Raw genomic sequence first — 52,355 nt, forward strand, 5'->3', positions numbered from 1 at the left:
CGCCGGAACCCCGGCCCCGCGGAGGACGTTGCGGAACCCCTTCGCCCGCAACGGTCCGGCCATGTTGCCGTCCTTGATCCGCTTGCCCGGACCGGGACCGCTGAGCATCGTGATGCGGCGATGACCGAGGCCGAGGAGGTAGCGAGCGGCCGTCCGGCCGGCATTCACCTCGTCGGGGATGACGGCGAAGTGGGAGCCGTCCGGGCCGGTGCAGTTGGCGAGCAGGAGTGGCAACGTCGTCTCGGGGAGGGTGCTCATCTCGCGGAGGCCCATCGTCGCGTAGACGACTCCCTGCACCTTCCGGCGGCTGAACTCGGTCACCGCGTCCTGTTCGAGGTCGCGGTGGTCGCGACTGTCGAATGCGAGCATCGCGTAGCCGCGGCCGGCGGCCGCGTCCATCGCGCCGGCGAGCAGCCGCCCGGCGAAGGGCGACGAGGCGATGGCGTCGGTGACGATGCCGAGCATGTGCGTCTTCTGCTTGCGGAGGCTGCGCGCGACGCCGTCGGGCGTGTAGCCGAGCTCCTTGGCCGCATCGAGGATGCGCACCTTCGTCGCGGGAGCGATGTTGCCGACGTCGTTGCCGTTGAAGACGAACGAGACCGCGGTCACGCTCACGCCCGCGAGCTTCGCGACATCGGAGGCTTTGGGGCGAGCGGACACAACCACACGTTAGTCGGTGCAACCCCACGATGCTCCACGGTGGTGGAGTGCCGGCGACGGGTCACTCCTGGTTGGGCATCGATCCGTCACGAGGGCGTGTCCCGACGTGAGAGGAATGTGGTGATCCGGCAGTTGAACAGCTCCCAGATCCGGTCGCGCCTCCCCGAGCGCCATTGGCTCGGGCACGGACGTGCACTCCGAGGATCGGGGTCGGCGACCTGGCTCGGGTCGAGGGCCATGATCGTGAGGTCGACGACCCGTGGCTCACCCGGTCGGCGGAGCGACAGGGTGCCGCCGTCCCTCGCGTCCCACGCGAGCTCGAGGCTCCCGTCCGAGTGCTCGAGGGCTCCGCCCGACGTGAGGGTCGCGACGTCCTGGGCCAGCTCGGGGCAGGTCTGACCGAGCCGCTCGAGACGGTAGCTCCAGGTCTCTGCGAAGCTGAGGTTCCGATGGGCGACGATGCCCTTGCCCATGACGCCTCCTCCTCGTGACCTGGGCCCCAGCGGTAGCGGTGATCGAGTCCTGGAGCGACGCGGCGGCGATGATGAGCCCGGCGACGGCATACCGGGTGGCCCGAGCGTATCGGTCGCGCGGCGGGACGCCGTGGCGAACGACGATCAGCTGTCGGTCTCGGCGCTCCGCGGGGCGGGGGGTGAGAGGAACTCGAGGGCCTTGGCGGTGGCGGTGAGCGTCTTCTCGTCGTCGCCGTGCGCGGCATACGCCTTGCCCATCGTGTCGATGGCCCGCACGACGGTGATGGTCAGCGTGGGGTCGACGACCGACCCGACGGTGCTGAACAGCTCACGGTAGGCGCGCTCCGCATCGGACAGCCGCCCCGACCGGACGAGGTCCTCGACCTCGATCTCCAGGGCGGCGACGCGCGTCCGGGCGCGTCCCGGCGCGGCGTGGGCCAGGTCGGCGAGGTGGAGACCCACGGCGGCCGCGGGGTTGCTCGCGCGCTCCTGGAGGTCGTCCATGACCTCGTCGAGCTCCTCGGCCGTCGCGTGGGGATGGTCCCGCTCGTAGGTGGAGAGCTGTTGCTCGACCCAGGCGGCGCCGAGCGTGAACGGCTCGACGGCCCGGGTGCGCAGGAACCCCACGAGGCGGCCCTCCCTCGTCACGTATGCCGGAGTGCCAGCCTCGGCGGAGCGCACCATCCGCGAGGGGGAGCCTTGGCCGATCGTGGTGGCCGTCAGCTCGTTGAGGCCCTCGATCTCACCGGTGACGGCGAAGCCGACGAGCGCCTCCATGTCGGTGATCGGGTCGGGTGGGTCGATCTGCGCGACCACCGTCCCATGACGGGACACGAGGACCTGGCGGCCGGCGTCGAGAGCGGCGAAGACGGCCGGCGCCTCCTTCTTGAGTCGAGACACCGTCACCGGCCCGAACGGCTGCGCCATCTGTCCCTCACGCCCTTCCCCGTGGACCGGTCCCTGCAGACCGCCGGTCCCCGATATTGCCTCGTGCTCTCGGTACATATTACCCTCCCATCTAGGTAACTCTCAATCGGGTGAGGAACATGCGATGAGCGTCTACGGGGGCGCGGGTGACGCGTACCGCGACACCACGAAGTGGATGGCCGCGTCGGTCCCGCTCGCGACACTCGTCGCGGCCGGCGTGGCGCTCGGTCCACGCGTCGTCCAGAGCGTCCAGACGGCATCGTCCGTGTCCGGATGGGTGGGCGGTCACTGGCTCGTCCTGCTCTGTGGCGCCGCGGTCGTCGGTGCGGTCGCCTGGGTGCTCGCGACGGGCGCGCGAGTCCTCAGCGCCGGCCCGAGTCTCCCGGTCGAGCTCGTCAAGGATCCTGACGGTGCGGTCGGGAAGGCCATCGGCGACGGGGTGGCGCTTCCCTACTACGGCGGTGCGCCCTCGTTCTATGCCGACCTGGACGCCTGGCTCGAGGACATCGAAGCTCCGGACGCGGATCCGGCGATGCCCGACTCGCGGCTCGACCGCCTCGTTCCCTCCCTCGTCGCCATCGGCGAGTGGTCCGCGCTCCATGAGATCGAGGTGGCGTACAAGGACTTCCGGCGGGCCTTCGGGCTGGGCGTCCTGTGCATCGTCCTCGCCATCCTCGTCGCCCCGGTCCAGCTCCCCTCGGGACCGGCGGTGACGGCTCCCACGCCGGTCACGGTCGAGGTCGGTCAGGCCGGTGCCGACGACCTGTGGTCGAAGACCGGATGCACCGACCCGATGATGTCCACCTTCACCGCCGTCGCGGGCACGTGGGACGCGCCCGTCCTCGCCGTGGACGGCCCCGACTGCCCGATCGGGGCGACGTGGGTCCCGTCGCGCACCGACGCCGACGTACGCCCGGTTCGGGATGCCGCGGTCCCCGCGAGCGGTCGATGAGACGCCTTCGGACGCTCGCCGGCTGGGTGACCGGCATAGCGGGGGCAGCGTGGCTCGTCTGGGCGGGGCGCGAGCTGCCGGGGCAGCTGGGAGCCCGCCCGACCGGTGAGCGGCGGCGCCGGATCGCCAGGTCACCCCGCTTCGGCGCCGACGGACGCTCCCACAACCTGCCCGGCCCTCGGCGTCCGCTCCACGCGGTCCGTGAGACCGCGCGGTGGCTCTTCGTCGGCCGGGACGCCCAGCATCCCGCTCATCCCATTCCGGTGGTCGCCGGGCCACGGCCGGACGAATGCGGTGAGCGCTCGACCCATGGCGGCACCGAGACGAGGGGCAACGGTCGACTGCACGTGACGTGGCTCGGCCACTCGACCTGTCTCGTCGAGCTCGACGGGGCACGCCTGCTCACCGACCCGATCTGGAGCGAGCGGTGCTCGCCGTCCCCCGCGATCGGCCCACGACGCCTCCACGACATGCCGCTGCTGCTCGACGAGCTGCCACGCTGCGACGCCATCGTCGTCTCCCACGACCACTACGACCATCTCGACCGGCGGACCGTCGAGGGGCTCTCGCGCACGCAAGAGGCGCCGTTCGTCGTGCCTCTCGGCGTCGGCGCCCACCTCGAGCGGTGGGGCGTCCCGGCACGCCGGATCGTCGAGCTCGACTGGGGCGAGTCGGCCACGCCGTCCGACACCGGCATACGGCTCACCGCAACCCCGGCGCAGCACCTCTCGGGGCGCGCCGTCGTCACGAAGCGGACGCTGTGGGCCTCGTGGGTCATGACCGGACCGCAGCACCGCGTGTACTTCTCCGGCGACACCGGCTACTTCGGGGAGTTCCGCCGGATCGGCGCGGAGCACGGCCCCTTCGACGTCGTCCTCATGCAGATCGGCGCGTACGGCGACGGCTGGCCCAACGCGCACATGACGCCCGAGGAGGCCGCCCGCGCACTGCGCGATCTCGGCACGCGGATCACGGTGCCGATCCACTGGGGCACCTTCAGCCTGGCCGGCCATCCCTGGGACGAGCCGGTCGAGAGGCTCCTGGCTGCCACGTCCGAGGACGGTATGCGGGTCGTCGTCCCCCGCCCGGGGGAGCGCGTCGACGTCGACGCGCCACCTCCCCTCGACCCGTGGTGGCGGGCCGTCGCCCGCTGAGCGGATGCCGACCGACGAATGGCCGACCGACGAATGCCCCGCTGAGCGGATGGCGGGCCGAGACGCCGAGAGCGCGACAGCGACCGCCCTGACACATCAACCGCGCCAGCGCGCCCAGGCCGCCTGTCTCGTCGTCCCGGTGAGGTCGGCGACCTGCGACCACGATCCCCGGGCGGCGAGCCCCCGGGCCGCCTCGCCGAGGGCGACGCCCGCGTGGCCGCTCATCGTCAGCAGTTCGGCGAATGCCGATTCGTCGCCTCGCGAGGCCAGCTCGCTCATGGCGTCCCGGGCCAACGCGCCGAGGGTCGCGGTGTCGAGGGTCGCGAGGTCCGGGACACGCCCCGGAGTGCTCGAGCCGGGCATGGCGCGCTCCCTTCGCCTGACGTGCGAGCGACGTCAGTCGCCCGTGAGGCGCACCACGATACTGTCCGCCGGCGAGTCGAACCGGCGCACGAGCTTCGCGTCGGGCCACCGGTACTCCAGCGTCCCCTCGGCCGGACGGTAGACCGCCGTGTAGACGGTCCCGAAGCCCATCGCATACGCGGTGTTGTGCAACGGCTTCCGGAGGAAGGCTCTCGTGACCGACTCGGTGTCGGGAGCCGTCGTGACGGCGGTGAGGGCGTGCTCGAGCCGCTCGACACTCCGGAACCGCGCCGCGTGGGCCGGGTGCTCGGGCACGAGTCCCCGATGGTTGGTCGCCGCGGGAAGCGTTGACACGTGCGGCTTCTCACCCGGAGCCACGAAGGCGGTGACGACCCGGCCGTGGGCGTCGCCGATGGTGAGGTTGTATGCCATCGCCACCGGGATCGTCTCGAGGCGGCGGAGCGCGTCGCCGACGTCGGTCGAGACCTCCAGGAGGTACCGGACGACGAGCGGTATGCCGAAACCCGGCTCGGACCCGGGGCGTCCGCCGAAGGTGAGGGAGACGACGAGGCCCGCGTCGTTCATCCCGTCGAGCAGTCCCCAGAGGCAGTCGCTCGTGCCGACGACCCTGCGTCCGGTGAAGCCGCTGGAGTAGCTGACCCACTCGAACAGGTCGGGGCTGTAGTCGTAGTTACGCACGAGAGTGGGCTGTTCGCGCACGTGGACCGCTTGGGTGCAGCCGGGTAGGAACGTCGGCATGTCCCACATCGTCAGCATCCGCGCGGCGATGTCGTCGTCGGCGAGGTGGACGAGTCGTTCGAAGGTCGGGACGAGCTGCGGCAGGTGCCGCTCGAGCCGGCTCGTGGCGGTGGCGAGGCTGGGGCGCGCGTCGGTGCCGTTCTGGAGGTACCACGCGCGGTACGCCGGCCACGTCGCGTCGAAGAGCGCCTGCCAGCGGGGGCCCGGTGTCGGCTCGCTGATGCCGTGCATGGTGAAGGTTCGGGTTGTCGTCATGCCGTCAAGCCTGCCTTGACGTGATGGGGTGTGTCAAGTCAGCCTTGACGTCGCGGACCAGGGGGCGATGCGGTGGGAACCGCCTCCGTCGGGTATCCTCGACGCATCGGCTCGTCGCCCTTCTCGTCACGAGCTGTCCGCACGTCGCAGCAGGCCCGCCTGCTCCGTGTGAAGCCGCCCGAAGCCTCGGACCGGCTGCCGGCGAGATGCCTCACGGATTGTGAATTCCCTTGTCTTCGTTCGAAACCCTCGGCGTGCCCGCACGCCTGTCCACCATCCTTGCCGGTCTCGGCATCGACACTCCCACCCCCATCCAGACCGCCTCGCTGCCGGACGCGCTCGCCGGGCGCGACGTGCTCGGCCGCGGCCGGACCGGCTCCGGCAAGACGTATGCCTTCCTCCTGCCCCTCGTGGCGCGGCTGTCCGACGGCCCTCGCGCCCGGTCCCGCGCGCCACGCGCCCTGATCCTCGCGCCGACGCGCGAGCTCGTCGGCCAGATCGAGGCGTCGCTCGCACCGCTCGCCTCTGTCGCGGGGCTGACGACCCGCACCGTCTTCGGCGGCGTCGGGCAGAACCCTCAGGTCGCCGCGCTCCGCAAGGGCGTCGACATCGTCATCGCCTGCCCGGGACGTCTGGAGGACCTCATGTCGCAGGGGCACTGCACCCTCGACGACGTCCGGATCACCGTCCTCGACGAGGCGGACCACATGGCCGACCTCGGCTTCCTGCCCGCCGTGCGCCGGATCCTCGGGCGCACGCCGAAGGGTGGCCAGCGGATGCTCTTCTCGGCGACGCTCGACCGGTCGGTCGACACCCTCGTCAAGCAGTACCTCGTCGATCCTGTTGTCCACCAGGCCGACTCGGCCCAGTCACCCGTCTCGGCGATGAGCCACCACGTGCTGCACATCGATCGTGACCACCGGCTCGCGATCCTCGTGGACCTCGCCAGCGCGCCGGGCCGGACCGTCGTCTTCACCCGGACCAAGCACGGCGCCAAGGCGCTGTCCCGTCAGCTCAACCGCAGCGGGGTTCCGGCCGTCGAGCTGCACGGCAACCTCGGTCAGAACGCGCGCACCCGCAACCTCGCCGCGTTCCAGGCGGGCCAGGCCGCAGCCCTCGTCGCGACCGATATCGCGGCGCGCGGCATCCACGTCGACGACGTCTCGCTCGTCGTCCACGCGGACCCGCCGGTCGAGCACAAGGCATACCTCCATCGCGCCGGCCGCACCGCCCGCGCGGGGAACTCGGGCACCGTCGTCACGCTCATGACGAGCGACCAGGCGCACGACGTCCGCGACCTGACCCGGGCTGCCGGGATCAGGCCGACGACGACCCGCGTCCACGGAGCCACGCACACGGTACTCGCGGAGCTCGCGCCGGGCGAGCGGAGCCTGCCCGGCGGGCTCGACCTGTCGCCGGAGCAGCCGGGCTCCGCGTCCGGCGCGGCGAGCGCCGGCATACGGTCGAATGCGACCTCCAGTGCCGGTGCCCGCTCCGCATCCGGATCAGGGCGTGGCCGAGGACGCCGTGGCGGTCGCTCCGGCGGCGGCCAGGGTCGCACGGCCAGCGGGCCGGGTCGCACGGCCAGCGGGCCGGGTCGCCCCGTCGAGGAGTCCTCGCGGTCCCCGCGTCCGTCGCGTCAGATGACGGGCCAGTCGTCGTCGACCGGGCAACCGGCAGCGGGTGGGCGCCGCCGTCGCGGCAGCGGACGTGGGGCGGCGGATCGCCCCGTTGCCGCCACCTCGCACAGCGCCGCCTCCTTCTCCTCGGGCCGTCGCTGACCGGCCGCCGGCCACGTGGCCCGCTTGTGGGGAAGCCGGCCCGAGTCCTGGCGCCGACCGCGTTCCCCACGAGGTCCGGTGCATAGTCGTCAGCACCAGCACGCCGGCGCGGACGACACGGGCTGTCGGTGTCGCCACCTGGCCTCGACCACGTCGATCGGAGCATGACGAGGGAGCGCCGCGAGCATCGCGACCATCGAGGAGAAGGTGGTCGAGCTCCAGGAGCACAATACGGTGATGGTCGGTCCGAGAGTCGTCAGTGCCGGCGAGCTGCGTCGCTTCGCATCGCAGACGGCGCAGGGGCACGGCGTTCCGGTCGAGGATGCTGATCTGCTCGCCGACACGCTGGTCACGGCGGAGCTCTGGGGCCACGCGTCGCACGGGATGCTCCGCCTTCCGTGGTACCTGGACCGGATACGAGCAGGTTCCACGGCGGCACGGACCTCGGAGAGCGTTGTCACCGACTCGGGCGCGCTGCTCGTGCTCGACGGGCACGACGGCCTGGGCCAGGTGCTGACGCAGCGTGCCTGTGACATCGGGGTCGAGCGCGCGAAGGCCCATGGTGTCAGCGCGGTCGCCGTCCGCAACTCGGGTCACTTCGGGACCGCCGCCTACTTCACCCGGCAGGTGGCCGAGCAGGGCTGTGTCGCCATCCTCGCCACGAACGCGAGCCCTGCCATGGCGCCGTGGGGAGGTCGGGAGAAGGTCATCGGGACCAACCCCTGGTCGATCGCGGCGCCGGCCGGACGGTACGGCATCGCGGTTCTGGACATCGCCAACACGGCGGTCGCCCGCGGCAAGATCTACCACGCCAGGGAGACGGGTACGCGGATCCCGGAGGGGTGGGCCGCCAGCGCCGACGGTGTCGCGACCACCGATCCCGTCGCCGCCATCGACGGCCTGATCCTCCCGATGGCCGGGCACAAGGGCTACATCATCTCCTTCATGATGGACGTCCTTGCCGGCGTCCTGACCGGAAGCGGCTTCGGCTCCGACGTCGTCGGGCCCTACGTCCCCGACCGGCGCAGCGGGGTCGGGCACCTCCTGCTGACGATCGACATCGCCGCGATGTCGGATGCGGAGCTCTTCGACTCCCGGATGGAGCGCCTCGTCGACGAGGTGAAGTCCGTGCCGACCGCCGCCGGGGTCGATGAGATCTTCTTCCCCGGAGAGATCGAGGATCGGGCTGCCGCCCGTCATGGCACTGAAGGAGTTCGCGTGGTGGATCGGACCTGGCAGTCGATGACCGTGCTGGCGGATCGGACCGGTGTCCCGCTTCCCGGGGCTGTGGCCGCGACTCAGGGCGTGACGTCGGGGGAGAGCGCATGATCGCCCTGGTGGTCTCGGTCCAGGTTCAGCCGGGGTCTCGAGCGGAGTTCCTGTCCGCCATCGAGCAGAACGCCCGGACCTCGTTCGGCGATGAGCCGGGCTGCCTGTACTTCGACGTCGTGTGCGACCAGGTCGACGATCACCACTTCTTCTTCTACGAGCTGTATGCCGACGAGGCCGCCGTCGCCGCGCATCGGGCAGCCCCCCACTTTACGGCCTGGCGCGAGGCGGCTGAGAGGTACCTCGTTCCTGGTTCGCAGGTCAACTGCTTGGCCGACCAGTTGTTCCATCACGCCTGATCAGAGCCCCATCAACCCGTCGGAGCCCCTCCTATGCGCCGTCAGCTCGACCCGCCCAGCCTGCTCATCCGCCCCTCCGAGGTCGAGCCGTTCGACCGCGGCGGCGGCGTGGCCACCATTCCCTATGTCGGGAGGTGGAACTCCGAGCAGAACCTCGTCACGACCGGTCAAACCGTCTTCCAGGTAGGCCGCGGGCTGCCGCTGCACAGCCACAACGTCGAGGAGACGGTCCTCATCCTCGAGGGCGAGGCGACCGCGCAGATCGGGGAGGACTACGTCGACCTGGAGGTGGGTGATGCCACCTGGGTGCCAGCGGGAACCCCGCACCGGTTCTTCAATCGTGGTGAGGGCGTCATGCGCATCTATTGGGTCTATGGCGGCCGGTACGTCACCCGCACCGTCACCGAGACCGGTGAGACCTTCGAGCACCTCTCCGAGCGCGACAAGGGAGCACGAGACAGGTGAGCCCTGCGCGCTCCACCCGTCGCTCCATCGAGCCCTCCACGGGGTTCGGCCCGACGACGAGCAGGCCTCCGCACTCGTGGACCGGGGGTGCTCGCGGCCCAGCGCGAGCTGCCGTGGTTGGAGGCCGGCTCAGATGCCGAGCCGGCTCGCGACGTCGAGGCCGCCCATCGCCCTGATGACCTCCGGATCGCCGACGACGACGAGCCGATCGGTCGCGCGGGACAGACCGACATACAGCATCTCGCGGGACCGCTCCTGGGGCTCGGACTCGTTGACGCAGAGGACGACGGCCTTGCGCTCCAGCCCCTTGCATCCGAGGACGTGGCCGTAGAAGACGAGGTCGGTGTCCCAGAAGGTGTCCCAGTAGCCCTGCTGGCCCACGCTGTCCTGCAGCACCCTCTGCTCCGGGTGGCGCCGTCCGGTCGTGATGAGGGCGACATGCTCAGGGCGCCAGCCCTCCCCGACGAGCTCCTCGACTTGGTCGTCGGCCGTCTCGAGGGCCTCCTCCGGAGAGCACGGCACGACGGTGACGGCGGGACCATCGCCGCCGAGCGCCCGCATACGCATCGGTGTCAGTGGCGCGAAGACGTCGGCGATCTGGCGGGTGTTGCGGAGATTGTGGTCGAGCACGAGGGGGACGAGCTCGACGGGCGGGCGGCCGAACCGAGCGAAGATCCGCTGGTTCTCGTCCGTGTGGACGTAGAGGAAGCTGGAGGCTCGCTGACGATGACCAGTTGTCCGGGCCGGGTCGTCGCTTGGCCGGGGGTCAGGAGTCGAGCGATGCGATGGCGGGTCGCAGGCCGTCGAAGGCGTCTGTCATGAGGGATTGCTCCCGGTCGTCGATGCCATTACGGGTGGCCGTCTGCCGCCACTCGCTGGTCGCGGCGGCAACGTCGTGCAGGAGCAGCCTTGCGCGGTGGTCGGTGAGCCCGAAGGTGGCGGCCGACGACATCAGTCCGTCAAGTTCCTCGTCACGCGCATGCGCGGTGCCGATCCCGGTCAGTCGCTGGGTGGCGACGTCGGGGTTGGGGTTGACGTCGAACATCGGCGAAGGGGTCCACCCTGCCGTGCCTCGCAGGAAGCCGTGGTTGCGCAGGTGGTCGTCGGTGTTGTGGACGGCGACCGAGAACGCCACGCGCCGCCAGAGTTCGACCAGGTCCGCCTTGACGGTGATCGCGCCCTGCTCGCTCAGGGCCTCGGCGAGGTCGACGTAGTCGGCGTCGCTGGCGCCGTCGCGAGTGGTGAGCAGGGTCATGGCCGATACATACGGGATTCGCGCTCCACGGTCGGTGCGGTCGAACCTGTCCAGCAGCAGGACGGCTTTGCCGTGGATGCGGTGCAGCCGGCGGCGCGGGACCTCGATCCCGGCCCGCTCGGCCAGGTCCAGCGCGGTCTTCTCCCAGGCGATGACGTCCCACGCGTCGCGAGGACTGGCGAACTTGGCGATCAGCAGTCGGTCGCCGTCACGCACCGACGCCTTGGGTCGGGCGCCGCCCAGGGACCCGGTGCCGGCCTCCAGCAGTTCCTTGACCGCGCTCAGGTCGTCTCCGTCGCTCAGATCGACCTGCTCGGCGGCGTGCAGCAGTCGAGGCAGCTCCAGCAGCTTCGGCACGTCAGGGTCGCCGGCCAGAAATGGGCCGGCCGGGCCGCTGTCGGGATCGGTGAACCGCAGTGCGCCGTGCCTGGTGTGATCGCTGACGCCGAGGAGGAAGTCGACATCGGTCACCTCACGCCGCGTGCGGCCGGCCGCGACGTCGAGCGCGTGGAGCCGCATCAGGTTGCGGCCCCACCGGTCGGGGGCGCAGTCGGTGAAGCTGTAGGGCAGACCGTCGGCGACGGCGTGCTGGCCCGCGAACAGCGGCAGCGCCGGATCCAGCGCGAACGCGTTACGGTCGGCCAGGTAGGCGTCGTCGTAACGGAAGGTCGTGGACACCCCGCGTGGATTGGTGGCGAAGTAGGCGCGGCCGACCAGCACCGGATGCCCCCACCCGTCGAGGTAGACGTCTGCGGTCCGGTTCACCGGCGCACGCGCTTCGGCAGGTTCCGCTCGGCCAGCGACTGTCCGAGGGCCGTCTCGTAGGGGTTCATCCCATCCAGGACGAAGTTCAGGACGCCGAGGACGCGGCATACCTCCAAGAACACATCGAGACCGACGGTCGCGTCACCGTGCTCGAGCTTGCGCAGCGTCGTGCGGGTGATACCCGCGCGGTCGGCGACCTGCTCGGCCGTCAGGCCCTGCAGGCGGCGGAAGGTCGTCAGGTACTCCCCGAGCTGGCGGGCGGTACGGCTGGCCCGGCTGGACAGCGGTCGCGTCGGCACAGCTCCCCTCACTATCTCCAATGGCTAGTATCGTAACCAATGTATGCCGCTTGTTGGTTAGAGTACTAACCGTAATCGTCTACTCGAGGTCTGCCTGTGCCGCCTCCGTCGTCCGACGTCGGCTCGACCATCGACTGCGGCAGCGGGCCCACACCCAGCGCCCGGACACGTTCGGTCCGCTGCCATGCACGTCAAGGGCCGGGCGCTGCTGCGGCTTCGGCCACGCGTCGACGTGACGCCCCGCACGACATTGCCCAGGGGGTCGGCGATGAGACGGTCGCTGATCAGGCGATCAGCACTCGGTGAGCGGCCCCCGTCGCCACACTCGGTGCCTGTTCGCTGATCTCTACCTGCTGGGCTGCGACCAGGATCTGGCTTGCCGAGGCCGAGCTCTTCCAGCCGCTGCAGTCCCAGACGAACCTCGACGAGGTCGAGCGCAGCCTGCCCAAGGTCGGCGTGTCGTCCGATCGCGCCGCCCATCGGATCGGACTCACCGGTGCGCGACGTGGATCCGAGCCTGCAGCGTGGCGTCGGCCAGTGCCCGGGCGACCGAGACCGACGTCGGCGCGGAGAAGGTCAGGTCGAACCCGATGACAGAGCAACGCGTCGTCCCGGCCGACCACGTGCGCTCGACGAAGGTCGAGCAGTTCGTGGAGTCGTTGCGCACTAAGGCTTGATGGCTCTCGAACCGGACTATGGCGAGACCCTCATCAGCGACGAGGAAGCCGAAGCGCTCACGTCGGCGGCTCGCGAGATTCTTGGTGACCCCATCCGCACGGCGGATCTGTATGACCTCGAACAGCAGATTCAGGACGAGGTGGCTGACGAGTGGTGAGCCACCTCCTGAACCGGGATGTTCCCGTCCGTGAGCATCTCATCGAGGGTGCAACGAGGAGAACCTGCAGGGGAGACGCCAACAGCTTCGGTGACTGCTCGCTGGCCGAACTGCTCGATCCCGCGCCTTCGTCGCGCCATGATTTGAGGAACGTGTCGAGTAACACGCCGGCGAACTTGGCGGGGGTGAACTCCTGAATTCGGTTACTCGGTCGGGAAGTTGACAGGCCCAACAGCGCGTCTGGCCAGATCCGAAGATCCTGCGCCGCGAGTCCTGGCTGCTGGACCCAGGCCCCCTCTTCACGATCCTTGCCCCGTACAAGCAATCGTTTGCGCAGGGCAAGGGTTGCGCAAACGGCACCGATGGGTCCAAGCGTGCTTCCCTCCAGCCCCCGAACAGACTCGCTCAGTGCAACGGCTTGGCTGGGGTGGGGGTTGTGGCGCAGACGGTTCGTCAAGGGTGTGTGCGGCTCGAAGGACCCTTGGCTGCATCGGTGAGCAGTTCACCCACAAAGTCGAGGTCGTCGAGAACGATGTCGTGGCCGCCGGCGCGTTGCACCCATATGACGGCTTGGTCCCGCTTGCGATCGAACCAGAGGGCGACGTGTTCCGCGATGTCGTGACGCACCTGTGGGGCCACGCCGCGGATCTGGTCCAACGCCACTGGGCGGGTGGCTGAGTCGAGACTCAGCCTGATGATGTCGAGCAGGTCGGTGCCTGCTTTTCGACCGACCGGTTCATGACGGCCTGAAGCTTCATGGCGACCAGTGGTCCTGGTTCGGCAACGGGCGCTGTCACCTCGATGGCTGCGCCGCCCGGCAGGATCACCTCCATGGTGAGGTCGGTCGCTGTGTCGTTGGCCCAGGCGTGCGCTGCGGCGTGAAGGCGGTCACCAGGGTCATCGCTCGGGTGGTCGATCTCCACCTGCCGGACTTCGAGGACGTCGACCTTGACCGGGCCGTACGGGGTGGCCAGTTCGACGGCGGCGGGCTCGATCGTCTTGGCGTCCGTGGCTGCTCGCAGAACGTCGAGCTGCCTCAGCCCGGAACGCATTCGGTCGACCACGTCAAGGTCGGTGGTCGCCCGGTACGGGGTGGACAGTCGTGACAGCACGGCGAGCCCGCCCACGATGACCGGAGGCTGCCCGATGTGCGACCTCACTTCGATGACGCCCGCAACGACTGCCGCCATGGCGTCACCGACGAAGGTGACTCGGCTACCAGACACGGGTCCACCTTCCCCCGGGCGTCCAGGCGGCCAGGATCTCCCGCCCGCGCCCGGTGTCTTGGGCCAGGTCGAGTGCAACGAAAAGCGGATGCGTCAAAGGCCACTCCAGGGGATTGGCTGGGAGGTCAACTCGTCCGGTGACAGCGGCCGGCACTGGGGCCACCCGGATGGTCGCCTTCGCTTGGCGGCCGTGTTCAACGCCGCCGAGAAGGGTCGTGGCTCGGCGAACGATGGACTGGTCGGGGACGAAGAAGTCGAGAACCTGTCCAGTGCGGAAGGCGATTGGTGCACCGTAGGCGGCCGCAGCCGCTGAGTCCGTCAGGGCCCAACCGGGCGCGTCCAGGTCCTCGAGTCCGAGTTTCAGGGCCGCGGTGTTGCTCGCGTCGCCAGCCAGAGGTGGGCTCGCGAGAGGGACACGGACTGTGGGCCAGCGGTCCGCGACCTCCCAGAACAAGCCCGAGTCCAGGACGCTGTTGTCTGCGTCGACGAGGCGTTGCGCCCTCAGGGCCTTGAGCACCTCCGAGACAGTGCTCGGCGACCGCTGCAGCTGCCGGGCCAGCTCGCGCACCGCTATCGATCGGTTGGGCTCCATCAGCAGCGCGGTCGCGACCTCCAGCCCCACCTGCCCCGACAGGGCGCTTGAGCGCTCGGGCCGCTTGGTCACCGGCTCGACTTGGGTGTCGATGATGAAGTGGGGCGCGTGGAGCACCAGCCTGCCCCGCAGATCGAGATAACCCGAGTGGTTGCTCGTCAGGACTCGGCCAGCGTCCGCAGTGACGCGGTCCGCCACCACCAGCAGAACGACTTCCGTGGCCAGGGTAGGCAGGACCTGGGAGCACAGTCGCCGCGCGGAGTCCTCGGTGACCAGGGACTGCCGCTTGAGCTTCACCGGTGTCTTGACCGTGCACAGGTCCAGGACGAGGTCGACACCCGTATCGTGATCGCCTCCTGCGGGACGGGCCACGACGCCCAGTTGGGCGAAGGCATCCACCGCGAGGGCCCCGATGTCCATGCTTTCCATCATTCCTGCTGTTCGATGTTCGGTCAATACCGAACATCGAACGTTAGGCTCCGTAGGCCACTGTCCAGAAGTTGATCAGTGGGGCGACCACTCAAAGTATCGAGTCAATGGCCGCTCATCCGGCCGGTCCGTACGCAAGAGGCGGCCTCCCTGGTGGCCTGGGGAGTCGGCTCAGGCCGACGTCCACTCGCGTGCGTGCGGTGTCGCCCAAACGCGTGTCTGGCGGTCCTGCTGCGGGTGGGTTGGGACAGCAGAGCAATGGACTTCGCCGAGCCGCGGCCCGAAAGGGCGGCCTCGGGTGGGCTGAGCCCACCTCAGGCCGGGCTGTCGCGGGGCCAGGTCGATCGTGCGCAGCTCGCCCGCCCGCACGACAAGCTCACCAGGGCAGAGGGCAAGCCGGCGGACCGCCCCACCCAGGGGTCGATCCGGACCCGAACGGACTCTGGCTTGGTGCGCAAGCCCAAGCCGGCCAGAAACCCTCCCGTGCTCGATGGCACGCCGAGGAAGCCGGCCAGCGTCGAGCGGTGCCGCTCCGCGAACTTCGTGTCCACCCTCGGCGCGCTGATCTCGCGCACGGAACGGCAGACCTCGACAGGGGCGTGTGCCGACCCTCCGACGGCGAAGTCGGAAGGTCCTTGCGATCGAGAGACTTCGCGCAACGTGTCGTGCAACGACATGGGCGTTCACAGGCCCGCGCGCCTATCAGAGGGCCCGTACTGGCTCGGTGGGCTGCACGTTTGCGCAGGTCATCCCTGTGCTGATGGCTCGGGCACGCCTGTTGATCGCCGTCTCGTCCGATCTGCGAGGGGAGTGTCACCGCATGCATGCGGGCCGACCTCGTCGTGCCACGAACAGCGATGTTTCCGCGGGTGAGAGCCCGTTTGGCAACCTCTTGTGAGTGGCCAGGGGCGGGGTCGAACCGCCGACCTTCCGATTTTCAGTTCGGCCCGGCGGGTTTCGCCGCGTCCGGTGGGGTGCGTGCCGTGCTTGACAGTGGCCGTTGTGGCCGGAGGTGTGCGTGGCGTGACGTGGCCTGGTTAGCAGATCCGTTAGCAGGCGCCGCGAGAGCGCGGTCTTCGCGATCGTGGGGGTGGGTTGGTGTCCACCCGAGCACGGTGCGGGCGCTTATGTACACATCGAACCATGGCGGCCAAGCAAGGGTCGGGCGCCGCAACCGAGAGGGAGTTGTGATGGATGAGAAGCTGCTGTACCGGGTGTCGGATGTCGCTGCGTGTCTGAGCCTGTCGAGGACGAAGGTGTACGAGCTGGTCCGGTCCGGGACACTGCCTTCGGTGCGGATCGGGAGCACCCGACGGGTCCGCGGGGCCGACCTCGCCGCGTACGTCGACTCGCTGGAGCGGGTGAGCGCCGAGGTGCTGGCCGAGGCTGTGGTCGCGAGATGACCTGCGAGGGGGCAGCGTGACGGGCACTCGCGGCGGCGCGCCCGATGGCTCGGGCAAGGGGGCGCCGAGGCTACACAACGGGGTCATCCGGCGGGGGTCGACGTGGTCCTACGTCATCCGGGTCACCAACGGTTCGGGGGTGTCCAAGCCGCGGTGGGTGGGCGGCTTCCCCACGGAGGCAGCGGCGAAGCGGGCGCGGGACTTGGCACGTGCCGCCTCGGCCCGAGGGGAGTTGGTCGACCGGTCCACTCTGACGGTGGAGCAGTACCTGCATCGCTGGTTGGAGGGGCACGCCGTGGAGGTCAAGCCCCGCACCCGGGCCGGGTACGCGCACCTCATCGAGGTGTACGTGGCCCCGCGGATCGGTGCACGCCGTCTGCAGGACCTGCGCCCAGCCGACCTGTCCGGGTTGTACCGGGACCTGCTCGCCGGCGGTGGCCGAGGCGGGCGGGCGTTGTCCGGCCGCACGGTGGAGTACGTTCACGCGGTGCTGCACAAGGCGTTCGCGGACGCCGTGCGCACAGACCAGCTGCTGACGTCGAACCCGGCCGAGCGGGCCAAACGCCCCCGCAAGCCACCGGCTGAGCCGGTGGTGCTCTGGTCGGCGACCGACCTGAGCGCGTTCTTGGACGTCACGCGGTCCCACCGGCTGCACGCGTTCTTCCGGCTCGCGGCATACACCGGTGCCCGCCGCGGCGAGCTGATGAACCTGCGCTGGCCCGACGTCCACCTCGGCGAACCCGGCTGTGACGATGACGGGAAGGGTGTGGGGGCGTTCCTGCGGCTGCGGGGCACCGTGTCGGTCATCGACGGGGTCCGGGTCGAAGGGACCACCAAGGGCGGGCGCGAACGGACGGTCAGCATCGACCCCGGAACCGCGACCGTTCTGGTTGAGCATCAACGCCGGCAGGAGGCCGAACGCGACGTCGCCGGGGCCTGCTGGGCCGGACCTGGGGTGCAGGACGGGCACGTGTTCCGTCGAGAGCTCGGCGACCCCTTGTTCCCCGACACCCCGACCGCGTTGATGGCCAGGCTGCAGCGCCAGCACAATGACGTCCTCCAGGCGGCTGGGAAGCCGTTGCTGCCGGTGATTCGGCTGCACGACCTGCGGCACCTGCACGCCACCTTGCTGCTCAAGGCCGGCGTCCCGGTCCACGTCGTGGCCGCCCGCCTCGGCCATACCGACCCCGCGGTCACCCTGCGCGTGTACGCCCACGTGCTGGATGACCAAGCCAGCGGTGCTGCCATCACCTTCGAACAACTCATCAACAACACCCCCGCCGGCCAGCCCACCGACGACTAGAACGACCGACGGGCGTGGCGCAGCAGAGAGCGACGAGGTCTAGCAGAAGCATTGTGGCACAATGAAATAGGTCCGACATTTGAGGCGAATCAGCAGCCGTACGACCTGCTGAACCGGAGTAGAACGCGGTCGCGGCGTGGCCCTGGTGACTGGTCAGTCGTCGAACCTAAGTGGCGAAGGTCGCGATGACGGACGTTCAGGTAGATGTTGTCTGGAACGCAAGCAAGGCCGGGCGGATAGGTTGAGAGCGCCTCCGTCAGCCGGATTCGCGCCACGCCTGGGCGGGGGCCGCGATGTCACTTGGGTCAGCCCCGTCCGACCCAACATTGGGGGCACGCTATGCGTGCCGCCCTCTGCCGAACTGGTTCTATAGACTTCCCTTGGGTCGACGAGGTCAAGCCTAGTTTCATGTCCCGGTTGAGCGAGCAGCGCACGAGGATCGAGGTGCACGAGGCCGTGTGGTCCGACAGCGAGACCGACCGAGACCTGCTCAACTTTCAGGGCGTCGCGGACACCGTCGCGGAGTTCATTCTTCAGGCGCACGGGGCCCCGATCTCCGTTGGTGTTTCGGGTGCATGGGGCGTGGGCAAGTCGACGATGATCCAGTTGACTCGGGCGGCGCTCGACGAGAAGCGCCCCGCGGATGATCCGACGGAGTTCGTGTTCGTCGAGTTCAATGCGTGGCTGTACCAGGGGTACGACGACGCCCGCGCAGCTCTGCTCGACGTGATCGCTGCCAAGTTGGAGGCCGCCGCCGAGGAGCGCAAGTCCGGGACCGACAAGGTCAAGGACTTCATGCGCCGAGTCAGATGGCTGCGCTTGGCGAAGCTCGCGGCCCTGCCTGCTGCGGCCTTGGCGCTGGGGATCCCGCCGATGGGTCTCGGCGGCGAGATCGCCGACGTGGTGCGCGACGTGCGCGATGGGACGGCCGACGGTGAGCAGATCGAAGGCGTCGGGGGTGCCCTGGCCGCAGCGGGGGCGGGGCTGCTCAAGCCCGCTTTGGCCACGTCTCCGCCGAAGGAGATCCAGGCGCTGCGCGACAGCTTCGAGGAGGCGCTCGAAGCGATCGGGGTAACACTCGTCGTGCTGATCGACGACTTGGACCGCTGCCTGCCTGAGACGGCGATCTCCACGCTCGAGGCGATCCGACTGCTGCTGTTCCTGCAGAACACTGCCTTCGTCATCGCGGCGGACGACGAGATGATCAAGCGGGCCGTCAAGAAGCACTTCGGCGGTCTCGACGACGACGAGCTCGTGACGAACTACTTCGACAAGCTCATCCAGGTGCCCATCAAGGTCCCAGCGCTCGGGATCCAAGAGGTGCGCGCCTACATGATGATGCTGTTCATCGACAACAGCACCGACCTCGACACCGCCCGAAAGGATGTCCTGCGGACGGCGATCGCGGCGGGCCTGCGGAAGTCCTGGACGGGTGTGCGCGTCGACTACGCCTTCGTGACGCAGGTCGACGACTTGCTGCCGGCCGCTCTCCTGACGAGGCTCGAGACGGCCCAACGCTTGGCACCGCTCATGACAGGCGCCACCCACATCGTCGGTAACCCGCGGCTGATCAAGCGCTTCCTGAACGCACTGTCAATCCGAATGTCCATCGCCCGAGCACAGGGCGTCGACGTGGATGAGGCAGTGCTGGCCAAGTTGCTGCTGTTCGAGCGCGTGGTTGAGCCGACCGTCTTCGTCGAGCTCGCGACCAAGGTGAACGAGGAGGCCGAGGGTCGTCCGGTGTTTCTCGGGCTGTGGGAGGCGGCGGTGAACTCGGGCGCGGAACCCGAGCTACCGAAGGGTTGGGACACGGAGTTCGTGCGGGACTGGCTGGGGTTGGAGCCCCAGCTAGCGAGTATTGACCTGCGCGGCGCGCTGTACGTCGGCCGAGAACAAGCACCGCTCGTCACCGGGTCGGACAAGCTGTCCGCAGCCGCCGCGGAGCTGCTCACCGCGCTCACCGAGCACCCGCGCGAGTCCGTGCGACTCAAGGACAGGCTGGCGGACCTTCCCGCTACAGAACAGGGGTTCGTTCTCGACCGCATGTTCGCCATCGCTCGGCCCGTCCAGTCCTGGGGCACCCCGGAGATCCTGGAAGCGTGTCTGACGATGGCAAGTATCGACGCTGCGTGGGGCCAGAAGCTGGCCCGGTTTCTGATCGAGCGTCCGCACAGCCAGATCAGCGCCAGTTTGGTCCCGAAGATCGCCGGGCACGAGTGGTCCTCCATGGTGTTCGACACATGGAAGGACTCCGAGGACATCAAGGCGCCGGTCAAGAGGGCGATCGCGGAACGGAGCAGCATTGGGAACATCGCAAAGTAGCAGCGGGCCGTCGGCCTCCGTCGCCCTGATACCGCCGTGGGTCGACGACATCCCCTTGGACCCGCCCGCGGGTGAGTTGCCGCTCGACGAGCCAGCGCCGAATCTCACTATCCCCGTGGCCGCACCAGCGCGGTTCCGCGACGCGCGCACCAGCGTTGGGCGGTATGCACGTTCCGGTGCTGCCGAGCAGATGCGCCGTGCCCTCGGGCATTACGTACGCAGCGGCTACGGCGGTAGCGCCACGATGGGCCGGCGGCTGAACGGCACCTCGCGCACCGCTGCCCGGCTGGGTGCAGTGCTGCAGCCAGGCACACAGCCGGACCTGACGGCTGCTCGCGACGCCGCCATCGCCGGGGGAAAGAACGCTCAGTCTGTGCTGGACGCCATCGTCGAGGCGATCAGGCCGGTCGACGGCACCCAAGACGCCGAGGCGTCGCGTCGCGCGGTCCGCGACGCCCTGTCGGACGTCCTGGATCGGTACCCCGAGGCGGACCTGCTCGACCTGGACGATACCCAGCGGAAGTTCGTCGTCGAGCGGTTCGTCGGGCTGGACGTCTACAACCGGTTCTGTCTCGACCTCGGCCAGAAGCTCGATGAGCATGCGGCGTCAGCGTCCATCGCGGCCGCTCGGTTCGCTGAGGTGCGCGAGTACATCGCCGCGACTGTCGCCGCTGCGTTTGACAAGCTCTGGGCGTCGGGCGTGACACCCGCGAGCCCGGACCTGGCCCGCGTGACTCAGGGCGCGCTGAGGGAGACCTTCAGGGTGTTCGAGGAGTACCTGGAATGAAGTTCACGTGCGGTCCGCAGTCGTTCATCGCTGGGGTGTCCGCTGGCGGGGCGACGCCCGTGGTGTTGTACAGCAAGTCGACTCCCGCGGGTGGTGTGTCGGCCGGCGGTGCGGCCGCCAGCTCGGTGCGGCGCATGGGCCTGACGCCCGTCCCGGAGGCGTGGGACCTCGTTTCGCTCGCGTTGAGCGCAGTCGTGGCGGACTTCACCGTCCGCCGGGACTCGAGTGTCGATGGGTGGACCCGCGAGATCGACCTTGAGGTTGCGGTCAGTGACCTGTCGCGGTGGGCTGGACTCGACGACCGGATCGCGTCGATGCTGGGGTTTCTCACCACGGACCGGTGGTCCATAGGTTTCGCTGGCGCCGCCGGACTGCCCGAGGCGCCCAAGAAGTCCCGCCTGTCCGCGGCTGACTCGGCCGTGCTCCTATCGGGCGGCCTCGACAGCCTCATCGGCGTGATCGACCTGCACGCGACCGGGTCCTCGACCTTCGCTGTCAGCCACACGGTGCGCGGCGACCAGGCCAACCAGGTCCGCTTCGCTCAGAAGGTCGCAGCCGTGGACCACCTGCAGGTGAACCACAACGTCAGCACGCCGTGGACGGTCAGCGAAACGTCGCAGCGCGCACGCTCTTTACTCTTCCTAGCCTTCGCCGTTCTCGCGGCAACTACAACTCAGCGGTACGCGGAAGGGGACGTCGTGCCGGTTTACATGTGTGAGAACGGGTTCATCGCGATAAACCCGGCGCTCACGCCCGGCCGGGTGGGCAGCCTGAGCACCCGAACTGCCCATCCGCACTACCTGGGTGAGTTCCAGGCGATCCTGGACGCCATCGATGTTCGGGTGGAGCTGAGGAATCCGTATACGGAGAAGACCAAGGGCCAGATGATCCGGGACAGTGCCGATCCGCGGCTACTGGCTCAGCTCGCGATCGAGTCGACGAGTTGCGGTCGATACCAGCGCTACGGCTTGCAGCACTGCGGGAGGTGCCTGCCGTGCAGCGTACGCCGGGCAGCGTTCCTGGCAGCGGACCTGGCTGACACCACCTCGTACAGGTACGATGACCTCTCGAGCCACGCCGGCGCCGATCTGGAGGACCTGCGCGCGATCGCCAGGGCGCGGATCCAGGTCAAGGAGCAGGGCCTCGACCGGTGGATCGGTAACGCCCTGAACTCTCCGCACATCCAGAACGCCGACGCGCTACGGGCGATGCTCGCACGTGGACTCGGGGAACTCGGCGGTCTGCTCGACCACTACGGTGTGGCGTGATCGACTTCCACTGCCACCTCGACTTGTACCCGGACGCCGAGGCGATCGTCGACGAACTCGAGCGACGCCGGGTCGGTGTCCTGTCGGTTACGACCACCCCGGCTGCCTGGACTGGGACCACACGTCTGGCCAAAGGGCGGCCCATGATCCGCACCGCGCTGGGATTCCACCCCGAACTCGCTGGCGAGCGTTACCGCGAGCTTGAGCTGTTCGATCGCTTTCTCCCAGAGACCCGGTTCGTGGGCGAGGTCGGCCTGGACGGCTCGCCTCAGCACCTCCACACATGGGACGCTCAGACCCTCGTGTTCGACCACGTCTTGACCGCCTGCGAGCGGGCGGGCGGAAAGGTCCTGTCCGTCCACAGCCGTCGTGCGGCGTCGCAGGTCTTGGAGTGTCTGGACCGCCACCCAGGACTGGACAAGGTCATCCTTCACTGGTTCACGGGCACGAAGGCCGAACTGCATCGAGCGGTCGAGCGAGGATGCTGGTTTAGCGTCGGTCCAGCGATGCTTTCCGGCGCACGAGGTCGCTCCCTGGTCTCCGAGATTGCCCCCAATCGGCTGCTCGTGGAGACGGACGGACCATTTGCGCAGTCGGACCGCCGCCCGCTGAATCCGTGGGACGTGACACACGCGATCGACGGCCTGGCAGACCTCTGGGGAACGACCCGCCAGGGCGCGGCACAGGTCGTCCGAGCGAACGAATCAGCGGTGCTCACGATCGGTGCGCAGAACTGATGGCTGGTGGAGCCGCCACTGCAGCCGCTTGGCGGCACTAGCCAACCCTTATAGGGGGCGGCACATGCCCGATGAAGAGGTGACCATAAGGGGTATGGGCGATCTGTAGGTCAAGGTGACAATAGGCTGCCGGTGATGGAATCTGACTCGTTGGTGAGCCCCGAGGCGCTGCGGCACGCCCGGGTCAGGGTCGGTCTCACCCAGCATGAGCTGGCGCGACTGATCGGCGTGGCCGGGGGAGAACGGGTCTCCCGGTGGGAGCGTGGCGCATCCGCCCCACGCCCAGAGGTGCTCCACCGGATTGCCGCTGCCGTCGACATTCCCGTCGACGAGCTCCTCGTCCCCGCCCAAGGAGGGCCCGATCTGCGGCGACTTCGCGTGCTTGCCGGGTTGAGCGCGCGCCAAGTAGCCGAGCAGGCCCACCTGTCGCTTCCGACCTACGCACGGTGGGAGGCCGGCAGGATCGACAGAATCCCGCCAACGGCCGCAATTGAAGGATTGGCGGCTGCGCTGAGCGTGAGCGTCGACGACACCACGGCGGCCCTGTCCGTCGCCCGGCGCGGATCCGCGTAGCGGTGGCCAGGGCCGGGTGGGTGCCCTACCGGAGCAGGCCGTAGACCACACCCGCGACGACGGCGCCGATCACCGCACCACCAATCAGCTGCGCCATGCTGTGCCGTCCGTCGCGCCACCGCGCCCACGCCAGGAGTGGGAGGAACAGCGCGGCGGCCAGGCCCGCCACGTTGTTCTCGATCGCCAGGACGGCAGCGGCGCCGGCCGCGACGGCCAGATGCATCGACGCCTTCCACACCAGGGTGGTCAGGGCCATCGCGACCAGGCCACAGATCATCGCCAGGATCAGCCAGACCAGGGGCCTCGGTGCGCCGGCCACGTTGAGCACGACGAGCGCGATGGTCACCGCAGTGGCCGCTGAGGCCATCAGGACGGGCCGCTGGGAGCGTTGCACGACCTGCCGATCGCTGGCCGTGCCTTTGCGCAGCGCGCGGTACAGGATCAGGTAGGGGACCCCGACGACGAGCACGAGGGCGGCCATCCACCATGCGGCGGCGGCCCCCAGGCTGTCGGCGTACTTCACCGCGAGGTAGGCCATGAGCGCCAGCACGACGTTGGCGGGGGTGAGGGCGCCAGCGATCCATCGCGCGGCGGGCGTGGTCTGCGCGCCCGCCAGCCTTGCTAGGTCACGGTCATCCAAGCTGGGCCGCATCGGCCTCTCCTCGCTGTTGTCGTGTGGCCACGAGCTCGTCGCTCAGGCTGATGAGGGGTTCTGGCCATGGGGACGCGTTGAGCTGCGCCAGCGCGTCCTTGGCCGTCAGGTGTCCGCCGGGGACCGGGGGAGACGCGATGGCACGGGCGAGCTCGTGCATGGTGCCCGGCGACTCCACGTGGTGCTCCTCGAGCCCGTCGGAGATCTCGATGAGGCGACGTTGAGCACTGAGCCGCGGGTCGAGGATCTGGCGCACCCGATCCTGTCCCAGGGGCAGGTGAACGTGCGGATGCTGGTTCAGGATGGCTTGCCAGAGAGGGTTGAGGCGCAGCGTGAGCCGGCGTGCAGCGAGCCGGTGGGAGATGGCCGGCGTTACGGGGAGGGCGAGCAGACCGATCGCAAAGAGTGTGAGTGGGATGGGGAACATGACCGTAGCCAGCCGGTCGAGCAGTGGGGTGGGGCGGTCGAGAACCTGGGTGGTCGTGCTGTGGGCGGTCCAGGTCAGCAGAACCGCGCAGCCTGCCCAGGCCGAGGCGCCGATGAGCGCGATGGCCGCGGCTGCGGGCGGGTCACTGTCTCGGGCGGCTCGGAAACTGCGGCGGGCGTAGCGGGCGAGGTCGATCTGGAACCAGGCGAGGTACAGGTAGATCGTCACCGCGTAGACCAGGGTGGCCGGGTGTCGCGGTGCGTCGGCGAGGTCGGGGAACTCCACCGCGTGGATGGGGGCGACGACCCACGCGACCACCGACACCAGTCCCGTGACCGCGGCGCCGGCACAGATGGCGCGACGACGCGCCACGGTGGCGTCCGGCTGCCGCGTCTCCAGGAGGTAGAGCTGGGCCGAGGCAACGGCGACGCACAGAGCAAGCCTGCTGCCCAAGTTGGTGGCGTTGGGGAGTCCCAGCCACTCGTCGAGGCGCGCTCGGTTGAAGTGGCCGGTGGTAGCGATGGCGAGGGCCCAGACGCCGAGGGCCAGAGCGGTCCGCCAGGCTGCCGGCCTAGCCCGAGCCAAGTAGGTCCGGTAGGCCGCCGCGCTCCACAGGGCGAGGACGGTGAGGACCTCCGGCGCGGTCATCGCAGCCGGGACGACAGGCGCGAAGAGGCTTCCCAGTCGCCCGCCCGCGCGAGGTCCTCGAGCGCGGCCGAGAGCGCCGTCCCGACGTGCTCTGCATCGGCCTCCTGGCGGTTGGTATAGCCGGTGCGCTGGAGGACCTTCCGGGTGGTCTCGAGGGGCAGCGTCGGGGCGAAAGCGTGCATCAGCTCGGGAGTGAGGCTGTCGTGCAGTGCGGGCTCGTGCCCGAGCAGGATGTGGCCGACCTCATGGCAGAGGATCGCGCGTCGACGTGTGGGGGAGGCGGTCGTCGGGACGAGCAGGTAGTCGCGATCCGTCATTGGGATCCAGGCGCCAGAAGGCGCATAGCCGGACAGCGCCACCGGCAGCACGACGACGGCCCGTTCCCGCTTCCGAGCCAACGCGGCGACCAGGTCGTCGACGGTCGCGCCATGGCCCAGCAAGACACGGCCGTCACGGACGGCTCTGCGATGCCGCAGTCTGGCGGTCGAGCTAGTCGCCTTCACGGCGCTGGCCTTCGATGCGGTTGACCTCCTGGATGGCGGCGAGCAGCTGCACGACCCCCTCCGGGCTCAGATCACTGCCGCGGAGCCGAAGCCCGCCGGTGCGGCGGAGCTGCGACAGCGTCTCGAGCTCCTGGTTCACGCGCCGTTCCTCGTCCCTGTCGAAGAAGTAGCCGACCGGGACGCCGAACACCTCGGCGATCCCACCCAGGAGCCGGGCAGACGGGTTGTCCCGCCTCCCGTTGCGCAGGTTGCTCAGGTGCTGGATCGTGACTGCCACGCCGCGCTCAGCCAGTTCGCGCACCACGACCTCGTTGGTGTACCACCCGCGGCCGGCGTCTTGGGGGATCGTCTTGAACAGATGCTGAAGTTTGCCAGCGAGATCGGGGAGGCCCGCGGAGTCCATGGGCCGATTCTACGCGCAGCCAGGGCCGTCTGATATATCCATGGACATATCAGCAAAATCCAAGAACGCATGCTGTGCGTCAATGGGCTACTCTCCAAGGGTGGCGATGCCCGTCCAGTCACCGGGATCGGCTCGGCCAACCGGCGAGGGTCGCGGCTGGCGGGCGGGTACTGCGCGGTCGTACGGCAGGGGCAAGGGGAGATCTGGGGCATCAAACACTTGGCAGGCGAAACGCTCTCTGGCGCCTGGTCCAAGTGAGACAAATGCACTAGTCTTGATCCATCAACTTTGGCGAGTGGTGTCCCCTGACAGGGCCGATCAGGGCCTTTGCCCAATGAGATCGAGGAGACGCAGATGACCACGCGAAGCCGTAATCGCGCTGCCGGAGCCGCCGTGTTGTTGGCTGCTGTGGTTCTGGCCTCGGCCTGCAACGACTCCGAACCAGCCGCCACGCCGTCGGGGACGACCACCATCTCAAACACGTCGCCATCAACCAGCACGACGTCGACCACGCCGCCGCTGACCCCCGCCGAAGAGGACCTTCGGTCGGCAGAGGGGACGATCGCCCGCTACTGGGCCGTCCTCGACGAGCTCGCCGCAGACCCGAAGAAGAGCCTCGAACTCGTCACCACGGTCGCGCGAGACCAGGCCGCAGCGCAATCCCGAAACACACTTGGGACCTACCAGGCCAAGTCCTGGACTCTGACGGGACAGACATCGGTCACGGCGCCCACCGCCACCACCAAGGATGGCAAGACCTTCGCGGTCTCGGCATGCGTGGACGTCAGCAACGTCAACATCGTGGACAAGGCCGGTAAGTCCGTCGTCAGGGCGGGACGGCCGGACCAGCAGCGGTACGCCTACACCGTCGTCAAGGCTCCACAGGGATTCTTCGTCACCGTTGACACACTCAAGGGGCAACCGTGTTGAGACGCGTGATTGGTGCCTTGGGCATCGTCGGGGCTCTCCTCTGTGGGGCTGCGTCGGCCTTCGCGACCGACCCTCCGGTTAACTGCCCCCCGGGCACGGGTCCTGACCCGTGGAGTGGAGAGTGCGTCATCATCGTCAGGCCGCCGGGTGACCCAGAGGATCCGGGTGACCCGGGGGATGGTGGCACTGAGCCGGTGGTGGTCCAGAAGTGCATCAACAGCCTCCTTACCCCGCCGGCCGATGTTCCGTGCTCCTCCGATGCGGGTTGGTGGTCGAACGGCCAGAACGCCTACTGCAAGGCCAGGATTCCTCAGCCTCCGTTCAGTGACCCTGCGTGGGAAGGGCACACGAACGGGCAGATCTACGAATGCCTCAGGCCAATCGGCAGCGGCCCGGTGTCCGGTGTCGTCTTCTGGGTCTGGCTGGCTACCCCGCCCGGAGGGGCACCGCCAGACCCGCGGGTTCTCGCGCAGCAGGCCACGGCACGGATGAACCTGCGTGCGATCAACATCGGCATCGTGCCCGAGCCGCGCGCCGGAAGTGTCGGGATCATCGGCATGCCGACGTGGATGTGGGCGGAGAACCCGGGCGCAACGACTTGGGGTCCTCAGACGCAGTCGGCGTCAGCTGGAGGCTTCACCGTGACCGCGACCGCGAAAGCCCAGCGCACCGTGTGGACCATGGGCGACGGGAGCACGGTCACGTGCACCGGTCCGGGCACGGAGTACGCCGCGTCCTACGGCAAGCAGTCCTCGCCGACGTGCGGGCACACCTACACCCGGCAAGGCACCTACACGGTGCGGGCGACGACCTACTGGGTCGTCACCTGGGCCGGCATCGGCCAGACCGGCACGATCCCCCTGAACTTCACCGACACGACCGCTATCGCCATGGGCGAGGCCCAGGTGCTCAGCAACTGAGCCGACCTCGAGGGGGAAGCAGATGACCACCACAACCAGCCAGGCGACCGGCTCGTCAGCAGCGAGCGACGGGCGCGGCGCACGACCGGATCGGCGCCGACGCGGGAAGGAGGGGCCCGCCGTCGCGGCTGTGCCAGTCGTGCCCGCGCCGAAGCTGCGGCGTCGCCCGGTCCTCGTCGCCGCATCGGTTGCGGCCGTGTGCCTTGGTGCGCTGCTCGGGGTGTGGACATGGTCCTCGACGAGCAACACCCACGAAGTCGTCGCGCTCCGGCAGGACGTCACCCGCGGGGAGACGATCACCCAGGGTGACCTTGTGACGGTCCAGGTCGGCTTGGACCCTGCGCTAAAGACCATCCCCGGTGATCGCTTGTCGAGCCTGGTTGGGCAGCGCGCGGCCATGGACATGGCCGCCGGCAGCTTGGTCACGGCCGCGGGCGTCACCAAGGCTGTTCTTCCCAGTGAGGGCATGTCCGTCGTCGGGGTCGCGCTGCCGCCTTCGCTGATGCCCGGCGAGAGACTGCTGGCCGGTGATCTCGTCCGCATCGTGGCCACCCCTGGCCAGCAGGGAGACCTCGGCCAGGAGCCGCCGGCAACCGTCGCTGCGACGGTGGTGGGTATCTACCCCAACGGCGAGAACGGCGAGACCGTGGTCTCGCTCGAGGTGCCTGAGGGTCAAGCCGCCGAGCTGGCCGCTCGCGCAGCCACGGGCAAGGTGGCCCTGGTCCTGGACAGCAGGGAGCGCTGAACGATGGCCTTGATCGTGATGTTCTCCGCGTCCGGGTCACCCGGGGTCACCGCCTCGGCGCTGGGTGTGGCCCTGACTTGGCCGCGGCCCGTCCTGCTGGTGGAGGGTGACCCGACCGGAGGTTCCGCTGTCTTCGCCGGTTACCTGCGCGCCGAGTCTGCGCCGGCGAGCTCACTGATCGATCTCGCCCTGGCCGAACGCCACGGCGAGCTGGGTGAGGCGATCGCCGAGGCCACGGTGCGGATGCCCGGCTCACCTGAGGCGACCGTTGCGCTCCTGCCCGGCACTCGCTCGCACGGGCAAGCGCGAAGCCTGCTGCCCCTGTGGGAGAAGCTCGCGGCGGAGTTCAAGGCCCTCGAGGCCACCGGTCAGGACGTGATCGTCGATGCGGGACGACTCGGCCTCTCAGGGAGCCCCGATCCGCTCATCTATGCGGCCGATCTCGCGCTGCTCGTCACCCGGACCGATCTGGTGTCCCTGTCCGCGGCACGGTCCTGGGCCGAGACCCTCCGGACCGGCTTCGAGCGGGTCGGAGGCAGATCCTCGCTCGGGCTGCTGCTGGTGGGGGAGGGGCAGCCGTACTCGGCACGGGACGTGCAGAAGGTCCTGCAGATTCCGGTGACGGCCTCACTTGCCTGGGATCCGGCGGCTGCGGACGTGTTCGCCAAGGGCGCCAAGGCTCCTCGCCGATTCGACTCGTCCCGGTTGGTGCGCAGCCTGGCCGCCGGCCAGACCGCCATCCAGACCGCCGTGGCCGCGAATCGAGACCAACTGGCCACCCAGATGGTCGGAGGGCTGACATGAGCCGTGACCCAGCACCCAACAACCCGGTGGACCCGACGTCGCTGCCGCTGTTCGCTGCGCCCCAGCCCCAGCGGCCGGCGCGGCCAGGTCGCGTCCGGGGATCGTTCACGATGACGCCTGGAACCGATGCCGATCCGGCCGACACCGGTTCCACGACCCCAGCAAGCGACGCCGCTGGGCACGTCGACCAGGACATGCCCCGGATCCACCGCCACGGAGCTGACATCGACTGGGGTCTGGTCACTGCGTTCCGGGGTCAGGCGTCGGATCGCCTCAGCGCTGCATTGGGTGAGGAGCGGGGGCACCTGTCGGTCGCCGCCCAGCGGGAACGTGGGCGGGCGATCATCGTCGACCTGCTCAACAACGAGCACGACGAGCGAGTCAGCTCCGGGCAGGAGACCTGGAACGCCGCCGAGCAGGACGCCTTGGCGAAGGCCATCGACGACTCCCTGTTCGGCTTGGGACGGTTGCAGCCGCTCGTCGACGACCATCGCGTCGAGAACATCCTCATCTTCGGGTACGACTCGGTGTTCCTCGAAATCACAGACGGGCGACTCATTCCCGGCCCGGCGGTCGCCGACTCCGATCAGGAGCTGATCGACTTCCTCGTCTTCCTCGCCTCCCGCTCGGAGGTCAACGCCCGACCGTTCTCCGAGGCCCAACCGAGGCTGCACCTGCGCCTGGACGGCGGCGCGCGTCTGGCCGCGGCGGCCTGGGTCACGCCGAGGCCGTCGGTGGTCATCAGGCGCCACATGTTGCGCCAGGTCACCTTGGCCGACCTCGTGAACCGCGGGACGATGTCGGAGCTGGCCGCGTCGTTCCTCTCCGCCGCAGTGAAGTCCCGGCGCAGCATCGTCGTTTCGGGCGCCCAGGGCGCCGGCAAGACGACGCTGGTCCGCGCGCTGTGCGCGGAGATCCCCAAGCACGAGATCATCGGCACCTTCGAGACCGAGTACGAGCTCCACCTGCACGAGCTGAAGGAGCAGCACCCCTACGTCTTTCCCTGGGAGGCGCGCCCCGGATCGGGGGAGCGGGCCGCCGACGGCAGCCAGGTCGGCGAGTTCACCCTCAGCCAGGCCCTGTTCGACTCGTTCCGTTTTGACCTGTGCCGCCAGATCGTTGGCGAGGTCCGCGGCCCGGAGGTGCTGGCGATGCTCAAGGCGATGGAGTCGGGCTCCGGGTCGATCTCGACGACCCACGCCAAGAACGCAGAGGGCGCGATCGGCAAGCTGGTGACCTGCGCGATGGAGGCCGGGCCTCACATCACCCACGACTACGCGGTCCGTGCGATCGCCGCGAGCATCGACATCATCGTGCACGTCCATCTGGAGACGACGCCGCTCGCCGACGGCACGGCGCAACGCTCTCGCTGGGTCGCCGAGATCCTCACTCTGACGCCGGGAGAGCGCGAGAAGGGGTATGCCGTACAGAGCGTGTTCCACACGCCGGCCGGCGGCCGCGTGGCTGAACCTCGCGTCCTGCCCGATGAGTACCGGGACCTGGCCGACTGGGGGTTCGCCCTCGAGGAGTTCTTCGGGCAGAGCGAGGCCGCATCGTGACCGCCCTCGTCCCGGCCCTGGCCGGCGCGCTGGTCGTCGCGGGTGTGCTCGGTGTCGCCGTCGGGCTCCGGGCTCGCCCCGACCGCGCGGCCGCGCCCAAGCGGAGCGTCCTCGCCAAGGGCGGCCTGCTCAATCGGGTACGGAGGCTGGATCGGCGCACCCGATTCCTGCTGTTGGCCGGTGCAGCGGTCGGGGTGGCGGTCGCGGCCCTGACGGGGTGGCTCGTGGCGATCCCTCTGGTGCCGGCGGCCGCCGCGGGCCTTCCATTGCTGCTGAGTGCGCCGCCGTCGGCTAGCAAGATCGAGCGGCTGGAGGCCATGGAGGAATGGACCCGCTCCCTGTCCGGCATCCTCACCGCCGGTGTGGGCCTCGAGCAGGCCCTGATCTCAACCTTGCGATCGACCCCTGAGGCGATCCGTCCTGAGGTGACCCGACTGGCGTCCCGGCTCCGGGCCCGGTGGGCCACCGAGGACGCCTTGCGTGCCTTTGCCGACGAGCTCGACGACGCGACAGGCGACCTGATCGCCGGCAACCTGATCCTCGGCGCGCGGCGCCGAGGCGGCGGCGTCGCCAGCGTCTTGGAGGCCCTCGCTGAGTCCACCGCGGCCGACGTCGCCGCCCGTCGCGAGATCGAGTCGGACCGGGCCAAGCCGCGGTCGACCGCGCGGTGGGTCACTCTCATCACCGTCTCGGTTCTGGGGGTCCTGGCGCTGACCGGCGACTACATCGCCCCCTACGGAACGCCGATCGGCCAGCTGCTCCTCGTGCTGCTGCTCGGTATCTACGTGGCCACGCTGGTCTGGATGCGAAGGATGTCGGCCGGCAAGCCGCTGCCGAGGTTCATCGGGTCCGCAGCCAAGGCGGCCGCGCGATGATGGCCACCGGTCTGCAGCTGGCCCTGATCGCCGGCGGCCTCGTCGGGCTGGGAGTGGCGCTGCTCATGTGGCGTCTGACCCCAGCGGATCCCGACCTGGGCGACGCCCTGCAGCGTCTCTCACCCGAGCATGCCAAGCGGCGGGACCTCGAGGGGGTGCACCCGGCCGGGGATACCCGTGAACGCCTCGGCGTGTGGGGGATGAAGACCCTTCCCGCGGGCGCGTGGGGGACCGTTCCCACCAAGGAGCTGGCGATCCTGCGGATCCCGGTCAGCCGCTACTACGGCGAAAAGATCATGTTCGCCTTGCTCGGTCTGGCCATTCCGCCACTGCTCACCACGTTCTTCACTCTCCTCGGTGCGCCCCTGCCGATCTTCATCCCCGCCGTCGCGACCCTCGGGTTGGGCGCCGTCATGTTCTTCCTGCCCGACTACAACGTCCGGGACGATGCGAAGAAGGCGCGGGCCGAGTTCGGCCGGGCCCTCGGCGCCTACATCGACTTCGTGGCGCTCGAGCGGAACGCCGGCGCCGGCCCGCGGCAGGCCATGGAGGTGGCGGCCGAGGTTGGCGACTCCTGGGTGTTCCGACGCCTCGGTGAGGAGCTGGCGCGAACCCGCTGGTCCGGCCTCACACCGTGGGACGCCCTCCATGGTCTGGCCCTGGAGCTGGGCCTCCCCGAGCTCGACGACCTCGCGGACATCATGCGCCTGTCCGGGGAAGAGGGCGCCCAGATCTACCGGAGCCTGCGCGCCCGCTCGTCCGGGATGCGCAGCGCGATGCTGACCTCCGAGAAGGCCAAGGCAAACGAGGTCGGCGAAAAGATGTCGATCCCGATGAGCCTGCTCGGCGTGATCTTCCTGGCCATCCTCGTCGCGCCAGCGCTGCTGCGAGTGATCGGAGGCAGCACCTGAGGACCACGACCGCAAGCTGACCGAAGCTCAACCTTCAACCCAGCCGATCCGCCCGGGTGACAAACCCGGTTCAACCAGAAGGTGACACCCATGTACTACCTCGCCGCAACACTGCACACCCTCGGCGTCCAGATGCGTGACACCGCCATCCGCAAGGCAACCAAGGACCCCGAGCGCGGCTCGGTGACCATCGAGAACGTCATCTGGGCCGTTGCCGTCATCGCCATCGTGGGCATCGTCGTCCTGGCCATCACGAACTTCGTGCGCGACAAGGCCGCGGAGATTCGGTAGCTCCAACGATGCGTCGGCCAGTTGGGTTCGTTCTCCTTGACCGTCTCCGGGCGGTCAAGGAGAACGAACGCGGCTCCACTTCGGTCCAGATGGTGCTGCTCATGCCGGCGTTGTTCGCCGTGATGTTCCTGGGCATGCAGGGCGCGCTGTTCTACCACGCCCGCACCGTCGCCCTGGCCGCTGCGCAGGAGGGCGTCCGGACCGCGGCCGGCTTGGACGGGACTGGCGCGGCCGGTTCGCAGGACGCCTACGCCTTCGTCGACGCCGCAGGCGGGGACGACGTCCTTATCGGCGCCAGGGTAATCGCATCGCGCAGCGCTACCAATGCCACCGTGACGGTCAGCGGACGCTCCCTGAGCGTCGTCCCCGGCTGGCGGCCCACCGTCACCCAGAGCGCCAGCGCTCCCGTCGAGAGGATCACCCAGTGAGCCGGGCGCTGCGTCTGCTGTGTCGTCCCGGCCGTGACCGGGAACGGGGATCGGCCGTCATCGAGGCGGTCATCGTGGTGCCTGCTTTCATGCTCTTCGTCGGGCTCATCGTGTTCGCCGGACGGGTCGCGATCGCCAACCAAGCCGTCGGCTCCGCGGCGACCGAGGCTGCCCGGGCCGCCTCGATCGCCCGGACCCAGAGCCAAGCCACCGGCAGTGCGGAGACGGCCGCGACGAACGCCCTGGGCAACCAGCGCGTCAACTGCCGGCGCACCACCGTCAGTGTCGACACGAGCGGATTCGCGTCCCCCGTCGGCACACCCGCCAGCGTTCGTGCCACCGTGACCTGCGTGGTGAACCTGTCGGACCTTTCCGTGCCCGGGGTGCCCGGCACCCGAACCGTGATCGCGACGATGACCTCGCCGCTGGACACCTACCGAGAGCGGTGAGGCACATGCTCGGCCTGAACGCCCGTCACGGTCGCCGCGTCACCACGCTGACCCAGCGCAGCTCGCACACCAGCCGTCGCCTCGACGACGGCGAGCGTGGTTCGATCACGATCTGGATCGTCACGGCCGGGTTCATCATGATCGTCCTTGTGGGGATGGCTGTCGACCTCGGCGGCCAGGTGTACGGGCAACAGCACGCACGCGACACAGCCCGGCAGGCGGCCAGGGCCGGGGGCCAGCAGCTGCAGGCCGCGCCGGCCATCCGGGGTGAGGGGGCCTTCGCGGACACCTCACGCGCCGTCCAGGCGGCCCGCACCTACTTGGCCGCTAGCGATGTCACGGGCACCGCCACGGTGAGCGGTGGCGACACCATCACTGTGACCACCAGCGACGTCTACACAACCAAGTTCCTGTCCATCATCGGGATCAACCGCATCACCGTGACCGGCCGCGCGCAGGCCACCATCACCCGAGCCCTCGAAGGAGTGCAGCGATGACACTGCGAACTCGGTTCACCGGGCTCGCCGCGACCTTGACCATTGTGGGTATCGTGGTCGCACTGCCGATCACTCTCGTGGCCGTTGGTGCCAACCCCCTCCCAGACGTGTGGCCCACGCTCGAGCAGGTCCGGACCGCCCTGACCAGCCCGGACGACGGGACCCTGGCCCTGGGTGCCATCAAGGTCGTTGCGTGGGGGGCATGGCTGTTCCTCGCCGGCGCGATCGTCCTGGAGATCCTGTCCCGGGCGCGAGGGGTCCGGGCGCCGCAGCTGCGAGGCCTGGGCGTGCCGCAAGCGGCCGCGCGGGGTTTGGTCGGTACAGCGCTGCTGCTCTTCGCGGCCGCCCCCATGCCAGGGACCCCCGCCAACGCAGCCACCACGGCCCACGCGTCGTCGGTGGCCAGCGCCACCGTTGTGGCGTTCCCAGACCAGGTGTCCGCGCCCGTGCCGGTGACCGGAGCATCAGGTCACGCGCTGGCGCGTCCCCAGCAGGCACCCGCAGCACCGGCCACACACGAGCACGTGGTCGAGCGTGGCGACACGCTCTGGTCGATCGCCGAGCGCTACCTGGGGACCGGGAGCCGCTACACCGAGCTGGCCGACATCAACCGCGCAGTAATAGGACATGATCCAGGGTTCCTCCCCGTTGGGGTGACCCTCCAGATTCCCGACGCGCCCCGGCAGGACGCGGCGCACGGCGAGCACTCCGAGACCGTCGAGCGCGGTGACACCCTGTCACGGATCGCCCAAGAGGAGCTCGGCGACGCCGACCGGTACCCGGAGATCTTCGAGGCATCCCGGGACACCGTGCAGCCCGGTGGGCGTCACCTGAGTGACCCCGACCTGATCCTGCCCGGATGGACACTCACCATCCCCGGCGGCGAGACACCCAGCGTCACCACACCTGACCCGCCGCACGAGCCTGTGGCTCCCGCGCAGCCCCCGGCCGCGAGCACCGCAGTGCCGAGCCCGGCCCCGGCATCCCCGGCGACACCGCCCGCGCCACCGGCCCAGTCCTCGAGCAACGACGCGCCGGCCACCAACGACACGGCGGCCGCAGACACCCACGACTCCGAAGACAGCCAGGCCCCATGGCTGTTGACCGGCCTGACCGGTGGGGGAGCAATGCTGGCCGGTGCCATGCTGCTCGCCCTTCGCAGGCGCCGCCGCGCGCAGTTCCGTGCCCGTCGTCCGGGACGCACCATCGCCGCGCCAGAGCCGCTCCTGGCCCCCGTGGAGAAGACTCTCACCGTCGCGGGTGTCCCGGCGTGCGTCGACCTCGAGCTCATGGACGAGGCGCTGCACCGACTGGCGGCCGCGATCACGGCCAAGGGTGGGCTCATTCCAGAGCTCGCCGCGGTGGAGCTGAGCCAGCATGCCCTCAACCTGCACCTGTCCGCCCCAGCACGGCTGGACCACCCCTGGTCGGGCAGCGACGACCAGCTGCACTGGACCCTTCCCGCTGGTGCTGACCTGGCCGCCGTCGGGCCACGCATCCCCGATCACCCCGCCCCGTACCCGCTGCTGGTCACCATCGGCGCCGGCGACAACGGAATCGTGTGGCTGCTCAACATCGAGGACCTCGCCCTAAGCATCACCGGCGACGCCACGTTCGGGCGTGACTTCGCCCGTTACCTGGCCGCCGAGATCGCCTGCAACCCCTGGTCTCACGGTGTCAGGGTCGACCTCGTCGGCGTCGGTCACGAGGTCGCCCCGATGAACACCGACCGGATCCGAGTCCACGCCGGCGGGAGTGCGGATCCCGCTGCCGAGGTCTTGGCCGACGCCATCGACATGATCGACCGCAGTGCGGAGTCCGGCGTCGACGTCGCCACCGCCCGGGCACGTCAGGACGGTGCCGAGTCGTGGCCGGCGCGGGTCCTGCTCGTCGACGCGGCGGACAGCGAGGCCGAGGAGCAGGGCGCGAGCGGCAAGACACCCGCCCTCGACCAGCTGCTGGATCTGGTGTACCAGCACGCCGGCCAGACCGGGGCCTCCGTCGTGCTCCGCGGCGACCGTGCCGGAGCCCCCGGCGTCGAGCTGCGCGTCACCGACAACGGCAGGGTCAGCCTCCCCCACGCCGGCCTCGACCTGATCGCCGTCGGCCTGACCAGCGACGAGGCCCAAGGGTGCGCCGCCCTGCTGGCGCAAAGCGAGGACCTCGCCGACACCCCTATACCGGTCGACGAGCAGGCGCGCGAGGGATGGCGGGCCTGGTCCGACGAGGCCGGAGCGTTGCGTGAAGAGCACACCCGCACCCGCCACGAGCTCGACGACGCCGGTGAGCCCGCGTCGTCGATCCTCGAGCACGCCGACGAGGACTACCTCCGCGCCGCAGCGACCACGGCCGACGACCTCGAGGCGCTGGCCCCCAAGGTTCCGGAGCGGGTCCGTACCAGCGTGGCCGAGGCGGACCCCACCCTGGACGAGGACCTCGCGCTGTGGTGGTCCCAGGACTGCCCGCTGCCCAGACTGACCCTGCTGGGCCCGGTAGGAGCACGCACCCGCGGCACCCCGGTGACGAAGCGAAAGCCGTACTACACCGAGATGCTCGCGTTCCTGGCCACCCGCGCACACGGCGCCACACCGGAGGAACTAGCGGAGGCCTTCAGCATCACCCCCGCGAAGGCTCGCGACTACGTCCGCATCGTGCGCGACTGGTTGGGCACGAACCCGCGCACCGGCGAGCCTCACCTCCCCGATGCGCGCAAAGCACCCGCGGCAATCGCCCGAGGCGTCGGTGTCTACCAGGTCCTCGACGTGCTGATCGACGCCGATCTGTTCAGGCGTCTGCGCGTGCGCGGGGAGTCCCGTGGCCCGGCCGGCGTCGACGACCTGCGCGCCGCCCTCCGATTGGTGCAAGGCCGGCCCTTCGACCGGCTGCGCGATGGTGGGTGGTCGTTCCTGTCCGAGGGCGACCGGCTCGACCAGCACATGATCTGCGCGGTCGTCGACGTCGCCCACCTGGTCACCACCTACAGCCTCCAGTCCTGCGACACCCGCCAGGCCCGGCTCGCGGCAGAGACTTCAGCTCTCGCCGCTCCGCACGAGGAGATCCCCAGGCTCGACCTCGCTGCCGTCGCCGACGCCGAAGGACATCCCAGCGAGGCCGACCGGATCCTGCGCGACGAGGTGTGCAACCGCACGGACGATGATGACGCGCCACCGGAGCTGTCGGACCGGACCAAGCAAGTCATCGCCACCCGCGACTGGCACGAGCGGACCCGCAAGGCAGGATGACCACCCGAAGGTCGAAGCCGAGAGTCCAGCCGTTCATGCTTGCGGGTGGGCTCCTTCTGTGACCCCACCCTCAGCTGCTTCGAAAACAATCAGTCGCGGCTCGGACGGTCCTTCACCCAACTGATGAGATTCTGTCGCGCGTGCCTCGGCTACTTCGACACCGCTGGCACGTCCAACCGCGGCACCGAACCCATCAACGGTCTCATCGAGCTCCATCGCCGCATCGCCCGCGGCGTCCGCAACCGAGACAACTACCGCCTCCGGATGCTCCTCATCGGCGGCGGGCGACCCCTGTGTCCCCACCCTCACATACGAAGAGCCATCAGCGTCGTGTGGGTTCAGCGCCGGCCCGCGTGCGTGAAGTAGCTACCGAGCTGCCTCGATCGCAGCGAGGAGTGCGACCTTCAGGGTCGCGGTCGCAACTGCGTCGAGGACCGCGCGGGAACTGTTCTTTGACGCTGTCCGTGCTCTCGCAGGAGAATGGGTGTGAGGCCAGAGGAGGACCGAGATGAGCAGTACCGTCGAGGTCGACCGTGATGATCCTCTCGCGTTCGAGCAGTTGGTCGCGCCCCACCGACGGGAGCTGCTGGTGCACGCGTACCGGATGCTCGGCTCGACCCAGGACGCCGAGGATGCCGTTCAGGAAGCGCTGACCGCCGCGTGGCGAGGCCTGGGCGGTCTGCGGTCGCGGGCCGCATTGCGCTCCTGGCTGTATCGGGTGACGAGCAATGCGGCGTTGCGCACGGCGGAGCGCCGCGGTCCGCGGATGCTGTCGTGGGAGCGAGGAGCTGCCGCTGATCCCCGCGCCGAGCTTGCGCCGCCCCTGGAGGATGCTGGGTGGATCGAACCGCTCCGCGAGCCCGCCGGGGACCCTGAGGCGGCCGTGCTGCATCGAGAGGACATCGAACTGGCGTGGATCGCGGCACTGCAGCATCTCCCCGCGACGCAACGGGCAGTGCTCGTGCTCCGCGACGTCCTCGGCTTCTCAGCGGCCGAGACCGCCGACATTCTGGAGACCACACCCGCGTCGGTGAACAGCGCCTTGCAGCGTGCCCGCGGGACACTTGCCGCCCGGGAGCCCGGCCGGGGCAGAGTTGACGCTCGCGGCCTTGACCGTGGGGTGGTCGACGCGTTCGTGGAGGCGTTCGGTCGCGGGGATGTCGAGAGGGTGGTGGAGCTGCTCGCCGCGGAGGCCCGGTTCACCATGCCGCCGCTCACCGCGTGGTTCGACGGTCGCGACGACGTTGCGATATTCCTGACCGAGCGGGTACTGGCTACGCCGTGGCGGGTGCGCCGAGTGGGAGACGTGAACGGATGGCCGGCGGTGCTCGGCGACCAGCTCTGGGAGGGCGAGTGGCGTCCCGGTGCACTGATGATCCTCCACGGCACGGCTGACCAGATCGACTGGCTGGCGACCTTCGTGGACCCGCGACTCGTCAGCAACTGGCCGGAGGAATCGAAGGAATCGGCGACCGACCGATGAGTCCCCGATGTGGCACACGTCGGGTTCGTCGCCGACGAGACGGTCAATCACGTCGGCCCGCGCCGGGGCGGAGACCGCAGTAGTCCGAAGCCAAGGGAACCGGTCGCTGGTTTACGGGGCGTCGATCGGCACGGGCGATCGGATCGCCGGGCTGGCGAGCTTCGTAAACCCGCGGCTCGGCTGCGACTGGCAGGAGGAATCGAGGCAATCTGCCGGTGACCGATGAATCCCTGGCCCGATGCGTATCTGGATTGGTGAAGGTACCGATACGGAAGGGAGCGCATCATGCGCAAGGTCATCGTCAACAACATCGTCTCGCTCGACGGCTACTTCGCCGACGAGACAGGCAACCCGCTCGCCCTGAACATGGATGCCGCGTTCGACCGCGGCAACCTGGAGAGCATCGAGTCCGCGGACCTGGTGCTGCTCGGACGGGACTCGTTCGACGGGTTCAGCTCGTACTGGCCGTTCGTCGCCGACGCCCCGGAACCGGAAGACCCGGAAGCGCCGGAGGCGCGGGCCGTGGACGACACCAACCGGGCCATCAGCCGCCACTACAACCAGGTGCCGAAGGTGGTGGTCAGTGATCGCGGCTCGGTCCCCGCGGACAACGCTTGGGCCGCCACCACCACGGTGGTCGCACGCGCTGACGTCGCCGCCTGGCTCAGCCAGGCCAAGTCAGACGGCGAAGGGAACATCGTCGTGTTCGCCAGCCACGTGCTGTGGAACGCACTGCTCGCCGACGGGCTGGTCGACGAGATGCACCTCATGGTCAGCCCCATCGCGCTCGGTTCCGGCGTTCCAGTGTTCACCGCCCCGGCCGATCTGGTGCTGGTTAAGGTGCGCCGTTTCGACGACTCCTCCAACATCCAACTGCGCTACCGGCCGACAAACGAGGATTCGTGAACGCCACCTTGCCCGACGAGGCGGTCCGCTCCTTCTCGTCCACCACGAAGGTGACGCCCCTCCTGGTCGTCATGGAGGGCTGTGGCGCGTCCTGTGAGGGTGACCCGAGCGCTTGACCGCGTTGTGGTGGTGTCTGATGAGTGCGACGATCACAGGTGGTTCAGGCGGATCGGAGTTTCCTGGCTCGTTCACGCCTATCCTCGCCCGGACTCGGACGATCTATCGACCAGTCGGACCGGTGGCATACGACTGCGTCAAGGTGATCGTTGTCCGGGACGGGAGCGCCGTGCTGTACAGCGAGTTCGGGCAGCGACCGGTCAAGTGTGGCGATGTGGTCCTCCTAGCCGCCAACACACTGTGCGCGAGTGAGCCGGAGGACCATGTGACGGTGACGACGCTATACGCGGACTCCGACTATGTGGTGGATCAGGTCTTCTGGCAGTACGTGAGTGCGATGCACGATCGGCTCGACGCGCAGGAGTTCGCCGCGACCATCTACACAGAGCCTGCGCAAATCATCGGCCTGGGAATGGACCGGTCAGGTGTTCTCATGCCCTGGCTCGACGAGCTGGTTACTCTCAGCCTTGAGAATCGACCGATCGAGAACTTCTTCCGCACCCAGTCCCTGTGGTTCTCGGTAGCGCATGTGATCGCGCCGTTCATCACTACCTCTGCCATCCGCACGTCGTCGACTCAGCGAGCGACGGGCTACCCGTCCTTGCCTCGACATCGGAAGTTCGCGCCATTGCGGCAAGAGGCGCGAAGGCTGGCGCAACTCTTGCGCGCAGACCCAATGCGCACGTGGTCTGTGACTGAGATGGCCCGCGAGGTGCATTTGTCCAAGTCGCAGGTTGGCCGCGTATTCGTTGAGGCCTTCGGCAAGTCGCCAATTGCATATCTGACGATGCTCCGCACGGAACGCATGGCCGGGCTGCTCTGCACCACGGATACGCCGATCGCTGGGATCGCCCAGGAGGTGGGGTGGCGAGACCCCGACTTCGCCGCCCGTCAGTTCCGTCGCAGCGTCGGCGTGACTCCTAGCAAGTACCGTGCGTTGAGTCGTAGTGCCACCTCCGAGGTGCCTGGCTGATGCCCACGACCGTCCAAGAACCGCACGCCAAGACCGCCGAGTGTTCACCCGGGCGAAGGCAGCAACGCCCGCCCCTGCGGTCCGATCACTCCGGACGCATGCAGCGCAAGCAGGTCGCGACATCACCGGCGAGAATGGGGGTGTGACTGTGGAGCTTGTGCATGTCGAGGCATTCTTGGTGGTGGCCGAGGAGCTGCACTTCGGGCGTGCCGCAGCGCGGCTGCGGGTGGATGCCGCACAGGTGACCCGGCGGGTACAGGTGTTGGAGCGCTCGGTCGGCGCGCGACTGTTGGAGCGAACGAGCCGACGTGTCGCACTCACGCCGCTGGGACGGGACGTGCACGCATCGCTCCAGCCGGCCTACGAGGCCCTGATGGCCAGCCTTGCGATTGCTCGTACGGCGGCGGAGAGCACCGAGGGGCATCTGGTGGTCGGCTTCTCCGATTCCGCGGCGGGGCACGAGGTCGATGAACTGTGTCGACGTTTCGAGGGGGCGCATCCGGAAGCGAGGCTGGAACTGGTCAACGTGGGCCTGCGGGATCAGGTGCAGGCATTGGAATCGGGCGAGGTCGATGTCTTGATCAGCTGGCTCGCACTCGCGGGCGGCGAGGTGGAGGCTGCTGCACCACTGGCGAGGCGGCAGCGTGTGCTGGCGGTCGGCGCCGGTCACCGACTGGCACGCGCACAAGAGGTGTCGGTCGAGGAATTGCCCGACCTGCGGTTGCCGAAGTGGGTTCCCAGCGACCCGTTCTTGGTGCGCATGGTGGAGGCGTTCACTCCGGAGGTGACACCGGGCGGTCGTCCGATTCCTCGCAACGGCCCCGAGGTACAGACCCTCAACGACATGGCGTCGGCGATCGCCCGGGGCAAGATCGAGCACGCGACAGTCGAGGGAGTCGTGCTGTTCGAGGGAAACCCCGAGATCGTCGTTCTCCCGATCAGTGGGCTTCCGCCGATGGAACTCGGCTTGCTGGTGATCCGTGGGCCACAGAACGCGCGGGTGCGAGCGTTCCTCTCGGTCGCGGCGCGGCTGTCTGCCGAGGCAGCTGAACAGGCGTAGACGCGGGGCCGACTCGAAGACAGCCCGCTGCCGGCACCGGGAAACCTGTCCGGTGGTTCACGCTCACCCCGGAGTGCGGGCCGGGTACGAGAGGATCAGCTCGATCTCTTCGTGAAGCCCATCGTGGTCGAAGGGCGCGATTTCGCAGAGCGCCGCCGTTCGTTCAGCGAGCCTGGCGAACAAGTCGACCGTTCGTCGTAGAGCGGCCACGGTGTCGGTTGCGTCCAAGTGCCCCCAGCAGCCGAGCAACTGAGTGCGGACATCGGTGTCCATCCATTCGTTCATCCGCCTGGCGTGATAGCGCGTGTCGTAGGCGGTGCCGTAGCGGGCGAGGTGGTCCCATTCGATCATCTGCAGGAGGTTCCATTTCAGGTCTTCGTCCCGAATCTTCGCTGGCCATAGTTCGTCTCGGACGACGGCTTTGGCGCACATCAAGGCGGCGGCGTAGGCCTCGTTGACGCAGGTATGGAAAGACTCCGCGTCGGGCAGGCTCCGCTGCGGCGGAACGCAATGCAGTGAGCGCGCCTGACCGTCCTTATCGAGCAGCACGGTGAACGGGCGCTCGTAGGTCGCCGTGGCGAGCTCGTCAGCCGTGATGAGCGTGAAGTCAAGCTTGCCGCCGGTGAAGTAGATCAGACGGGTGGGCTGTCCGTTGTCGTTCTCGGTCCTTTCCACGACCAGAACCCGGCCCTACGTTGACCACCAAGACTCGTCGGCCAGCAGGGGCTCCACATCCCGCGCAAAGACTTCGATGTCACGGTCGGAGAGGAGATGTGTTTCGTGAGCACTCGCCGATCCCGTCATCACGAGGCCTCGGACGTTGTCGTTGTGCTCGGCCCACCGAATCAGCTCTGCGATGACCTGCTCGTAGTTCATGTGCCCATTCTGTCAAGGGTGCTAGATCGGCCGCAGACGAACGAGACTCGGCCCGGCCAGTGTGCTTCAGGCTGTGTAGAAGTCGGCCAGGATGGGGCCGAGCAGTGCCGGGTCGGGGGCGTGGCCGGCGACTTCGATGACGGTGCGCTGTGCGTGCGGGATGAGTGCGGCGGCGGCGTCGGCGGCGGCGCCGAAGAAGTCGACGGGGAGTGCCGCCATGTGCGGGTCGACGGTGGCTCCGGTCGTCAGCAGTACGGGTTGGGCGATGGTGGCGAGTCGGGCGGCGGGTGGGGGTCCGTCGCCGAGGCAGGCGGCGTCGTAGCGCAACGTGGGCGCGAGGGCGCGCATGCCTGGCCAGAACGGTGAGGCCTCCGCGCCGGCGATCTGCTCATCGGGCGAGCCGGCGAGCCGCATGAACAGTCGCAGCGCCTCGTCGGGGTCGTCGGCGTCCAGCGTGGCGGTGAGGGCGGCGGTGTAGGCGCGCCAGGCGGCGATCATCTCGTCGCTGATCTGGTAAGGGACCTCGTGCACGGCGACCCGGTCGATGGGGAGCCCTGCCGCGGCGGTTTCCAGGGCGAGCGCGCCGCCCGAGGATGCTCCGAACAGATGCGCACGCCCGCCGTTGGCCGCGATCACGGCGGCGAGGTCTTCGATTTCACGTTGCATGGCGTAGGGCTGGGTGTCGCCGCTGTCGCCTCGTCCGCGGCGTCGATAGTTGACCACCGTGAACCCGTTCGTCAGGTGCTCGCCCAGGGGGATGTTCTCGGTGCCGTCGTCCAGGCCCCCGGCGACGAGAACCACGACGGGTCCGGTGCCGCTGAGCCGGTCGTACCCGATCAGGGTGCCGTCGGCAGAGGTCGTGTGTGTCATGATCCGCTCCTTCACTCGATTGCTCCTACTTTAGGAGTAATAAGTGTCAGAGTGCAAGTAGTATGTGGGTATGCGGAGCTATCGGGACTTGTGCGGGATCGCCCGCGCCCTCGACGTCATCGGCGAGCGGTGGGCGTTGCTCGTCGTGCGAGAGCTGCTGTTCGGGCCGAAGCGGTTCGCCGACCTGCATCGCGGCCTGCCGGGCATGAGCCAGAACGTGCTGACCCAGCGCTTGCGCGAGCTGGAGGAGTCCGGCGTGCTCGCGCGGCGACGTGCGCTGCCGCCCGCGACCGGGCTGGTCTACGAGCTCACCGAGCACGGTCGTGACCTGGAGCCCGTCCTGCTCGCACTCGGACGCTGGGGCAGCCCCCTGCCCCCCGGGCCGGACTCGGCCACCGAGCTGAGCCCCGACGCATTGGTGACCGCGTTGCTCACGACCTTCCAGCCGCACCTCGTCACCGGCGTGAACGGCACCGTCCAGGTGCGACTCCCCGGTGACGCCTTCGTTCTCACCGTCCATAACGAGAGCCTGAACGTCACCCGAGGCGACACGGCGGCCGACGCCGTTCTCGCCGGTGGCGTCCGCGCCATCCAAGACCTCGTCTTCGACAATCGACCCCTGGACGACGCTATCCGCAGCGGCGACGTCCACATCGACGGAGACACTGCGCTGCTGACCCGAGTCCTCGCGGCCTTCAACGACCACCGCACGTCCTGATCACGTGTCTTCGGTCGTGACGCCGATGTGTGTTCTGAGCGCGGCGAGGATCGCTCGCGTGGCGGCGGACGGCCGGGGTCTGTCGCGCCAGACGACGCCGAGAGCGGATGCCGCGTGCGTGGACAACAGGGCGATGTGGGCGAGGTCGGTCGGCGGGTCGGCGCGTGAGCTGGTGAGGACTGCGACCCCCATGCCGCGTGCCGCGAGCGCTCGGGCAGTCGTGGGGAGGGTGACCTCCCAGGCGACCGGGGTCGGTAGCCCCTCGGCGGCCATCATCGCGTCGTAGGCGGTCCGCATCCCGGTGCCCGGGGTGAGGCAGATCACCGGTTGGTCGAGCAGCTCGGCGGGCGGGATGTCCGTGCGCTGCGCCCACGGATGGTCCGGTGCGACGATGGCGGTGACGCGCTCGTTCAGGGCGATCCAGGAGGCGAGGCCGGCACGAGGCTGGCGTGGCCAGGAGACGACGGCCAGATCGAGTCGTCCTTCGGCGACGTCTTCCTGGACGAGCGCGGAGGTGCCCTCGCGCAGAGTGAGATCGAGCCCCGGGTGCGCATCGTGGACCAACTGGAGGGCGTCGAAGAACGGCGGCCAGGCCAGGCCGGCGACGGCGCCGACGGCGACCGTCCCCCGGAGCAGCCCGTTGAGCTCGTCGGCGACGGCGTGCACCTGCTCGAGCTCGGTGGCGGCCCGGCGCAGCTGCTCCAGCACGGGCTCGCCGGCAGGGGTGATCTGGATGCCGCGCGAGGTGCGGTGGAACAGGGTGACGCCGAGCTCCCGCTCCAGCAGCGCGACCTGGGCGCTGACGCCGGACTGGCTGACGTGCAGGAGGTTCGCGGCCGCGGTGAAGGACCGCTGCTCGGCCACCGCCAGCGCGTATCGGACCTGATGCACTTCCATCAGCATCAATGCTAGCTCGAAGCAGCAACATCTGTTGGACTGCTGGTAAGAATCGGCGCACGATGGCCGTATGAGAACCACATCCGCACGAAAGCTGATCGGCGGGGCGCAACTCGCCACGTCGACGGTCGAGGGCGTCGCCCTCTCGACGATCGTTCTTCAGGCCACTGTCGAGGTCGGGTTGCCGGAATCGACGGTCGGGATGATCCTGGCCGCCGGCGCGGCATCCGCGATGCTGCTGGCGATGCCGCTCGGGCACCTGGCCGACCGGTGGGGACTCGGCCGGGCGACGGCACTGTTCGCCGCCGTGGGAGCCTCGGCCCTCGTCGGCTACGCGCTGATGGGCTCGCCGGCGGGGTTCGGCGTCGCGGCGATCGCGTTCGCCGTGGCGCAGTCCAGCTCCGCCGCGGCCCGGCAGGCCCTCGCTGTGGCGGGACCGCCGCAGGACCGGCTCGTGATCCGGGCGACGATGCACACCCTCCTCAACGTCGGCATCGGTGTCGGCACCGTGATCGGCGCCATCCTTGCCGCCACCGGACTCGGACCGAACGTCCGCGCCGCCTACGCCGCCGGGGCAATCGTCATGGCAGCGACCGCGGCTGTCGCGCTCGCTCTTCCCCGACCTCCGCACAGGCCGACACGCTCGACCGGCAGCCCCGTGGCGGCGGCGTGGCGCGATCCTCGGTTCGCGCTGGCGAGCGGCCTGGCCGCGGTCATCCAGCTGACCATGCCGGTGCTCGCCGTCATCCTGCCGCTGTGGCTGATCCACCGCACCGCCGCTCCGATGTGGCTGCCCGGCGTCGCGCTCGCCGTCAACACGATCCTGGTCATCGCGTTCCAGCGCCCCACGGCGGCTCGGGTCGCCACGCCGCAGGCGACCTCGCGCGCGGCGGTCGCCGCCGCGGTCGGGCTGGCCGTCGCCGGGATGCTGCTCGCGGCATCGAGTGTCTGGACGTCACCGGGCGTCGTCGTAGCGATCGTGGTGGCCGGCATCGCGGCCCTGACGCTCGGAGAGGTGTGCGGCGGCATCGCCACGTGGCGCGTCGCCCTCGACGACGTCCCCGCCGAAGCCGAAGGCAGGTATCAGGCCGCGTTCGCGATGTCGACCGGCCTCGCGCGCATCGCCGGCCCGGCGCTCGCCCTGCCTCTGGTGATGACCCTCGGCTCGGCCGGATGGCTCATCCTCACCACCGTCATGGCGCTCGCCTGCCTCGGGATCGCAGGACTCGCCCGATCGCAGAGCGTCGTCAGCCGCCGGATCGAACCCGACGCCATCCCGGAGCTCGTCCGCCCTGCGACACCGGCCTCCCTCGCCACCCGACCCGCTCACCACCGAGACAGTGATCGCTGTGCCGCGTGAACGGCATCGTTGCGGATGCCTCAGCGGCCGTTGCGGGACTGCTCGTTGATCGCCGTTCCCGCGGGTTGGAGCCTTGATCCATGACCGGAAGCCATCGACACGGAAGGGAGCGGACGTCATGTTTCTGGTGACGGGAGCCAGCGGCAACGTCGGCCGCGAAGTGGTCGCGACGTTGCAGGACAAAGGCGCGCCGGTACGCGCGCTCCACCGTTCCCGCCGGGACGAGCTGCCGGCCGGGGCGGAGGTCGCGCAGGGCGATCTGAACGATCCCGACTCCCTGGCCGGCGCGTTCGACGACGTGGAGGGCGTGTTCCTTCTGCCGGGGTACGCGGACATGCCGGGACTCGTGCGACTGGCCGAGCGCAGCGGCGCACGCATCATCCTCCTGTCGGGTCCGTCGGCGGATTCCCGCGACCTGAGCAACGCCGTCACCGCCTACATGGTCCGCTCCGAGGACGCGGTGCGTGCCGGCGATGTGCCGTGGACGGTCCTTCGGCCCAGCGGGTTCATGTCCAACACCTTCCAGTGGGTTCATCAGCTCTCCTCCGCCGACGTCGTCACATTGCCGTTCGCCGGGGTGCCGATCGCGTGGATCGACCCGGCCGACATCGCCGCCGTCGCCGTCCTCGCCCTGACCGAACCAGGGCACGATCGCGCGACGTATCGTCTGACAGGGCCGCGATCGCTGATCCCGCCCGAGCTGGTCGCGACGCTCGGCCGTGCGCTCCACCGTCAGCTCGAGTTTCGGGCCGAGACCGACGACCAGGTGAGGGAGCGGTTCGCCCGCGAGCTGCCGCCCGCCTACGCCGCAGCCTTCCTCGACTTCTACGTCGACGGCGCCCTCGACGACTCCCGGGTGCTTACCACCGTCGCCGAGCTCACCGGCCAGCCGGCGGGCACGTACGAAGACTGGGCCGTGCGGCATCGAGACGCCCTGCTCGCCGCTGCCGGGGAAGGGGACCGGTCATGAGCACCGTCATGAGTCGCCGCCTCGATGAGCTGACCGCGGCCGTCGAGAACTCCGTCGTCTTCTGGACGGTCTTGGCGGAATCCCGCAGTGATCTCGTGTCTACGGCCCCCGGGGTTCGCGCCTTCAACGGCCCGTACACCTGTCGGGTGATCATCGACGATCCAGATCGTGCCCGTGCCGCCGACGTCGCGTCCATCATCGAGCAAACGTCCGCGCCGGTCACCGTCGAGGACGCGTTCGGCGCGGTCGATCTGACCATGCTCGGCCTGGTCCCACGCCAGCTACCGGTCATGGTCCGTGAGCCGGGCGCACCCGCCGGAGCGGCGATACCGCCGGGGGTCACGATCGAGACCGTCGTCGCCGACGACGCCCTCGCCATCGCAGATCGCGTCATCGTCACCGGATTCCCCGTCGAGGACTTTCCCGTCGGGCGGCTCCTGGGCCCATCCCTGCATCACCGCGCCGAAGTCACCCTCGCCCGCATGTCGACCGATGCCGACGCGGCCGAGACAGTGGGGGCGTGCATCCGCGTGCCGAGCGCACGCACGGATGGCATCTACTGGCTCACCACACTGCCGCACGCGCGCTCCCGCGGTATCGGCCGAGCCCTCATGAACGACGCGCTCCAGAGCGCGACGCAGCCCGTGAGCCTCACCGCCTCACGCCCCGGCCGACCGCTGTACGAATCCCTCGGATTCCGCACCATCAGCCAGTCGAACTGGTGGACACGACCGACCTGACACGCCGCGAACACACGGCATCCACCCGAATCAACCGAAGGAGAAACACCATGCCCACCACACTTGCCCCCGCGCCGGCCGCGACCCAGGTCCGGCTCGACTTCGACGCCCTCGCACCGCGGTTCGCGGCAGCGATGGCCCGGCTCGACGGCGTCGCCGGCGTCGGCCTGCAGCCGCCGCTGCGCGAACTCGTCCGCATCCACGCCTCCACCATCAACGGCTGCGCCTACTGCATCGACATGCACACCAAGGACGCCCGCGCCGGCGGCGAGACCGAGCAACGGCTCTACGCCCTGCCGGCCTGGCGAGAGACCGACTGGTTCACCCCGCGCGAACAGGCGGCCCTCGCCCTGACCGAAGCGGTCACCGTCCTCACCGACGGACATGTGCCCCGGGAGGTCTTCGACGCCGCCGCCGCACAGTTCGAGCCGGAGGAGCTCGCGCAGCTCATCGCCCTGCTGGTCACCATCAACGCCTGGAACCGCATCGGCGTCACCACCCGCTGCTGGGAACCCGGCACCTACCAGCCAGGAGCGTGAGCATCATGTGGACCACAGAAGTGACCGGCGACAGCGCCGCCACCCCCGCGGAGGTGTTCGCCGTCCTCGCCGATCCCGAGCACTGGCACGAGTGGAACGACGGCGTCGCCGGCATCCGGATGAACGGCCCCTTCGCCGCCGGTGCCACCGCCGTGATGGTCTTCCCGGATGCCACCGAGCTGCCCTTCACACTCGCATGGGTGGAGCAGGATCGCGGCTTCGAGGACGTCACCGAAGTGCCAGGCGCCGGCGTGACCGTCCACGTCCGGCACGAACTCGAACCGACCACCGCGGGCACCCGGATCACCTACCGGTGCACCGTCGACGGCCCCGACCCGACCGCCGGCGACGTCGGAGCAGGCGTCAGCGCCGACTTCGGCGACGTGATCGCTGCCCTCGCCGCCCGCGCCGAACACCGATCATTGTGAGTCGCTTCGATGCCGTCCGTCACCCCCGTTCGCCTGGTGACGGCATCGAGGCGCGTCCCGCGACCCATGCGATGCCGGCGAGGTGGCCGTCCGAAATCGAGGCGCTACGTGCCCTCACTCCCGCCGAGGCCGAGGGAATGTCAGATTCTTTGTGTAACTGGCTCGGCTTAGTTGGACCCGAGGCGGTCGCCGGAGGTCATGGTCAAGACGTTCAGGATGTTCTTCCAGCCGGCGATCTGGCCGGTGGGGTTGGCCCGGTTGGGTCGTCGTTCGCGGATGACGAGGTAGAGCACCTTCAGGGCTGACTCCTCGTCGGGGAAGTGTCCGCGGCGCCGGGTCGCGGCGCGGAAGCGGGCGTTGAGGGACTCGATGCCGTTGGTGGTGTAGATCAGCTTGCGGATCTCGACCGGGAACTCCAGGAACGGGATGAACTCGGTCCAGGAGCGGCGCCACATCGCGACCATCGCCGGGTAGCGGGCCTCCCACTGTTCGGCGAAGTCCTCGAACGCGTCCTGCGCGGCATCGACGGTGGGCGCGGTGTAGATCAGCTTCAGCTGGCGGGTGATCGCCTGCCAGTGCGCCTTGGACGCGTAGCGCAGGCTGTTGCGCACCAGGTGCACCACGCAGGTTTGCACGGTGGCTTGGGGCCAGGTGGTCGTGATCGCCTCGGGTAGGCCCTTGAGGCCGTCGCAGCAGACGATGCACACGTCGAGGATGCCACGGTTGCGCAGGTCGGTGAGCATGTTCAGCCATTGCTTGGCCCCTTCCCCGCCGCTGGGTCCGACCCACATCCCGAGCACGTCCCGCTGCCCGTCGACGGTGATCCCGACCGCGACGTACACCGGCCGGTTCGCGACCCCGCCGGAGCGGACCTTGAGCACGATCGCGTCGATCAGGACCACCGGGTACACCGCGTCCAACGGGCGGGCCTGCCACTCACGCATGTCCTTGAGGACTTGGTCGGTCACCCGCGAGACCAGGTCCTTTGAGATCGTGGTGTCGTACACGTCCGCCAGGTGGTTGACGATGTCGCCGGTGGTTAACCCCTTGGCGTACAGCGAGATCACGTTGGCGTCGAACCCGGGCAGGCGCCGCTGGTGCTTGGGCACGATCACCGGCTCGAACGTGCCGGCCCGGTCCCGCGGCACCTGCAGGCGCACCTCGCCGATGTCGGTGCGCACCGTCTTGGCGCTCGAGCCGTTGCGCGAGTTCTCACCGTTGCGCCCGGTCGGGTCGTGCTTGTCGTAGCCCAGGTGCGCGGCCATCTCGGCCTCCAACGCGGACTGAAGGACCTGCCGGGTCAGCGCGGTCAACAACCCGCCCTCGCCGGTCAACGCGATCCCGCGCTGCGTGGCCGATGCCACCAGGTCCTGCGCCAACGCGCTCATGTCAGGACCATCCAGCCCGAGCCGGACCAGCTCCCCACTCGACCCTTCGGCTCCCTCACGGTCGCCCTCGAACTCATCCATGGCGTGATCTTCCTTCCGGCCCCACCCGCAGGTGAGGACCTCACGCGGGTCTGTCCGATGATCGGTGTAACTGGCGTTTCTCATTAGAGGTTCTCCGCGGCCGGCATCCGGTCTTCGAAGGTGACGGCGAAGGCGTTGAGGGCCGGCTTCCACCGGGTGACCCATCGTGCCTGTCCCAGGCCCTTGGGGTCCAGTGACCGGGTGACCAGGTACAGCGTCTTGAGGGCGGCCTGCTCGGTGGGGAAGTGTCCTTTGGCGTTGACGGCGCGCCGGTAGCGGGCGTTCAGGGACTCGATCGCGTTGGTCGAGCAGAGGACCTTGCGGATCTCAACGTCGTAGTCCAGGAACGGGATGAACTGTTCCCACGCGGCCCGCCACAGCTTGGGGATGGCCGGGTAGGGCTTGCCCCACTTCTCTTCGAACTCCTCGAACGCCGCCCACGCCGACGCGGCGTTCGCGGCCGTGTAGATCGGGCGCAGGTCTTTGGCGATGGCCTCCCAGTACCGCTTGGAGGCGTACCGGAAGGTGCCGCGGATCAGGTGGACGATGCACGTTTGGACGATTGCTTGGGGGAAGACGGCGTTGACGCTGTCCGGCAGCCCCTTCAGCCCGTCGCAGACGATGAAGAACACGTCGGCGATCCCGCGGTTCTTCAGGTCCGTCAGCACGCCCATCCAGAACTTCGCCGACTCCCCGGCGCCGTGGCCGGGCCACAAACCCAGGACGTCGCGGTGCCCGGCCAGGTCGACCCCGATCGCGGCGTAGAACGGCTGGTTGCCGACCTGCCCGTCACGGACCTTGACCATGATCGCGTCGATGAACACCGCGGCGTACACCCGCTGCAGCGGCCGCGACGCCCACGCCTGCATGTCCTCGATGACCTTGTCGGTGATCCTCGAGACGGTGTCCTTGGACACCGACGCCCCGTAGATCTCGGCGAAGTGGGCGCTGATCTCCCCGGTCGTCAGGCCGCGCGCGTACAGCGACAGCACGATCGCGTCGACGTCGGTCAGCCGCCGCTGCCGCTTCGCCACGATGACCGGTTCGAAGGACCCGTCCCGGTCCCGCGGCACCTCGATCTCCACCGGGCCGGCGTTGTCGGTCAGCACCGTCTTGGCGCGGGTCCCGTTCCGGGAGTTGGCGCCGTTACGGCCCTCGACGGCGTGCTTGTCGTAGCCGACGTGCTCGCTCATCTCTTCCTCGAGGGCGGCCTCGATGACCTGCTTGGTGATCGCCTTCAGCAGCCCCTCGGGGCCGGTCAGGTCATCACCCCTGGCGCGAGCGGCCTTGACCAGCTCGCGCACCGCGTTGCGCTCCGCCTCCTGGGGCGTGAGCGTCTTCTTGGCTGCCTTCCGCAGTGGGCTCACGCCCACCAGTGTCTCGGTCATTCCACTGACCTTCCTCGCTGACGCATCAGCGGGTCGGGCCAGTTACACCGTTCGTCGGACAGTCTC

At 69.1% G+C, this 52,355-nt stretch carries 57 protein-coding genes and 1 pseudogene (1 of these 58 running past the window's edge); 37 read left to right on the plus strand and 21 right to left on the minus strand.

Annotated features, from left to right (window positions below; genetic code table 11):
- The 3 genes from BN12_RS00265 to BN12_RS00275 all read right to left on the minus strand — a co-directional run.
- On the minus strand, positions 1 to 666 hold the 5' portion of the coding sequence (locus BN12_RS00265) for a LacI family DNA-binding transcriptional regulator (protein WP_327152418.1). 423 nt of this gene lie to the left of the window's left edge; the window shows 666 of its 1,089 coding nt (coding positions 1-666); its start codon is at positions 664 to 666; the stop codon falls past the left edge of the window.
- Between the two features lie 80 nt (positions 667 to 746).
- Complete coding sequence (locus BN12_RS00270) at positions 747 to 1,133, minus strand: hypothetical protein (protein ID WP_048549538.1); 387 nt, start codon at positions 1,131 to 1,133, stop codon at positions 747 to 749.
- Positions 1,134 to 1,277: 144 nt separating this feature from the next.
- On the minus strand, positions 1,278 to 2,060 hold the full coding sequence (locus tag BN12_RS00275; protein WP_048549539.1) for a hypothetical protein: 783 nt from the start codon (positions 2,058 to 2,060) through the stop codon (positions 1,278 to 1,280).
- A 124-nt stretch (positions 2,061 to 2,184) separates the two neighbouring features.
- Between BN12_RS00275 and BN12_RS00280 the strand changes: the two genes are divergently transcribed.
- Together BN12_RS00280 and BN12_RS00285 are read left to right on the plus strand one after the other, a co-directional pair.
- Positions 2,185 to 3,012 carry a hypothetical protein gene (locus tag BN12_RS00280; protein WP_048549540.1) on the plus strand — a complete coding sequence of 276 codons (828 nt, stop codon included), beginning with the start codon at positions 2,185 to 2,187 and terminating at the stop codon, positions 3,010 to 3,012.
- Positions 3,009 to 4,166, plus strand: a complete 1,158-nt coding sequence (locus BN12_RS00285) for an MBL fold metallo-hydrolase (RefSeq protein ID WP_048549541.1) — start codon at positions 3,009 to 3,011, stop codon at positions 4,164 to 4,166. The genes BN12_RS00280 and BN12_RS00285 overlap by 4 nt, the downstream gene beginning before the upstream one ends.
- Before the next feature lie 96 nt (positions 4,167 to 4,262).
- Here the strand turns inward: BN12_RS00285 and BN12_RS25950 are convergent, their stop codons facing one another.
- Both BN12_RS25950 and BN12_RS00295 read right to left on the minus strand, forming a co-directional pair.
- Positions 4,263 to 4,529, minus strand: a complete 267-nt coding sequence (locus tag BN12_RS25950) for a hypothetical protein (RefSeq protein WP_235432253.1) — start codon at positions 4,527 to 4,529, stop codon at positions 4,263 to 4,265.
- A 33-nt stretch (positions 4,530 to 4,562) separates the two neighbouring features.
- Positions 4,563 to 5,543, minus strand: coding sequence for a C45 family autoproteolytic acyltransferase/hydolase (locus tag BN12_RS00295; protein WP_048549542.1), 981 nt, complete (start codon positions 5,541 to 5,543; stop codon positions 4,563 to 4,565).
- A gap of 224 nt (positions 5,544 to 5,767) precedes the next feature.
- Here BN12_RS00295 and BN12_RS00300 point away from each other — a divergent pair, with 224 nt between their 5' ends.
- The 4 genes from BN12_RS00300 (at position 5,768) to BN12_RS00315 (ending at position 9,417) form a co-directional block, all read left to right on the plus strand.
- Positions 5,768 to 7,324: a DEAD/DEAH box helicase gene (locus tag BN12_RS00300; protein ID WP_235432520.1), complete on the plus strand. Its 1,557-nt coding sequence runs from the start codon at positions 5,768 to 5,770 to the stop codon at positions 7,322 to 7,324.
- Between the two features lie 237 nt (positions 7,325 to 7,561).
- The gene (locus tag BN12_RS00305; RefSeq protein WP_048555832.1) at positions 7,562 to 8,653 is read left to right on the plus strand and encodes an Ldh family oxidoreductase; all 1,092 of its coding nucleotides are present in this window, start codon (positions 7,562 to 7,564) and stop codon (positions 8,651 to 8,653) included.
- The gene (locus BN12_RS00310; protein WP_048549544.1) at positions 8,650 to 8,952 is read left to right on the plus strand and encodes a putative quinol monooxygenase; all 303 of its coding nucleotides are present in this window, start codon (positions 8,650 to 8,652) and stop codon (positions 8,950 to 8,952) included. The genes BN12_RS00305 and BN12_RS00310 overlap by 4 nt, the downstream gene beginning before the upstream one ends.
- A 33-nt stretch (positions 8,953 to 8,985) precedes the next feature.
- Entirely contained in the window at positions 8,986 to 9,417 is a 432-nt protein-coding gene (locus BN12_RS00315) for a cupin domain-containing protein (protein WP_048549545.1), read from the plus strand.
- A 129-nt stretch (positions 9,418 to 9,546) separates the two neighbouring features.
- Here the strand turns inward: BN12_RS00315 and BN12_RS00320 are convergent, their stop codons facing one another.
- The 4 genes from BN12_RS00320 to BN12_RS24915 all read right to left on the minus strand — a co-directional run bounded on the left by BN12_RS00320 (position 9,547) and on the right by BN12_RS24915 (position 12,403).
- Positions 9,547 to 10,047 carry an ATP-binding domain-containing protein gene (locus BN12_RS00320; RefSeq protein WP_053079913.1) on the minus strand — a complete coding sequence of 167 codons (501 nt, stop codon included), beginning with the start codon at positions 10,045 to 10,047 and terminating at the stop codon, positions 9,547 to 9,549.
- 136 nt (positions 10,048 to 10,183) lie between these two features.
- Entirely contained in the window at positions 10,184 to 11,392 is a 1,209-nt protein-coding gene (locus BN12_RS00325) for a type II toxin-antitoxin system HipA family toxin (protein ID WP_235432254.1), read from the minus strand.
- A gap of 41 nt (positions 11,393 to 11,433) precedes the next feature.
- The gene (locus BN12_RS00330) at positions 11,434 to 11,736 is read right to left on the minus strand and encodes a helix-turn-helix domain-containing protein (RefSeq protein ID WP_235432255.1); all 303 of its coding nucleotides are present in this window, start codon (positions 11,734 to 11,736) and stop codon (positions 11,434 to 11,436) included.
- Between the two features lie 490 nt (positions 11,737 to 12,226).
- Positions 12,227 to 12,403 carry a relaxase domain-containing protein gene (locus BN12_RS24915; protein ID WP_162233001.1) on the minus strand — a complete coding sequence of 59 codons (177 nt, stop codon included), beginning with the start codon at positions 12,401 to 12,403 and terminating at the stop codon, positions 12,227 to 12,229.
- A gap of 9 nt (positions 12,404 to 12,412) precedes the next feature.
- On the opposite strand from BN12_RS24915, the gene BN12_RS24920 reads away from it, so the two are divergent.
- Positions 12,413 to 12,571: a hypothetical protein gene (locus BN12_RS24920; protein ID WP_162233002.1), complete on the plus strand. Its 159-nt coding sequence runs from the start codon at positions 12,413 to 12,415 to the stop codon at positions 12,569 to 12,571.
- A gap of 453 nt (positions 12,572 to 13,024) precedes the next feature.
- On the opposite strand, the gene BN12_RS25705 is transcribed toward BN12_RS24920, so the two are convergent.
- The 3 genes from BN12_RS25705 to BN12_RS00345 are packed head-to-tail and all read right to left on the minus strand — an operon-like array spanning position 13,025 to position 14,809.
- A complete protein-coding gene (locus BN12_RS25705; RefSeq protein ID WP_200901106.1) occupies positions 13,025 to 13,234 on the minus strand; it encodes a hypothetical protein in 210 nt (69 codons plus the stop codon).
- A 23-nt stretch (positions 13,235 to 13,257) separates the two neighbouring features.
- Positions 13,258 to 13,761: a hypothetical protein gene (locus tag BN12_RS00340; protein ID WP_200901107.1), complete on the minus strand. Its 504-nt coding sequence runs from the start codon at positions 13,759 to 13,761 to the stop codon at positions 13,258 to 13,260.
- 25 nt (positions 13,762 to 13,786) lie between these two features.
- Positions 13,787 to 14,809 carry a helix-turn-helix domain-containing protein gene (locus BN12_RS00345; RefSeq protein WP_048555835.1) on the minus strand — a complete coding sequence of 341 codons (1,023 nt, stop codon included), beginning with the start codon at positions 14,807 to 14,809 and terminating at the stop codon, positions 13,787 to 13,789.
- 1,199 nt (positions 14,810 to 16,008) lie between these two features.
- On the opposite strand from BN12_RS00345, the gene BN12_RS00355 reads away from it, so the two are divergent.
- The 7 genes from BN12_RS00355 to BN12_RS00385 all read left to right on the plus strand — a co-directional run bounded on the left by BN12_RS00355 (position 16,009) and on the right by BN12_RS00385 (position 23,211).
- A complete protein-coding gene (locus BN12_RS00355) occupies positions 16,009 to 16,221 on the plus strand; it encodes a helix-turn-helix domain-containing protein (protein WP_048555836.1) in 213 nt (70 codons plus the stop codon).
- A 256-nt stretch (positions 16,222 to 16,477) separates the two neighbouring features.
- Positions 16,478 to 17,524, plus strand: coding sequence for a tyrosine-type recombinase/integrase (locus BN12_RS00360; protein WP_200901108.1), 1,047 nt, complete (start codon positions 16,478 to 16,480; stop codon positions 17,522 to 17,524).
- A gap of 417 nt (positions 17,525 to 17,941) precedes the next feature.
- Positions 17,942 to 19,846 carry a KAP family P-loop NTPase fold protein gene (locus BN12_RS00365; RefSeq protein WP_200901109.1) on the plus strand — a complete coding sequence of 635 codons (1,905 nt, stop codon included), beginning with the start codon at positions 17,942 to 17,944 and terminating at the stop codon, positions 19,844 to 19,846.
- Between the two features lie 115 nt (positions 19,847 to 19,961).
- Positions 19,962 to 20,633 carry a Qat anti-phage system associated protein QatB gene (qatB, locus tag BN12_RS23550; RefSeq protein WP_200901110.1) on the plus strand — a complete coding sequence of 224 codons (672 nt, stop codon included), beginning with the start codon at positions 19,962 to 19,964 and terminating at the stop codon, positions 20,631 to 20,633.
- On the plus strand, positions 20,630 to 21,901 hold the full coding sequence (gene qatC / locus BN12_RS00375) for a Qat anti-phage system QueC-like protein QatC (protein ID WP_048549550.1): 1,272 nt from the start codon (positions 20,630 to 20,632) through the stop codon (positions 21,899 to 21,901). The genes qatB and qatC overlap by 4 nt, the downstream gene beginning before the upstream one ends.
- Positions 21,898 to 22,638 carry a Qat anti-phage system TatD family nuclease QatD gene (gene qatD / locus BN12_RS00380; RefSeq protein ID WP_048549551.1) on the plus strand — a complete coding sequence of 247 codons (741 nt, stop codon included), beginning with the start codon at positions 21,898 to 21,900 and terminating at the stop codon, positions 22,636 to 22,638. Before qatC ends, qatD begins: the two co-directional genes overlap by 4 nt.
- Positions 22,639 to 22,773: 135 nt before the next feature.
- Complete coding sequence (locus tag BN12_RS00385) at positions 22,774 to 23,211, plus strand: helix-turn-helix domain-containing protein (protein ID WP_048549552.1); 438 nt, start codon at positions 22,774 to 22,776, stop codon at positions 23,209 to 23,211.
- A gap of 25 nt (positions 23,212 to 23,236) precedes the next feature.
- On the opposite strand, the gene BN12_RS00390 is transcribed toward BN12_RS00385, so the two are convergent.
- The 4 genes from BN12_RS00390 to BN12_RS00405 are packed head-to-tail and all read right to left on the minus strand — an operon-like array spanning position 23,237 to position 25,844.
- Entirely contained in the window at positions 23,237 to 23,863 is a 627-nt protein-coding gene (locus BN12_RS00390; RefSeq protein ID WP_048549553.1) for a hypothetical protein, read from the minus strand.
- Positions 23,844 to 24,938, minus strand: a complete 1,095-nt coding sequence (locus BN12_RS00395) for a DUF6545 domain-containing protein (RefSeq protein ID WP_048549554.1) — start codon at positions 24,936 to 24,938, stop codon at positions 23,844 to 23,846. The genes BN12_RS00390 and BN12_RS00395 overlap by 20 nt, the downstream gene beginning before the upstream one ends.
- Complete coding sequence (locus tag BN12_RS24185) at positions 24,935 to 25,441, minus strand: ImmA/IrrE family metallo-endopeptidase (protein WP_157635254.1); 507 nt, start codon at positions 25,439 to 25,441, stop codon at positions 24,935 to 24,937. The genes BN12_RS00395 and BN12_RS24185 overlap by 4 nt, the downstream gene beginning before the upstream one ends.
- Positions 25,428 to 25,844, minus strand: a complete 417-nt coding sequence (locus BN12_RS00405; protein ID WP_048549556.1) for a helix-turn-helix domain-containing protein — start codon at positions 25,842 to 25,844, stop codon at positions 25,428 to 25,430. Before BN12_RS00405 ends, BN12_RS24185 begins: the two co-directional genes overlap by 14 nt.
- 354 nt (positions 25,845 to 26,198) lie before the next feature.
- Between BN12_RS00405 and BN12_RS00410 the strand changes: the two genes are divergently transcribed.
- The 17 genes from BN12_RS00410 (at position 26,199) to BN12_RS00490 (ending at position 42,034) form a co-directional block, all read left to right on the plus strand.
- A complete protein-coding gene (locus BN12_RS00410) occupies positions 26,199 to 26,774 on the plus strand; it encodes a hypothetical protein (protein WP_157635256.1) in 576 nt (191 codons plus the stop codon).
- Between the two features lie 194 nt (positions 26,775 to 26,968).
- Entirely contained in the window at positions 26,969 to 27,694 is a 726-nt protein-coding gene (locus tag BN12_RS23290) for an ATP/GTP-binding protein (protein ID WP_162233003.1), read from the plus strand.
- A gap of 22 nt (positions 27,695 to 27,716) precedes the next feature.
- Entirely contained in the window at positions 27,717 to 28,439 is a 723-nt protein-coding gene (locus tag BN12_RS00420; protein WP_083454286.1) for an SAF domain-containing protein, read from the plus strand.
- A 3-nt stretch (positions 28,440 to 28,442) separates the two neighbouring features.
- Complete coding sequence (locus BN12_RS00425; protein ID WP_048549559.1) at positions 28,443 to 29,243, plus strand: hypothetical protein; 801 nt, start codon at positions 28,443 to 28,445, stop codon at positions 29,241 to 29,243.
- 110 nt (positions 29,244 to 29,353) lie between these two features.
- On the plus strand, positions 29,354 to 30,802 hold the full coding sequence (locus tag BN12_RS00430; RefSeq protein WP_235432256.1) for a CpaF family protein: 1,449 nt from the start codon (positions 29,354 to 29,356) through the stop codon (positions 30,800 to 30,802).
- Positions 30,799 to 31,677 (plus strand): type II secretion system F family protein, encoded by an 879-nt coding sequence (locus BN12_RS00435; RefSeq protein ID WP_048549561.1) that lies wholly within the window; start codon positions 30,799 to 30,801, stop codon positions 31,675 to 31,677. Before BN12_RS00430 ends, BN12_RS00435 begins: the two co-directional genes overlap by 4 nt.
- Positions 31,674 to 32,588, plus strand: coding sequence for a type II secretion system F family protein (locus BN12_RS00440; RefSeq protein ID WP_235432257.1), 915 nt, complete (start codon positions 31,674 to 31,676; stop codon positions 32,586 to 32,588). The genes BN12_RS00435 and BN12_RS00440 overlap by 4 nt, the downstream gene beginning before the upstream one ends.
- A gap of 90 nt (positions 32,589 to 32,678) precedes the next feature.
- The gene (locus BN12_RS00445) at positions 32,679 to 32,879 is read left to right on the plus strand and encodes a hypothetical protein (RefSeq protein ID WP_048549563.1); all 201 of its coding nucleotides are present in this window, start codon (positions 32,679 to 32,681) and stop codon (positions 32,877 to 32,879) included.
- 8 nt (positions 32,880 to 32,887) lie between these two features.
- Positions 32,888 to 33,307, plus strand: a complete 420-nt coding sequence (locus tag BN12_RS00450) for a TadE/TadG family type IV pilus assembly protein (RefSeq protein ID WP_083454287.1) — start codon at positions 32,888 to 32,890, stop codon at positions 33,305 to 33,307.
- On the plus strand, positions 33,304 to 33,756 hold the full coding sequence (locus tag BN12_RS00455) for a TadE/TadG family type IV pilus assembly protein (RefSeq protein WP_048549565.1): 453 nt from the start codon (positions 33,304 to 33,306) through the stop codon (positions 33,754 to 33,756). The genes BN12_RS00450 and BN12_RS00455 overlap by 4 nt, the downstream gene beginning before the upstream one ends.
- Before the next feature lie 5 nt (positions 33,757 to 33,761).
- A complete protein-coding gene (locus BN12_RS00460) occupies positions 33,762 to 34,253 on the plus strand; it encodes a TadE/TadG family type IV pilus assembly protein (RefSeq protein WP_235432259.1) in 492 nt (163 codons plus the stop codon).
- Positions 34,250 to 37,495, plus strand: a complete 3,246-nt coding sequence (locus tag BN12_RS00465) for a LysM peptidoglycan-binding domain-containing protein (protein ID WP_048549566.1) — start codon at positions 34,250 to 34,252, stop codon at positions 37,493 to 37,495. Before BN12_RS00460 ends, BN12_RS00465 begins: the two co-directional genes overlap by 4 nt.
- Before the next feature lie 123 nt (positions 37,496 to 37,618).
- Positions 37,619 to 37,861, plus strand: a complete 243-nt coding sequence (locus tag BN12_RS25955; RefSeq protein WP_407667772.1) for a transposase — start codon at positions 37,619 to 37,621, stop codon at positions 37,859 to 37,861.
- Between the two features lie 142 nt (positions 37,862 to 38,003).
- On the plus strand, positions 38,004 to 38,978 hold the full coding sequence (locus BN12_RS00475; protein WP_048549568.1) for an RNA polymerase subunit sigma-70: 975 nt from the start codon (positions 38,004 to 38,006) through the stop codon (positions 38,976 to 38,978).
- Positions 38,979 to 39,263: 285 nt separating this feature from the next.
- The gene (locus BN12_RS00480; protein ID WP_048549569.1) at positions 39,264 to 39,884 is read left to right on the plus strand and encodes a dihydrofolate reductase family protein; all 621 of its coding nucleotides are present in this window, start codon (positions 39,264 to 39,266) and stop codon (positions 39,882 to 39,884) included.
- A 136-nt stretch (positions 39,885 to 40,020) separates the two neighbouring features.
- A complete protein-coding gene (locus BN12_RS00485) occupies positions 40,021 to 40,974 on the plus strand; it encodes a helix-turn-helix domain-containing protein (RefSeq protein WP_083454288.1) in 954 nt (317 codons plus the stop codon).
- Positions 40,975 to 41,116: 142 nt separating this feature from the next.
- On the plus strand, positions 41,117 to 42,034 hold the full coding sequence (locus BN12_RS00490) for a LysR family transcriptional regulator (protein WP_048549570.1): 918 nt from the start codon (positions 41,117 to 41,119) through the stop codon (positions 42,032 to 42,034).
- A 63-nt stretch (positions 42,035 to 42,097) separates the two neighbouring features.
- On the opposite strand, the pseudogene BN12_RS00495 reads toward BN12_RS00490, so the two are convergent.
- A pseudogene (locus BN12_RS00495) lies at positions 42,098 to 42,910 on the minus strand (aminoglycoside 6-adenylyltransferase).
- A 66-nt stretch (positions 42,911 to 42,976) separates the two neighbouring features.
- Positions 42,977 to 43,780, minus strand: a complete 804-nt coding sequence (locus BN12_RS00500; RefSeq protein WP_048555842.1) for an alpha/beta fold hydrolase — start codon at positions 43,778 to 43,780, stop codon at positions 42,977 to 42,979.
- A gap of 70 nt (positions 43,781 to 43,850) precedes the next feature.
- On the opposite strand from BN12_RS00500, the gene BN12_RS00505 reads away from it, so the two are divergent.
- Positions 43,851 to 44,498 (plus strand): winged helix-turn-helix transcriptional regulator, encoded by a 648-nt coding sequence (locus BN12_RS00505; RefSeq protein WP_048549571.1) that lies wholly within the window; start codon positions 43,851 to 43,853, stop codon positions 44,496 to 44,498.
- On the opposite strand, the gene BN12_RS00510 is transcribed toward BN12_RS00505, so the two are convergent.
- The gene (locus tag BN12_RS00510; protein WP_162233004.1) at positions 44,499 to 45,395 is read right to left on the minus strand and encodes a LysR family transcriptional regulator; all 897 of its coding nucleotides are present in this window, start codon (positions 45,393 to 45,395) and stop codon (positions 44,499 to 44,501) included.
- Between the two features lie 70 nt (positions 45,396 to 45,465).
- Between BN12_RS00510 and BN12_RS00515 the strand changes: the two genes are divergently transcribed.
- From BN12_RS00515 to BN12_RS00535, 5 genes are all read left to right on the plus strand, one after another.
- Positions 45,466 to 46,755, plus strand: a complete 1,290-nt coding sequence (locus BN12_RS00515) for an MFS transporter (protein ID WP_048549573.1) — start codon at positions 45,466 to 45,468, stop codon at positions 46,753 to 46,755.
- Between the two features lie 118 nt (positions 46,756 to 46,873).
- Entirely contained in the window at positions 46,874 to 47,725 is an 852-nt protein-coding gene (locus BN12_RS00520) for an NAD(P)H-binding protein (protein WP_048549574.1), read from the plus strand.
- Complete coding sequence (locus tag BN12_RS00525; protein WP_048549575.1) at positions 47,722 to 48,465, plus strand: GNAT family N-acetyltransferase; 744 nt, start codon at positions 47,722 to 47,724, stop codon at positions 48,463 to 48,465. The genes BN12_RS00520 and BN12_RS00525 overlap by 4 nt, the downstream gene beginning before the upstream one ends.
- A gap of 50 nt (positions 48,466 to 48,515) precedes the next feature.
- Positions 48,516 to 49,004 (plus strand): carboxymuconolactone decarboxylase family protein, encoded by a 489-nt coding sequence (locus BN12_RS00530; RefSeq protein ID WP_048549576.1) that lies wholly within the window; start codon positions 48,516 to 48,518, stop codon positions 49,002 to 49,004.
- Between the two features lie 5 nt (positions 49,005 to 49,009).
- The gene (locus tag BN12_RS00535; protein ID WP_157635260.1) at positions 49,010 to 49,432 is read left to right on the plus strand and encodes an SRPBCC family protein; all 423 of its coding nucleotides are present in this window, start codon (positions 49,010 to 49,012) and stop codon (positions 49,430 to 49,432) included.
- Positions 49,433 to 49,599: 167 nt separating this feature from the next.
- On the opposite strand, the gene BN12_RS00540 is transcribed toward BN12_RS00535, so the two are convergent.
- Both BN12_RS00540 and BN12_RS00545 read right to left on the minus strand, forming a co-directional pair.
- On the minus strand, positions 49,600 to 50,820 hold the full coding sequence (locus BN12_RS00540) for an IS256 family transposase (protein WP_048555843.1): 1,221 nt from the start codon (positions 50,818 to 50,820) through the stop codon (positions 49,600 to 49,602).
- 164 nt (positions 50,821 to 50,984) lie between these two features.
- Positions 50,985 to 52,289 (minus strand): IS256 family transposase, encoded by a 1,305-nt coding sequence (locus BN12_RS00545; RefSeq protein ID WP_157635264.1) that lies wholly within the window; start codon positions 52,287 to 52,289, stop codon positions 50,985 to 50,987.
- Between the last annotated feature and the right edge of the window lie 66 nt (positions 52,290 to 52,355).

This window comes from Nostocoides japonicum T1-X7 (assembly GCF_001046855.1).
In the GTDB taxonomy this organism is placed as follows: domain Bacteria; phylum Actinomycetota; class Actinomycetes; order Actinomycetales; family Dermatophilaceae; genus Nostocoides; species Nostocoides japonicum.

What these genes read in the sequence shown, in the direction of transcription:
- BN12_RS00270 (WP_048549538.1), bottom strand. Translation starts at nt 1,133, where the DNA reads ATGGGCAAGGGCATCGTCGCCCATCGGAACCTCAGCTTCGCAGAGACC.
- BN12_RS00275 (WP_048549539.1), bottom strand. Translation starts at nt 2,060, where the DNA reads ATGGCGCAGCCGTTCGGGCCGGTGACGGTGTCTCGACTCAAGAAGGAG.
- BN12_RS00280 (WP_048549540.1), top strand. Translation starts at nt 2,185, where the DNA reads ATGAGCGTCTACGGGGGCGCGGGTGACGCGTACCGCGACACCACGAAG.
- BN12_RS00285 (WP_048549541.1), top strand. Translation starts at nt 3,009, where the DNA reads ATGAGACGCCTTCGGACGCTCGCCGGCTGGGTGACCGGCATAGCGGGG.
- BN12_RS25950 (WP_235432253.1), bottom strand. Translation starts at nt 4,529, where the DNA reads ATGCCCGGCTCGAGCACTCCGGGGCGTGTCCCGGACCTCGCGACCCTC.
- BN12_RS00295 (WP_048549542.1), bottom strand. Translation starts at nt 5,543, where the DNA reads ATGACGACAACCCGAACCTTCACCATGCACGGCATCAGCGAGCCGACA.
- BN12_RS00305 (WP_048555832.1), top strand. Translation starts at nt 7,562, where the DNA reads ATGGTCGGTCCGAGAGTCGTCAGTGCCGGCGAGCTGCGTCGCTTCGCA.
- BN12_RS00310 (WP_048549544.1), top strand. Translation starts at nt 8,650, where the DNA reads ATGATCGCCCTGGTGGTCTCGGTCCAGGTTCAGCCGGGGTCTCGAGCG.
- BN12_RS00315 (WP_048549545.1), top strand. Translation starts at nt 8,986, where the DNA reads ATGCGCCGTCAGCTCGACCCGCCCAGCCTGCTCATCCGCCCCTCCGAG.
- BN12_RS24920 (WP_162233002.1), top strand. Translation starts at nt 12,413, where the DNA reads ATGGCTCTCGAACCGGACTATGGCGAGACCCTCATCAGCGACGAGGAA.
- BN12_RS00340 (WP_200901107.1), bottom strand. Translation starts at nt 13,761, where the DNA reads ATGGCGGCAGTCGTTGCGGGCGTCATCGAAGTGAGGTCGCACATCGGG.
- BN12_RS00345 (WP_048555835.1), bottom strand. Translation starts at nt 14,809, where the DNA reads ATGGACATCGGGGCCCTCGCGGTGGATGCCTTCGCCCAACTGGGCGTC.
- BN12_RS00355 (WP_048555836.1), top strand. Translation starts at nt 16,009, where the DNA reads ATGGATGAGAAGCTGCTGTACCGGGTGTCGGATGTCGCTGCGTGTCTG.
- qatC (WP_048549550.1), top strand. Translation starts at nt 20,630, where the DNA reads ATGAAGTTCACGTGCGGTCCGCAGTCGTTCATCGCTGGGGTGTCCGCT.
- BN12_RS00385 (WP_048549552.1), top strand. Translation starts at nt 22,774, where the DNA reads ATGGAATCTGACTCGTTGGTGAGCCCCGAGGCGCTGCGGCACGCCCGG.
- BN12_RS00390 (WP_048549553.1), bottom strand. Translation starts at nt 23,863, where the DNA reads ATGCGGCCCAGCTTGGATGACCGTGACCTAGCAAGGCTGGCGGGCGCG.
- BN12_RS00395 (WP_048549554.1), bottom strand. Translation starts at nt 24,938, where the DNA reads ATGACCGCGCCGGAGGTCCTCACCGTCCTCGCCCTGTGGAGCGCGGCG.
- BN12_RS00405 (WP_048549556.1), bottom strand. Translation starts at nt 25,844, where the DNA reads ATGGACTCCGCGGGCCTCCCCGATCTCGCTGGCAAACTTCAGCATCTG.
- BN12_RS00410 (WP_157635256.1), top strand. Translation starts at nt 26,199, where the DNA reads ATGACCACGCGAAGCCGTAATCGCGCTGCCGGAGCCGCCGTGTTGTTG.
- BN12_RS00420 (WP_083454286.1), top strand. Translation starts at nt 27,717, where the DNA reads ATGACCACCACAACCAGCCAGGCGACCGGCTCGTCAGCAGCGAGCGAC.
- BN12_RS00425 (WP_048549559.1), top strand. Translation starts at nt 28,443, where the DNA reads ATGGCCTTGATCGTGATGTTCTCCGCGTCCGGGTCACCCGGGGTCACC.
- BN12_RS00430 (WP_235432256.1), top strand. Translation starts at nt 29,354, where the DNA reads ATGACGCCTGGAACCGATGCCGATCCGGCCGACACCGGTTCCACGACC.
- BN12_RS00440 (WP_235432257.1), top strand. Translation starts at nt 31,674, where the DNA reads ATGATGGCCACCGGTCTGCAGCTGGCCCTGATCGCCGGCGGCCTCGTC.
- BN12_RS00445 (WP_048549563.1), top strand. Translation starts at nt 32,679, where the DNA reads ATGTACTACCTCGCCGCAACACTGCACACCCTCGGCGTCCAGATGCGT.
- BN12_RS00450 (WP_083454287.1), top strand. Translation starts at nt 32,888, where the DNA reads ATGCGTCGGCCAGTTGGGTTCGTTCTCCTTGACCGTCTCCGGGCGGTC.
- BN12_RS00460 (WP_235432259.1), top strand. Translation starts at nt 33,762, where the DNA reads ATGCTCGGCCTGAACGCCCGTCACGGTCGCCGCGTCACCACGCTGACC.
- BN12_RS00465 (WP_048549566.1), top strand. Translation starts at nt 34,250, where the DNA reads ATGACACTGCGAACTCGGTTCACCGGGCTCGCCGCGACCTTGACCATT.
- BN12_RS25955 (WP_407667772.1), top strand. Translation starts at nt 37,619, where the DNA reads ATGAGATTCTGTCGCGCGTGCCTCGGCTACTTCGACACCGCTGGCACG.
- BN12_RS00475 (WP_048549568.1), top strand. Translation starts at nt 38,004, where the DNA reads ATGAGCAGTACCGTCGAGGTCGACCGTGATGATCCTCTCGCGTTCGAG.
- BN12_RS00480 (WP_048549569.1), top strand. Translation starts at nt 39,264, where the DNA reads ATGCGCAAGGTCATCGTCAACAACATCGTCTCGCTCGACGGCTACTTC.
- BN12_RS00485 (WP_083454288.1), top strand. Translation starts at nt 40,021, where the DNA reads ATGAGTGCGACGATCACAGGTGGTTCAGGCGGATCGGAGTTTCCTGGC.
- BN12_RS00500 (WP_048555842.1), bottom strand. Translation starts at nt 43,780, where the DNA reads ATGACACACACGACCTCTGCCGACGGCACCCTGATCGGGTACGACCGG.
- BN12_RS00505 (WP_048549571.1), top strand. Translation starts at nt 43,851, where the DNA reads ATGCGGAGCTATCGGGACTTGTGCGGGATCGCCCGCGCCCTCGACGTC.
- BN12_RS00510 (WP_162233004.1), bottom strand. Translation starts at nt 45,395, where the DNA reads ATGGAAGTGCATCAGGTCCGATACGCGCTGGCGGTGGCCGAGCAGCGG.
- BN12_RS00515 (WP_048549573.1), top strand. Translation starts at nt 45,466, where the DNA reads ATGAGAACCACATCCGCACGAAAGCTGATCGGCGGGGCGCAACTCGCC.
- BN12_RS00520 (WP_048549574.1), top strand. Translation starts at nt 46,874, where the DNA reads ATGTTTCTGGTGACGGGAGCCAGCGGCAACGTCGGCCGCGAAGTGGTC.
- BN12_RS00525 (WP_048549575.1), top strand. Translation starts at nt 47,722, where the DNA reads ATGAGCACCGTCATGAGTCGCCGCCTCGATGAGCTGACCGCGGCCGTC.
- BN12_RS00530 (WP_048549576.1), top strand. Translation starts at nt 48,516, where the DNA reads ATGCCCACCACACTTGCCCCCGCGCCGGCCGCGACCCAGGTCCGGCTC.
- BN12_RS00535 (WP_157635260.1), top strand. Translation starts at nt 49,010, where the DNA reads ATGTGGACCACAGAAGTGACCGGCGACAGCGCCGCCACCCCCGCGGAG.
- BN12_RS00540 (WP_048555843.1), bottom strand. Translation starts at nt 50,820, where the DNA reads ATGAGCGCGTTGGCGCAGGACCTGGTGGCATCGGCCACGCAGCGCGGG.
- BN12_RS00545 (WP_157635264.1), bottom strand. Translation starts at nt 52,289, where the DNA reads ATGACCGAGACACTGGTGGGCGTGAGCCCACTGCGGAAGGCAGCCAAG.